General features: G+C 59.2%; 54 protein-coding genes and 1 tRNA gene (2 of these 55 cut by a window edge). 26 read left to right on the top strand and 29 right to left on the bottom strand.

All coding sequences use genetic code 11. From position 1 onward, the window contains the following. The 5 genes from CKW18_RS06815 to edd all read right to left on the bottom strand — a co-directional run. Positions 1-302, bottom strand: partial view of an AGE family epimerase/isomerase gene (locus CKW18_RS06815; RefSeq protein WP_095188051.1) — the 5' end (the start) only. It extends 958 nt beyond the left edge of the window; only the first 302 of its 1,260 coding nucleotides appear in the window; the start codon lies at positions 300-302; the stop codon falls past the left edge of the window. Between the two features lie 222 nt (positions 303-524). Further along, positions 525-1,994, bottom strand: coding sequence for an ATP-binding protein (locus CKW18_RS06810; RefSeq protein WP_095188050.1), 1,470 nt, complete (start codon positions 1,992-1,994; stop codon positions 525-527). Then, entirely contained in the window at positions 1,984-2,715 is a 732-nt protein-coding gene (locus tag CKW18_RS06805) for a response regulator (protein ID WP_042560610.1), read from the bottom strand. Before CKW18_RS06805 ends, CKW18_RS06810 begins: the two co-directional genes overlap by 11 nt. Before the next feature lie 178 nt (positions 2,716-2,893). Continuing rightward, the gene (locus CKW18_RS06800; RefSeq protein WP_095188049.1) at positions 2,894-3,853 is read right to left on the bottom strand and encodes a glucokinase; all 960 of its coding nucleotides are present in this window, start codon (positions 3,851-3,853) and stop codon (positions 2,894-2,896) included. Next, positions 3,850-5,676 (bottom strand): phosphogluconate dehydratase, encoded by a 1,827-nt coding sequence (edd, locus tag CKW18_RS06795; protein WP_095188048.1) that lies wholly within the window; start codon positions 5,674-5,676, stop codon positions 3,850-3,852. The genes CKW18_RS06800 and edd overlap by 4 nt, the downstream gene beginning before the upstream one ends. Before the next feature lie 220 nt (positions 5,677-5,896). Here edd and gap point away from each other — a divergent pair, with 220 nt between their 5' ends. The 9 genes from gap (at position 5,897) to CKW18_RS06755 (ending at position 16,561) form a co-directional block, all read left to right on the top strand. After that, on the top strand, positions 5,897-6,898 hold the full coding sequence (gene gap, locus CKW18_RS06790; protein WP_095188047.1) for a type I glyceraldehyde-3-phosphate dehydrogenase: 1,002 nt from the start codon (positions 5,897-5,899) through the stop codon (positions 6,896-6,898). 199 nt (positions 6,899-7,097) lie between these two features. Beyond that, positions 7,098-7,616, top strand: a complete 519-nt coding sequence (locus CKW18_RS06785; RefSeq protein WP_095188046.1) for an RNA polymerase sigma factor — start codon at positions 7,098-7,100, stop codon at positions 7,614-7,616. A 124-nt stretch (positions 7,617-7,740) separates the two neighbouring features. Continuing rightward, positions 7,741-8,706 (top strand): FecR domain-containing protein, encoded by a 966-nt coding sequence (locus CKW18_RS06780; RefSeq protein ID WP_095188045.1) that lies wholly within the window; start codon positions 7,741-7,743, stop codon positions 8,704-8,706. 123 nt (positions 8,707-8,829) lie between these two features. Next, entirely contained in the window at positions 8,830-11,415 is a 2,586-nt protein-coding gene (locus CKW18_RS06775) for a TonB-dependent receptor (protein WP_095188044.1), read from the top strand. A gap of 112 nt (positions 11,416-11,527) precedes the next feature. Next, positions 11,528-12,124, top strand: a complete 597-nt coding sequence (locus tag CKW18_RS06770) for a biliverdin-producing heme oxygenase (RefSeq protein WP_095188043.1) — start codon at positions 11,528-11,530, stop codon at positions 12,122-12,124. Between the two features lie 163 nt (positions 12,125-12,287). Next, positions 12,288-12,683 carry a YbaN family protein gene (locus CKW18_RS06765; RefSeq protein ID WP_095188042.1) on the top strand — a complete coding sequence of 132 codons (396 nt, stop codon included), beginning with the start codon at positions 12,288-12,290 and terminating at the stop codon, positions 12,681-12,683. 208 nt (positions 12,684-12,891) lie between these two features. Beyond that, positions 12,892-14,337 (top strand): HAMP domain-containing protein, encoded by a 1,446-nt coding sequence (locus CKW18_RS06760; RefSeq protein WP_371857615.1) that lies wholly within the window; start codon positions 12,892-12,894, stop codon positions 14,335-14,337. Then, entirely contained in the window at positions 14,267-15,022 is a 756-nt protein-coding gene (locus CKW18_RS31445) for a methyl-accepting chemotaxis protein (protein WP_371857614.1), read from the top strand. The genes CKW18_RS06760 and CKW18_RS31445 overlap by 71 nt, the downstream gene beginning before the upstream one ends. Positions 15,023-15,214: 192 nt before the next feature. Beyond that, positions 15,215-16,561 carry a CoA transferase gene (locus CKW18_RS06755; protein WP_095188041.1) on the top strand — a complete coding sequence of 449 codons (1,347 nt, stop codon included), beginning with the start codon at positions 15,215-15,217 and terminating at the stop codon, positions 16,559-16,561. Positions 16,562-17,008: 447 nt separating this feature from the next. Here CKW18_RS06755 and arcD (CKW18_RS06750) read toward each other — a convergent pair whose 3' ends face one another. Next, positions 17,009-18,436, bottom strand: a complete 1,428-nt coding sequence (gene arcD / locus CKW18_RS06750; RefSeq protein ID WP_095188040.1) for an arginine-ornithine antiporter — start codon at positions 18,434-18,436, stop codon at positions 17,009-17,011. A 438-nt stretch (positions 18,437-18,874) separates the two neighbouring features. On the opposite strand from arcD (CKW18_RS06750), the gene arcD (CKW18_RS06745) reads away from it, so the two are divergent. The 12 genes from arcD (CKW18_RS06745) (at position 18,875) to CKW18_RS06690 (ending at position 33,677) form a co-directional block, all read left to right on the top strand. Next, positions 18,875-20,302 (top strand): arginine-ornithine antiporter, encoded by a 1,428-nt coding sequence (gene arcD / locus CKW18_RS06745; protein ID WP_095188039.1) that lies wholly within the window; start codon positions 18,875-18,877, stop codon positions 20,300-20,302. A gap of 33 nt (positions 20,303-20,335) precedes the next feature. After that, complete coding sequence (arcA, locus tag CKW18_RS06740; RefSeq protein WP_095188038.1) at positions 20,336-21,592, top strand: arginine deiminase; 1,257 nt, start codon at positions 20,336-20,338, stop codon at positions 21,590-21,592. 172 nt (positions 21,593-21,764) lie between these two features. Continuing rightward, entirely contained in the window at positions 21,765-22,775 is a 1,011-nt protein-coding gene (locus CKW18_RS06735; protein ID WP_095188037.1) for an ornithine carbamoyltransferase, read from the top strand. A gap of 192 nt (positions 22,776-22,967) precedes the next feature. Further along, positions 22,968-23,897 carry a carbamate kinase gene (gene arcC, locus CKW18_RS06730; protein WP_095188036.1) on the top strand — a complete coding sequence of 310 codons (930 nt, stop codon included), beginning with the start codon at positions 22,968-22,970 and terminating at the stop codon, positions 23,895-23,897. 62 nt (positions 23,898-23,959) lie between these two features. Continuing rightward, complete coding sequence (locus tag CKW18_RS06725) at positions 23,960-24,322, top strand: DUF5064 family protein (protein WP_095188035.1); 363 nt, start codon at positions 23,960-23,962, stop codon at positions 24,320-24,322. Between the two features lie 210 nt (positions 24,323-24,532). Continuing rightward, positions 24,533-26,041, top strand: coding sequence for a sigma-54-dependent transcriptional regulator (locus CKW18_RS06720; protein ID WP_095188034.1), 1,509 nt, complete (start codon positions 24,533-24,535; stop codon positions 26,039-26,041). 430 nt (positions 26,042-26,471) lie between these two features. Next, positions 26,472-26,855 (top strand): glycine cleavage system protein GcvH, encoded by a 384-nt coding sequence (gene gcvH, locus CKW18_RS06715; RefSeq protein ID WP_007962059.1) that lies wholly within the window; start codon positions 26,472-26,474, stop codon positions 26,853-26,855. A gap of 11 nt (positions 26,856-26,866) precedes the next feature. Then, a complete protein-coding gene (gcvP, locus tag CKW18_RS06710) occupies positions 26,867-29,719 on the top strand; it encodes an aminomethyl-transferring glycine dehydrogenase (RefSeq protein WP_095188033.1) in 2,853 nt (950 codons plus the stop codon). A 203-nt stretch (positions 29,720-29,922) separates the two neighbouring features. Further along, entirely contained in the window at positions 29,923-31,299 is a 1,377-nt protein-coding gene (locus CKW18_RS06705) for an L-serine ammonia-lyase (protein ID WP_095188032.1), read from the top strand. Between the two features lie 51 nt (positions 31,300-31,350). Beyond that, complete coding sequence (gcvT, locus tag CKW18_RS06700) at positions 31,351-32,475, top strand: glycine cleavage system aminomethyltransferase GcvT (protein ID WP_095188031.1); 1,125 nt, start codon at positions 31,351-31,353, stop codon at positions 32,473-32,475. Positions 32,476-32,879: 404 nt separating this feature from the next. Then, complete coding sequence (locus tag CKW18_RS06695; RefSeq protein ID WP_003227496.1) at positions 32,880-33,092, top strand: cold-shock protein; 213 nt, start codon at positions 32,880-32,882, stop codon at positions 33,090-33,092. Positions 33,093-33,188: 96 nt separating this feature from the next. Beyond that, positions 33,189-33,677 (top strand): RDD family protein, encoded by a 489-nt coding sequence (locus CKW18_RS06690; protein WP_095188030.1) that lies wholly within the window; start codon positions 33,189-33,191, stop codon positions 33,675-33,677. A gap of 136 nt (positions 33,678-33,813) precedes the next feature. On the opposite strand, the gene nadA is transcribed toward CKW18_RS06690, so the two are convergent. The 19 genes from nadA to CKW18_RS06595 all read right to left on the bottom strand — a co-directional run bounded on the left by nadA (position 33,814) and on the right by CKW18_RS06595 (position 48,865). Further along, positions 33,814-34,872: a quinolinate synthase NadA gene (gene nadA, locus CKW18_RS06685; RefSeq protein WP_042560632.1), complete on the bottom strand. Its 1,059-nt coding sequence runs from the start codon at positions 34,870-34,872 to the stop codon at positions 33,814-33,816. A 271-nt stretch (positions 34,873-35,143) separates the two neighbouring features. Next, a tRNA-Lys gene (locus CKW18_RS06680) sits at positions 35,144-35,219 on the bottom strand. 62 nt (positions 35,220-35,281) lie between these two features. Further along, positions 35,282-35,974, bottom strand: a complete 693-nt coding sequence (gene queC / locus CKW18_RS06675; RefSeq protein ID WP_095188029.1) for a 7-cyano-7-deazaguanine synthase QueC — start codon at positions 35,972-35,974, stop codon at positions 35,282-35,284. A gap of 1 nt (position 35,975) precedes the next feature. After that, complete coding sequence (queE, locus tag CKW18_RS06670; RefSeq protein WP_095188028.1) at positions 35,976-36,623, bottom strand: 7-carboxy-7-deazaguanine synthase QueE; 648 nt, start codon at positions 36,621-36,623, stop codon at positions 35,976-35,978. Positions 36,624-36,789: 166 nt separating this feature from the next. Further along, positions 36,790-37,623 carry a tol-pal system protein YbgF gene (gene ybgF, locus CKW18_RS06665; RefSeq protein WP_007912724.1) on the bottom strand — a complete coding sequence of 278 codons (834 nt, stop codon included), beginning with the start codon at positions 37,621-37,623 and terminating at the stop codon, positions 36,790-36,792. 6 nt (positions 37,624-37,629) lie between these two features. Next, on the bottom strand, positions 37,630-38,127 hold the full coding sequence (gene pal / locus CKW18_RS06660; protein ID WP_003178634.1) for a peptidoglycan-associated lipoprotein Pal: 498 nt from the start codon (positions 38,125-38,127) through the stop codon (positions 37,630-37,632). A 52-nt stretch (positions 38,128-38,179) separates the two neighbouring features. Next, positions 38,180-39,460 carry a Tol-Pal system beta propeller repeat protein TolB gene (gene tolB, locus CKW18_RS06655; protein WP_164747834.1) on the bottom strand — a complete coding sequence of 427 codons (1,281 nt, stop codon included), beginning with the start codon at positions 39,458-39,460 and terminating at the stop codon, positions 38,180-38,182. A gap of 17 nt (positions 39,461-39,477) precedes the next feature. Next, complete coding sequence (gene tolA, locus CKW18_RS06650; RefSeq protein WP_095188027.1) at positions 39,478-40,542, bottom strand: cell envelope integrity protein TolA; 1,065 nt, start codon at positions 40,540-40,542, stop codon at positions 39,478-39,480. Next, a complete protein-coding gene (tolR, locus tag CKW18_RS06645; protein WP_161806672.1) occupies positions 40,542-40,994 on the bottom strand; it encodes a protein TolR in 453 nt (150 codons plus the stop codon). Before tolR ends, tolA begins: the two co-directional genes overlap by 1 nt. Positions 40,995-41,017: 23 nt before the next feature. Continuing rightward, positions 41,018-41,713, bottom strand: a complete 696-nt coding sequence (gene tolQ / locus CKW18_RS06640; RefSeq protein WP_008080223.1) for a protein TolQ — start codon at positions 41,711-41,713, stop codon at positions 41,018-41,020. Further along, complete coding sequence (ybgC, locus tag CKW18_RS06635) at positions 41,703-42,170, bottom strand: tol-pal system-associated acyl-CoA thioesterase (protein WP_095188026.1); 468 nt, start codon at positions 42,168-42,170, stop codon at positions 41,703-41,705. The genes tolQ and ybgC overlap by 11 nt, the downstream gene beginning before the upstream one ends. A gap of 127 nt (positions 42,171-42,297) precedes the next feature. After that, complete coding sequence (ruvB, locus tag CKW18_RS06630) at positions 42,298-43,359, bottom strand: Holliday junction branch migration DNA helicase RuvB (RefSeq protein WP_095188025.1); 1,062 nt, start codon at positions 43,357-43,359, stop codon at positions 42,298-42,300. Further along, on the bottom strand, positions 43,360-43,968 hold the full coding sequence (gene ruvA / locus CKW18_RS06625) for a Holliday junction branch migration protein RuvA (RefSeq protein ID WP_003227522.1): 609 nt from the start codon (positions 43,966-43,968) through the stop codon (positions 43,360-43,362). It abuts the gene before it with no gap. Between the two features lie 115 nt (positions 43,969-44,083). Beyond that, positions 44,084-44,611 (bottom strand): crossover junction endodeoxyribonuclease RuvC, encoded by a 528-nt coding sequence (gene ruvC / locus CKW18_RS06620; RefSeq protein ID WP_007962095.1) that lies wholly within the window; start codon positions 44,609-44,611, stop codon positions 44,084-44,086. A 158-nt stretch (positions 44,612-44,769) separates the two neighbouring features. Then, entirely contained in the window at positions 44,770-45,516 is a 747-nt protein-coding gene (locus CKW18_RS06615) for a YebC/PmpR family DNA-binding transcriptional regulator (protein WP_095188024.1), read from the bottom strand. Positions 45,517-45,644: 128 nt separating this feature from the next. Then, on the bottom strand, positions 45,645-47,420 hold the full coding sequence (aspS, locus tag CKW18_RS06610) for an aspartate--tRNA ligase (protein ID WP_095188023.1): 1,776 nt from the start codon (positions 47,418-47,420) through the stop codon (positions 45,645-45,647). 99 nt (positions 47,421-47,519) lie between these two features. Beyond that, entirely contained in the window at positions 47,520-47,741 is a 222-nt protein-coding gene (locus CKW18_RS06605) for an FmdB family zinc ribbon protein (protein WP_003227532.1), read from the bottom strand. A 132-nt stretch (positions 47,742-47,873) separates the two neighbouring features. Beyond that, positions 47,874-48,212, bottom strand: a complete 339-nt coding sequence (locus CKW18_RS06600; protein ID WP_095188022.1) for a ribbon-helix-helix domain-containing protein — start codon at positions 48,210-48,212, stop codon at positions 47,874-47,876. Between the two features lie 182 nt (positions 48,213-48,394). Continuing rightward, positions 48,395-48,865: a Dps family protein gene (locus CKW18_RS06595; RefSeq protein ID WP_095188021.1), complete on the bottom strand. Its 471-nt coding sequence runs from the start codon at positions 48,863-48,865 to the stop codon at positions 48,395-48,397. A gap of 311 nt (positions 48,866-49,176) precedes the next feature. Between CKW18_RS06595 and CKW18_RS31325 the strand changes: the two genes are divergently transcribed. Then, positions 49,177-49,779 (top strand): cold-shock protein, encoded by a 603-nt coding sequence (locus CKW18_RS31325; protein WP_095188020.1) that lies wholly within the window; start codon positions 49,177-49,179, stop codon positions 49,777-49,779. Between the two features lie 70 nt (positions 49,780-49,849). Here the strand turns inward: CKW18_RS31325 and CKW18_RS06585 are convergent, their stop codons facing one another. Next, positions 49,850-50,056, bottom strand: coding sequence for a SlyX family protein (locus tag CKW18_RS06585; RefSeq protein ID WP_095188019.1), 207 nt, complete (start codon positions 50,054-50,056; stop codon positions 49,850-49,852). 3 nt (positions 50,057-50,059) lie between these two features. After that, complete coding sequence (locus tag CKW18_RS06580) at positions 50,060-50,485, bottom strand: HIT domain-containing protein (protein ID WP_095188018.1); 426 nt, start codon at positions 50,483-50,485, stop codon at positions 50,060-50,062. Between the two features lie 895 nt (positions 50,486-51,380). On the opposite strand from CKW18_RS06580, the gene CKW18_RS06575 reads away from it, so the two are divergent. Then, entirely contained in the window at positions 51,381-52,652 is a 1,272-nt protein-coding gene (locus tag CKW18_RS06575) for an OprD family porin (RefSeq protein WP_095188017.1), read from the top strand. A 229-nt stretch (positions 52,653-52,881) separates the two neighbouring features. Here CKW18_RS06575 and CKW18_RS06570 read toward each other — a convergent pair whose 3' ends face one another. Continuing rightward, complete coding sequence (locus tag CKW18_RS06570) at positions 52,882-53,724, bottom strand: mechanosensitive ion channel family protein (RefSeq protein ID WP_095188016.1); 843 nt, start codon at positions 53,722-53,724, stop codon at positions 52,882-52,884. 152 nt (positions 53,725-53,876) lie between these two features. Beyond that, positions 53,877-54,362, bottom strand: a complete 486-nt coding sequence (locus tag CKW18_RS06565) for a YajQ family cyclic di-GMP-binding protein (RefSeq protein ID WP_042560649.1) — start codon at positions 54,360-54,362, stop codon at positions 53,877-53,879. A gap of 141 nt (positions 54,363-54,503) precedes the next feature. Here CKW18_RS06565 and CKW18_RS06560 point away from each other — a divergent pair, with 141 nt between their 5' ends. The 3 genes in view from CKW18_RS06560 to CKW18_RS06550 are tightly spaced (at most 45 nt apart) and all read left to right on the top strand, a layout consistent with a single transcriptional unit that may run on beyond the window. Beyond that, positions 54,504-55,421, top strand: a complete 918-nt coding sequence (locus CKW18_RS06560; RefSeq protein ID WP_095188119.1) for a putative 2-dehydropantoate 2-reductase — start codon at positions 54,504-54,506, stop codon at positions 55,419-55,421. Positions 55,422-55,466: 45 nt separating this feature from the next. Further along, complete coding sequence (locus CKW18_RS06555) at positions 55,467-57,503, top strand: PAS domain-containing sensor histidine kinase (RefSeq protein WP_095188015.1); 2,037 nt, start codon at positions 55,467-55,469, stop codon at positions 57,501-57,503. 3 nt (positions 57,504-57,506) lie between these two features. Continuing rightward, on the top strand, positions 57,507-57,671 hold the 5' portion of the coding sequence (locus tag CKW18_RS06550; RefSeq protein ID WP_095188014.1) for a cob(I)yrinic acid a,c-diamide adenosyltransferase. It continues 411 nt past the right edge of the window; 165 of the gene's 576 nt are visible here — the first part of the coding sequence; the start codon lies at positions 57,507-57,509; the stop codon falls past the right edge of the window.

The raw sequence follows: 57,671 nt of genomic DNA, 5'->3' as shown, positions 1-57,671 counted from the left end.
CCACCGTGCAGCGCATCCCGCAACGGCCCGCGCAACGCCGCGATGCCGTGATCGACCAGCGCCGCGAACCCCGGCAACCCTTGGATGTGGGCCATGGCGAAGCTGTGGGTCATGCGCGCGGTGTTCATGGTTTCGGCCTGCGCGTGCGCCGGCAACTGGCCGCGTTCGTCGAGGTTGCCGAAGCCTTCAGGCAGCTTTGCAGCCTTGGCGAAATCCAGCAGGCGCACGCCTTCGGCGGCGAGCCATTGCTGGTGGGCAGGGGCATTCAGCCAACTGCTGAAGCCTGGGTGGAAGAGATCCATGGGTGGCCTTTTTTGTTGTTATGACTGCGGGGAGTCTAAACAACAGGCCGGGGTGGGCTTGTAACGAAGGGGACGGGGTTTGTCACCGACCCGTGACTTTACATTGATGCTTCTGACGCCTTCGCGAGCAAGCCCGCTCCCACATTCGACCGCATTCCTTCAGTTGGAACACGGTCGAATGTGGGAGCGAGCCTGCTCGCGAAGAACGTTAACGCGGTCTGACTAGTCAACACTGCGCGGCAGTTGCAACGTCACCCGCAACCCACCCTCGCGCAAATTCTGCAACGTCACCTCACCGCCATGACTGTGGGCAATGTTGCGCGCAATCCCGAGGCCAAGCCCATACCCCTGCTGCTGCCCCGCCAACCTGAAGTGCGGCTCAAACACCTGCTCCAGCCGCTGCTCCGGCACGCCCGGGCCTTCATCGTCGACGTGCAGGACAAACGCACTTTCATCGTCATCGATATGCAAATGCGCGTTCTGCCCGTACTTCAAGGCGTTGTCGATCAGGTTGCCGATGCAGCGTTTCAACGCCAGAGGCTTGCCCGGATACGCTGCCAGCGCCCGGCCATGCTGGGTCACGCGGCCATTGCCGTTGGGCGCCAGGTATGGCTCCACCAGACAGTCGAGCACATGGTTGAGATCCACCGGTTCGATGTTCTCGTGAATATCGGTGTCCTTCACGCATTGCAGCGCGCCTTTGACCAGCAGTTCCAGCTCATCCAGATCGCGGCCGAATTTGGTTTGCAGTTGTTCGTCTTCCAGCAGTTCGACGCGCAGACGCAGGCGGGTGATCGGCGTGCGCAAGTCGTGGGAAATCGCACTGAACAACTGGCTGCGCTCGGTCAGGTAACGGCTGATACGCTCGCGCATGGTGTTGAACGCACGCCCCACTTCGACCACTTCACTGCCGCCGCCCTCGGCCACCGGTTCGACGTCGGCGCCCAGCGACAGGTCCCGCGCCGCGCGGGCCAGACGCTTGAGCGGCCGGCTCTGCCAGTGCACCAGCAAACCGATGAACAACAGCAAAAAGCCGCTGGTGAGCACGATAAACCACACCTGCTGCGAAGGCAGGCCTTGCTCTTCAAGGCTGGTGTAGGGCTCGGGCAACAGCGAGGCGATGTACAGCCATTCGCCCGGCGCCATCTGAATCTGCGTGACCAGCACCGGTGGATTCACCGGCTCCAGGGTCAACGCGTAATGCGCCCAGGAACGCGGCAGCTCATCGAGTTTCAGCCCGGCATTGAAGATGCGCAGATCCTCGGGGCTGACGAAGGTCACCGAGATGTCGGTGTCATGGCCGAGCGATTGACGCAGCACTTCGTCAACCGCTTTCATCACCGCAGCTTTACGCGGGGTGACCGGCAGCACGTCCATACCCAGCGGTTTGTCGTTGAGTGTTACGACAAACCGCGTGCCGCCCATGCTGCGCAATTGATCAAGCACAAGCGGCCGATAGGCCACCGGCAACGAACGAAAATAACTGACGCTGGCGGTCATCGAGTGGGCAAGGCTGCGAGCGCTGGTGACCAGCCCTTCGAGTTGGGTGGCGCGTAGTTGCGAAACCCAGATCACGCTCGACAAGGTTTGCGCGAACAACACCGCCAGCAAGGTCAGCAGCAACATCCGCCCAAGCAGTGAGCGTGGCACCGGCACCCTGGCGGCGAGTTTGCGCAGCGACTCAGTGACCATTGCCGGCAACCACGTTGGCTGCCAGTTGGTAGCCGCTGCCGCGCACGGTGCGGATCAGCCGAGGCGGTTTTTCCGTGTCACGCAGGCGTTGGCGCAAGCGGCTGACGGCCATGTCGACGATCCGATCGAGCGGCATCAGATCGCGTCCACGGGTGGCGTTGCCAATGGTGTCGCGGTCGAGGATTTCCTGCGGGTGGTCGAGGAACAGTTTCAGCAGGGCGAAATCGGCGCCGGAGAGAATCACTTCTTCACCGTCAGTGTGGAACAGGCGATGGCTGACCATGTCCAGCCGCCAATCGTCGAAGGCCAGCACTTCGCTGCCGCTGCGTTCCTGACCGAATTGCGCGCGGCGCAGCAGGGCCTTGATCCGGGCTTGCAGTTCACGAGGGCTGAAAGGTTTGCCGAGGTAGTCGTCGGCGCCGAGTTCCAGACCAATCACGCGGTCAGCTTCGTCAGAACTGGCGGTGAGCATGATGATCGGCACCTGCGCCTGACGCGGATGCTGGCGCACCCAACGGCAGAGGCTGAAGCCGTCTTCGTCGGGGAGCATGACATCGAGGATCACCAGATCGCTCGGCGCCTCGTTGAGTGCCTGACGGAAACTGGCGCCATCGGCTGTGGCCCGCACCTGAAACCCGGCGCGGGTCAGGTAGGTTTCCAGCAACTCGCGTATTTCCTGGTCGTCATCGACCAACAATATCGACTTGTTGACTGAGCTCACTTCGAAGGCATCCTTGTTGTTGGAATTGGGGCGGATTATGCCTTAAGCATCGAACTTACAAACACCACAGAACCACTGTGGGAGCGGGCTTGCTCGCGAAAGCGGTGTGTCAGTCACCTTGATGTCTCTGATACACCTCTTTCGCGAGCAAGCCCGCTCCCACAATTTTTACCGTATTTCAGGTCGGGATTGATTGGTCCAAAGCCACACCGGCACCGACAAGGCCAGAATACGGCGCCGTCACCAACCACACCGGAATGCCCTTGAAGTAATCGCTCATGCAACCTTTGTCAGCGAAGCTACGGGCAAAACCGCTTTCGACGAAGAAATCGGCAAAGCGTGGAATCACGCCACCGACGATGTACACCCCACCCCGACCGCCAGTGGTCAGCACGTTGTTGCCCGCGACACGCCCCAGCCAGCAGCAGAACTGTTCCAGCACTTCCAATGCTATCGGATCACCCGCAAGGCCTGCCGCCGTAATCGCTTCCGGCGTATCGAGTGTCGGCTCATGCCCGTCCACTGCGCAGATCGCCCGGTAAACCCGTGGCAAACCACCACCGCTCAACGCAGTTTCCGCGCTGACATGGCCGATCTCGTTATGGATGTGCTGCCACAGCTGGGTTTCACGCGGACTGCTCAACGGCAGATCGACGTGACCGCCCTCCCCCGGCAAAGCAGCAAAACGACCTTCACCGAGATCGAGCAAGGTGCCGACGCCAAGGCCAGTGCCCGGGCCGATCACCACCGCCGGACGCAACGGCTCCGGCGTGCCTGCGCAGACCACGCGGAATTCGTCGGGCTGCAAACGGGTCATGCCCAGCGCCATCGCCGAGAAGTCGTTGACCAGCAACAACTGTTCGACCTGCAAGGTTTTGCAAAACGCCGTGCGGCTCAAACGCCAATGGTTATTGGTGAACTTGAATTCATCACCGCTGACGGGACCTGCCACCGACAGGCACACCGAACCGATCGAACCTGGCGCCAGACCCAGCCCGCTCAGGTAAAGGCTGATCGCCTCCTCCGGGCTGGCGTGGTCGGCCGTGGCCAGCACTTGAATCGATTCGAGCTGCTGATTTTTCCACAACGCAAACCGCGCGTTGGTGCCTCCGATGTCACCGACCAAAGCCAGTTTCAATTAAGCGTCTCCAGGGCAGAAGTGAAGGCGCTGGCCCCCTGCTCCGCCGAGCTGAAGGCCAAACGCATGAAGCCGAACAGTTCGCGACCGCTGCCGATGTTGTTGCCCAACAGGCCTTTGGCAGGTTCGCGCGCGGCAAATTCTTCGGCGTCCACTTTGAGTTCCAAAGTACCTTTGACGCCATCGACGCGGATGATATCGCCCTCTTGCACGCGCGCCAAAGCGCCGCCGACATAAGCTTCAGGACTGACGTGGATCGCCGCCGGGATTTTCCCCGAGGCGCCGGACATGCGCCCGTCGGTCACCAGTGCGACTTTGAAGCCGCGATCCTGCAGCACGCCGAGGAACGGCGTCATCTTGTGCAGCTCGGGCATGCCGTTGGAGCGCGGGCCCTGGAAGCGCATCACCGCGACAAAATCCTTCTCCAGCAAACCGGCCTTGAACGCATCGGCCAGATCCTGCTGATCCTGGAACACCATGGCCGGTGCTTCGACGATCTGGTTTTCCAGGGCCACGGCCGAGACTTTCATCACGCCGCGACCAAGGTTGCCTTCCATTACGCGCAGACCGCCCTCCGCCGAGAACGCGCGGGCGACTGGACGCAGGATGTTTTCGTCGAGGCTGTCGACCGGGCCTTCACGCCACACCAGTTGACCGTTATCGAGAAACGGCTCTTTGGTGTATTTGCTCAAGCCGTGGCCAAGCACGGTGTTGACGTCTTCGTGCAGCAAGCCCGCAGCGAGCAGTTCGCGGATCAGGAAGGACATGCCGCCAGCGGCCTGGAAGTGGTTGATGTCGGCTTTGCCGTTCGGGTAGACGTGACTCAGGGTCGGCACGACTTCGGAGAGGTCGGCCATGTCCTGCCAGGTCAGTTGAATGCCCGCCGCCATGGCGATGGCCGGCATGTGCAGGGTGTGGTTGGTCGAACCGCCGGTGGCGTGCAACGCGACGATCGAGTTGACCAGCGACTTCTCGTCGACGATTTCGCCGATCGGCATGAAGTTGCCATTCTGTTTGGTCAGGCGCGTGACCTGATGCGCGGCTTCGCGGGTCAGGGCATCACGCAGCGGCGTGTTCGGGTTGACGAAAGACGCGCCCGGCAAGTGCAGGCCCATGACTTCCATCAGCAACTGGTTGGTGTTGGCGGTGCCGTAGAAGGTGCAGGTGCCCGGGCTATGGTAGGACTTCATCTCCGATTCCAGCAGCTCTTCGCGGGTCGCCTTGCCTTCAGCGTACTTCTGCCGCACGTCGGCTTTTTCCTTGTTGGAAATCCCCGAAACCATCGGCCCGCCCGGGACGAAAATCGTCGGCAGATGACCGAAACGCAGCGAGCCCATCATCAGGCCCGGCACGATCTTGTCGCAGATGCCGAGCATCAGCGCGCCATCGAACATGTTGTGCGACAGCGCCACTGCCGTGGACATGGCGATGACTTCGCGGCTCGGCAGGCTCAGTTCCATGCCCGGCTCGCCCTGGGTCACGCCGTCGCACATCGCCGGTGTACCGCCGGCGAATTGGCCGACCGAACCGATTTCGCGCAGGGCGTTCTTGATTTGTTCAGGAAAGACTTCGTACGGCTGATGCGCCGAGAGCATGTCGTTATAGGAAGAAACAATGGCGATGTTCGCCGAGTTCATCATCCGCAGGCTGTGCTTGTCTTCGCTGCCACACCCGGCCACGCCATGGGCGAAGTTGGCGCATTGCAGCTTGCCGCGCATCGGGCCGTCAGTGGCGGCGCCGCGAATCAGTGCAAGGTAAGCCTGACGCGTGGCGCGGCTGCGGGCGATAAGCCGTTCGGTGACCTCAAGAACGCGGGGATGCATGTGTAGAACTCCAGGCTAACGGATGTGGCGACCTGATTGTCTATGCTGATCAAACGCCGTTGTTATCGGAATGACAGACGGCTTTTTTGACCATTCGGACCAGTTGATTCAGGTCACTCGTTGTAGATAAAACAAAATATTGCCACTAAAAAGGCTTGTTTTCTATTTTTATGCGAATAATCTTGTAATTCCAACAACAAAACGACGGCGGCGCTGTTCCATGACTCTTCGAATTGCAATCAATGGTTTTGGCCGCATCGGCCGTAATGTCCTGCGCGCACTGTATACCCAAGGCTATCGACAGGATTTGCAGATCGTCGCCATCAACGATCTGGGCGACAGCTCGATCAACGCGCATCTGCTCAAATACGACACCGTTCACGGCACATTCGATGCACAAGTCGAGCATGACAACGAGAGCCTGACTGTCAATGGCGACCGCATTTCAGTCAGCGCCATTCGCAACCCGGCCGAGCTGCCCTGGGCTGCGGAAAAAATCGATGTGGTGTTCGAATGCACCGGTCTGTTCACCGACCGTGCCAAAGCCGCTGCGCATATTACTGCCGGCGCACGCAAAGTGATCATCTCGGCCCCGGCCAAAGGTGCCGACGCCACCGTGGTTTACGGTGTGAACCACGACATTCTGCGCCAGTCGCATCAGATCATCTCCAACGCTTCGTGCACCACCAACTGCCTGGCGCCTGTCGCGCAAGTGCTGCACCGTGAGCTGGGCATCGAAAGCGGTTTGATGACCACCATCCACGCCTACACCAACGACCAGAACCTGACCGACGTCTATCACACCGACCCGTACCGCGCGCGTTCGGCCACGCAGAACATGATCCCGAGCAAGACCGGCGCCGCTGAAGCGGTAGGCCTGGTGCTGCCGGACCTGGCGGGCAAGCTGACCGGCATGGCCGTGCGCGTGCCGGTGATCAATGTGTCGCTGGTGGATCTGACCGTTCATCTGAAGAAAGAAGCCACCGCCGAGGAAGTGAATGCCCTGCTGAAAGCGGCCAGCCAGCATTCGAAAATTTTGGGCTACAACACCTTGCCGCTGGTTTCCAGCGACTTCAACCACAACCCGCTGTCGTCGATTTTCGACGCCAACCACACCAAATCCAGCGGCAAACTGCTGAAAGTGCTGGCCTGGTATGACAACGAGTGGGGCTTCTCCAACCGCATGCTGGATAACTGCCTGGCGTTGTGCAACGCCGAATAATCTCAAGTAATCCCCTATCCCTGTGGGAGCGAGCCTGCTCGCGAATACGATGTGTCATTCAACATTTATGTTGGCTGATACACCGCTTTCGCGAGCAGGCTCGCTCCCACAAGGTTTTCCGTTCTATTCAAAATCAGTACTTGACCATTCAGCTAGATGATAAGCATTATCATTCACTTGAAATGGATCAGGTCTTCCCGTGAGTCAATCACACTTCAACCACGTCTTCCTCACCCAGCGCACGTCCTTGCTGCGTACGCTGGAACGGATGGTCAACAATCACAGCACCGCTGAAGATCTGTTGCAGGAAACCTACCTGCGCGTGACGCGGGCGCTGAGCGAGCGGGCCATCGATCATCTCGAACCCTTTGTCTTCCAGACCGCGCGCAATCTGGCCCTGGATCATCTGCGTGCGCGCAAGATCCATTCGCGGACCATGGTCGATGATGTGCCGCAGGCAGTTGTGCACAGCGTCGCCGCCCCCGCCAGCAGCGCCGAAGACGCCGCCCACGCCGAACAATTGCTGGAGCGCCTGAACGTGAGCCTCGGTCAACTCAGCCCGCGTCAGCAGCAGATTTTCATCCTCAGCCGCCTGCACGGTCATAGCTATCAGGAAATCGCCGACGAACTGAACGTGTCGCTCAGCACCGTGCAGAAAGAACTGAAACTGATCATGAGCATTTGCATCGGCGTCGCCGAACGCTTGAATGGCGACTGAGGCTGTAGGCCTTTTCTGTTTGTGCCAGGTTCAACTGCACTGATCATCGGGCTTTGTTACCCTTGCCCGACTTTTACGCTTCACTAAAAAAACAGCCGTGCGCAGACACTGCCGAGGAAACACCGTGACGGACACCCACCGCTCGCCTTCGCCCGAAACGGCGCAGGACGCCGCACTTGCAATGGACCAGGCGCTGGACTGGCTCATCGTGCTCGGCAGTCCGGACCAAGAGCAGACCCGGCAATTCCACGCGTGGCTGGCGGCTGATCCGTTGAATGCCGAGGCCTTCGCCAAGGCGCAGGCGATCTGGGACGGCCCGCAGATCGCCCAGTGCGCACAAAACCTCGCGGCCAAACCTGCGAAAGTCACTGTCCTCAAACGCCTGCGCCCCCACTGGAAACCGCTGGCGACCGCTGCGGTGCTGGTGCTCGGTCTGTTCAGTTTCAGCAATGTGCCGATGCGCCTTCAGGCCGATCATCTGACCGTGGTCGGCGAACGCCAGCGCCTGCAACTGGAGGACGGTTCGAAAGTCCTGCTCAATACCAACTCGGCGTTTTCCAGCACCATCAATGATCAACAGCGCGTTGCCCGGTTGTATCAGGGCGAAGCGTTTTTCGAGGTCGCGGCCAATCGCAATCAACCGCTGGAAATCGACGCCGGCCCGGTCAAGGCCAGCGTGCATGACACCGCGTTCGCCGTGCGCTATCTGGACGGTGTCGCGCAGGTCAATGTGCAGCGCGGCGATGTCGATCTGCGTGCGACCCATAACGATGCTCGGGTTCGCTTGAGCGCAGGGGAAAGTATCCGCATCGGCCCCAACGGTTTCGACCGCCCGGCCAAGCTCGACGCCAATACCGATCTGGCCTGGGTGCAAGGTCGACTGGTGTTCGAGAACTGCCCGCTCAATCAGGTGCTGGCCGAACTGCGCCGCTACTATCCGGGCTGGATCATCAACAACAACGAGCAGTTGGCCGACGTTGCCGTGACCGGCAATTACCGCCTCGATCAACCGCTCGACGTGGTGCGCTCCCTCGCCCACATCACCTCCGCACGCCTGCAGGAATTCCCGGCGCTGGTGATCCTGAACTAAATGAGAATTATTTTTACTCGATAGCGTGAGCGCGTTCGTCTAGTTATAGCCAATGCAATTGATTCGCATCTTCGGACGCGAAATCAGCACCTATAAAGATTCGTGCGACACGGAGCGCTATCGATGTCCTCTCGCCTTACCCGCCAGACTGCTTCCCCTTCCCGCGTATTGTCGCTGCTGACCGCTGCCATCCTGATGGCCGGCAGCGCGCCGCTGCTGGCTGCCACTGAGCAACCGGCGCGCAACATGGGCGATTACTCGTTCGCCATCGGTCAGCAGCCGCTGGTGTCGGCCCTCAATGCCTTCACCGCCGTGACCGGCTGGCAAGTCGGCTTACCGGCAGAACTGGGTCAGGGCATATCGTCGCCGGGCGTACGCGGCTCGCTGCCACCGGAAAAAGCCCTTGAGCGCCTGTTGGTGGGGACCAACCTGAGCTTCCGCAAGCTGAGCAACAACAACGTCGTGCTGGAAAAACGCAGCACCAGCGGCGCGCTTAATCTGGATCAGGTGACCATCAGCGCCACCCGCCAGGAACAGTCGGTGAACAGCGTGCCGAGCACCGTCACCGTGCACAGCCGTGAAGAACTCGATCGCAGCAACGTCAACACCATCAAGGATCTGGTGCGTTATGAGCCGGGCGTTTCCGTCGGTGGCGCCGGTCAACGTGCCGGCATCACCGGCTACAACATCCGTGGCATCGACGGCGACCGCATTCTGACTCAAGTCGATGGCGTGGAAATCCCCAACAGTTTCTTCAACGGCCCGTACGCCAAAAGCCAGCGCAATTACGTCGACCCGGAAATCGTCAAACGCGTGGAAATCCTTCGCGGCCCTGCCTCGGTGCTGTACGGCAGCAACGCCATTGGCGGCGCCGTCAGCTACTACACCCTCGATCCTGACGACATCATCAAGCCCGGCAAAGACGTCGGCGCCCGCCTGAAAACCGGTTACAGCTCCGCCGATGAGAGCTGGTTGAAGTCCGCCACCGTCGCTGGCCGTGCCGATCAGTTCGATGGCTTGCTGCACTTCAGCCGCCGTGACGGTCACGAGACCGACTCCTACGGCAGCAACAATGGCACCGGTCTTGAGCGCACCGCCGCCAACCCGGAAGACGTCAAGGCCACCAACGTGCTGGCCAAGATCGGCTGGAACTACAACGAAGATTCGCGCCTGGGCCTGACCTACGAAAAGTACAAGGATGATCGCGACACCGATCAAAAAAGCGCCTACGGCGGCCCGTACTTCAACGGCGCCCCGACCATTCCAGACAGCATGCTGCCCGGCGGCATGTACCAGTGGCGCACCGGTAACGACACCATCACCCGCGAGCGTTTCGGCATCGAACACAGCTTCGCCCTCGACAGCCTGCTGGTCGACAACGTGAAGTGGAGCCTCAACCACCAGATCGCCAAGACCGACCAGAGCACCGAAGAGTATTACTACCCGATGACCCGGAAAGTGCTGCGTACCCGCGACACGGTTTACGAGGAAAAGCAGTGGGTCTTCGATGCGCAACTGGACAAGGCCTTTGCCATCGGTGACACCGACCACGTGCTGACCTACGGCACCACGATCAAACAGCAGAAAGTCACCGGCTCGCGCAGCGGCGACGGCAAGTGCCTGGCCGTCGGTCGCGGCTGCACCGCGATTGGCGCCACCAGTGTCGCTGACGTCTTGAAAAAGGCCAGCGACTTCCCGGACCCGACCATCAACACCTACAGCCTGTTCGCCCAGGATCAGATCAGCTGGAACGACTGGACCTTCCTTCCAAGTCTGCGCTACGACTACACCCAACTCAAGCCGCACATCACCGAGGAATTCCTCAACACCGTGGCGGCGGATGGCCAGGGCACGGTCAGCGACAAGAACAAGACCTGGCATAAAGTCTCGCCCAAATTCGGCCTGACCTACGCCTTTAACGACAACTACACCTGGTACGGTCAATACGCCGAAGGCTTCCGCACGCCGACCGCGAAAGCGCTGTACGGTCGTTTCGAGAACAACACCACCGGTTACCAAGTGGCGCCGAACCCGGACCTGGAACCGGAAAAAAGCAAAAGCTACGAGACCGGTCTGCGCGGCAACTTCGAGTCCGGCTCGTTTGACGTGGCGGTGTTCTATAACAAGTACCGCGACTTCATCAACGAAGATGCGGTCACCCCGGGTTACAGCGAGCTGACCTTCCAGTCGAGCAACATCAAGCATGCGACCATCAAGGGCGCGGAAGTCAAAGGTCGCTTGAATCTGGATGCGTTCGGTGCGCCGCAAGGCCTGTATACCCAAGGCTCGATCGCCTACGCCTACGGCCGCAACGACGACAGCGGCGAACCGCTCAACAGCGTCAATCCGCTGACCGGTGTGTTCGGGCTCGGTTACGACCAGGACAACTACGGCGGTTTGCTGAGCTGGACATTGGTGAAGAAGAAGGATCGTGTCGACGACAGCAACTTCAAGTCGCCGGATGGCGTCAGCAGCCAGTTCAAGTCACCGGGCTTCGGTATTCTTGATCTGACCGGCTTCTACAAAGTCACCAACGACGTCACCGTCAGCGGCGGCATTTACAACCTGACCGACAAGAAATACTGGCTGTGGGATGACGTGCGCGGTTACGACAGCGTCGGCGAAGCCTCGGTAACGCAACCGGCCAACCTTGATCGCCTGACCCAGCCGGGCCGTAACTTCGCGATCAACCTGATCTGGGACATCTGATCCCGTCTGCCTCACTGCGCGTATTCATACGCCGCGCAGTGAGGCTTTTTTTACTGTCCGGCGCTATCCCGTTCGTCTCGTTATCAAGCGCCTCTTTTATCAAGGACACCCCATGACCACTTCGCAAAAAGCCCTGCGTTCACAACGCCTGAACCAGATCACGCACGAGCCGCACAGCAAGCTCGACGCCCTGGTCAAAGCCCATGCGCCATTCGATACTCGCGCCAACTTCGCCCGGTTTGTGGTGGCGCAATACCTGTTTCAGTCGGAACTGGTCGACCTCTATAACAACGCCGAACTGACCGCGATCGTGCCGGACTTGCCAGCCCGTTGCCGTGCCGAAGCGGCCAAGGCAGATCTGGCGGATCTGGAAACTGAAGTGCCGGCACCTGTGGCTGGCGCGGTGAAAAACCCGAGCAAGGCTCGTGCGCTGGGCTGGATCTTTGTCTCCGAAGGTTCGAAGCTCGGTGCGGCGTTTCTGATCAAGCGCGCCGTGGCGCTGGAGCTGAGCGAAACCTTTGGTGCGCGTCATTTGGGTGAGCCCGAAGGTGGTCGCGCCGAAGGCTGGAAAAGCTTTGTGCGCACCCTCGACTCGTTGCAGTTCAGTGCCGAGGAAGAAGCTGAAGTCGAGCAAGGCGCGATTGACGCGTTCAACCGCGTCACCGTGTTGTTGGAACAGGCTTATGCCACCGAAGCAGAACTTGCCTGAAGCCACACCTATTCCTTGTGGGAGCGAGCCTGCTCGCGAAGACGGCAGCACATTCAACATTAATGTGACTGATCCACCGCTTTCGCGAGCAGGCTCGCTCCCACATGGGAACTGCAACAACCTGTAAGATCTCCATTCCGCTTCATAATCACTCGCTGAGCCCATGCCGCAACCCGCCACCTCAAAAATCGCCCGCCTGCTGTTCGGCCTGCTGGCCTATGTCAGCCTTGGCATCGGCCTGATTGCCATCGTCGTGCCCGGCCTGCCGACCACCGAGTTCATCCTGCTCGCCGCCTGGGCCGCGACGCGCAGTTCGCCGCGACTGAGTGCCTGGCTGGAACACCATCGCCTGTTTGGGCCGATCCTGAGCAACTGGCGCAACGGCAAAATCATTGCGCGCAAGGCCAAGGTCAGTGCGACGGTGAGCATGCTGCTGTGCGCGACGCTGATGTTGCTGATGCTCGATCACGGCTGGCCGGTCTATCTGGCGATTGCCGGGATGAGTTTGGGCAACCTGTGGATCTGGTCGCGACCGGAAACCTTGCCCCCCCCTTCCTGAGCCCGCGTAACACCCCTGAAACTTCTCTGTAATTAATCACCCTTGCAGCACATTCCCCTGCGCAAACGTTTAGCGCTGACCGTTCGTCGGCAACCCGCTCATGCGCCCTCGCTCCGCGCCGATGAGGATTAATGGCGCTGAATGGATTTGGCGAACCGGGTAGTTCATACCCGAATGCCACCCGTTTTATTCATTCGCGAGAACGCCCATGTTCGACTCTCTTTCCATTCGCCTGAAAATCGTTCTGCTCTCTGGTCTATGCCTGCTCGGTGTGGTTGCGCTGATCGTCGGCATGAACATTTACCAGACCAACCAGAACGATAAACTGGTCAGCGACTCCAGCAACAAGTTGCTCACCACCAGTGTGCAGAACCTGCTGCAGGCCAAAGCCGCCGAACAAGCGGTGCGCGTGCAGAAGACCTTTGGCGAAAGCCTGACGGTGATCACCGCGCAGGCCGACCAGATCAAGGACATGCGCGTAATGGCCGCCAAGCGTTCGCTGGACGCCGGTGCCTTGCGTGAAGAGTTGAACCTGAACCTGAAAACCGCGTTCGAGCGTAACGACAAGGTGCTCGGCATCTGGCTCGCCTTTGAACCGAACGGGCTCGACGGCAAGGACAGCGAGTTCGCCAACGACGCGGCGCGCCAGTCCAACGAAGCCGGGCGTTTTGCCAGTTACTGGAGCCGCGCTGCCGGCTCCTCGCTGAACACGATCATGGTCGAAGAAGACATGACCAAGACCACGTTGAGTGTCAGCGGCACGCCGTACAACAGTTGGTACACCTGCCCTCGCGACAACAAACGCACCTGCCTGCTCGACCCGTATGCCGATACCGTCGGCGGCAAGGAAATGCTCATGACGACCATTTCGGTGCCCTTGATCGTCGACGGCAAAGCCATCGGTGTGGTCGGCGTCGATATCGCCCTCGACGCCTTGCAAGCGGCCACCGCGGAGTCCCAGCGCAACCTGTTCAACAACGCCGGGCACATGCTGATTGTGTCCGGCAGTGGCGTGCTGGCGGCCGACAGTTCCGACGCCGCCAAGGTCGGCAAGAAAATCAGCGACACCCTCGGCGCCGACGGTAAGGATGTGCTGCAACTACTCGGCAGCGCCACGCCGAAGATCCTCGAACAAGGCGACCTGATCCGTGCTGTGTATCCGGTCGAACCGATTGGCAACTCGCGCGCCTGGGGCGTGGTCATCGACCTGCCGAAACAAGTGTTGCTGGCCGATTCGGTCAAGCTGCAAGCGGTGCTCGATGACGCTCAGGAAACCGGCGTATTCATGGCATTGGCAGTGGCGGTGGCTGCCGGTCTGATTGGCTTGTTGCTGATCTGGCTCACCGCTTCCGGTGTCACTCGTCCGATCAACAGCGTTGCCGAGATGCTGAAGAACATCGCCAGCGGTGAAGGCGATCTGACCCAGCGGCTCAATTACAGCAAGCAGGATGAACTGGGCGAACTGGTTCAACCGCTTCCTCGACAAGCTGCAACCGACCATCGCGCAGATCAAACAGAGCATCACCGAAGCGCGCGGCACCGCCGACCAATCTTCGGAAATCGCCCGTCAGACCAGCGAAGGCATGCAGGTTCAGTTCCGCGAAATCGACCAGGTGGCCACCGCCTCCAACGAAATGAGCGCCACCGCCCATGACGTTGCCAACAGCGCGTCAAACGCGGCCAACGCCGCCAAGGGTGCCGATCAGTCGGCCAAGGACGGCATGTCGATCATCGAGCGCAGCACCCGCGACATCAATCAACTGGCCGATGAAGTCAGCAAAGCAGTGACCGAAGTCGAAGCACTGGCGGTCAACAGCGAGCAGATCGGCTCGGTGCTGGAGGTGATTCGCAGCATCGCCGAACAGACCAACCTGCTGGCGCTCAACGCCGCCATCGAAGCGGCCCGGGCCGGTGAGAGCGGGCGCGGGTTTGCCGTGGTGGCGGACGAGGTGCGCAACCTGGCCAAACGCACGCAGGATTCGGTGGAAGAAATTCGCATAGTCATCGAGAAGATCCAGACCGGCACCCGTGGCGTGGTCGCGACCATGCATTCGAGCCAGACCCAGGCGCACAACAACGCCGGGCAGATCCGTCAGGCGGTGGATGCGCTGGGCAAGATCAGCGATGTGGTCACCGTGATCAGCGACATGAACCTGCAAATTGCCAGCGCCGCCGAACAGCAGAGCGCGGTGGCTGAAGAGGTTAACCGCAACGTCTCGGCGATTCGGACCGTGACGGAGACGTTGACCGAGCAAGCCACCGAATCGGCAGCGATCAGCAGCCAGCTCAATGCCCTGGCGAGCCAGCAGATGAAATTGATGGATCAGTTCCGGGTATAACAATCCGGCACAAATCCCTGTGGGAGCGAGCCTGCTCGCGAAGAGGTCGTCAAATCCAACACCTTTGTTGACTGACACACCGCTTTCGCGAGCAGGCTCGCTCCCACAGGGGTACGTGTTCTGCCCAGGGAATTTCATCTGAGCTGACATTCTTTTGCACTATCATCGCCCTCTCGCTCCGGAGGGCCTTCGATGACTGATTTACTCACGTCCATTCAAGCCGCACTCGGCTTGCCGCACACGCCTATTCCGTTCACCGCCAGCGGCGCCCTGCCCTCGGCGTTCGCCGTCACCGATCTGGCCTGCGCGAGCATTGCCGCTGCCGGGCAAGCGATCAGCGAACTGATCCAGCAACAAACCGCTTATCTGCCAAGCGTTGAAGTCGACCGGCGTCTGGCCTCGTTCTGGTTCGCCACCTCGCTGCGTCCGATAGGTTGGGAGGTGCCGCCGTTGTGGGATCCGGTCGCAGGTGACTATGCGACCCGCGACGGCTGGATCCGCCTGCACACCAACGCCTCGCATCACCGCGCTGCCGCTGAACGCGTACTGGGCGCCTGTGCCGACCGCGCAGCGATGGCGGCGAAAGTCGCGCAATGGGCGAGCAAGGATCTGGAGCAAGCGGTGGTCGACGCCAAGGGCTGCGCTGCCGAAATGCGCAGTTGGGCTCAGTGGCAACAGCATCCGCAAGGGTTGGCGGTGAATGCCGAACCGCTGGTTCAGTTCATTGATCAGCCGGACGAACGCCGCAAACCGTGGCAAGGCTCAGCGGCGCAACCGCTGGCCGGGATCAAGGTGCTGGACTTGACGCGGGTACTCGCCGGGCCCACCGCCAGCCGTTTTCTTGCAGGGTTTGGCGCCGATGTTTTGCGCATCGATCCGCCGACCTGGAACGAACCGGGCGTGGTCCCGGAAGTCACCCTCGGCAAACGCTGCGCGCGACTGGATCTGCATGATCCGACGGATCGCGCGGTGTTCGAAAACTTGTTGAAGGACGCCGACATTCTGCTCCACGGCTACCGCGCCGATGCGCTGGAGCACCTTGGCTTCGGTGTCGAGCGTCGTCGGCAACTGGCACCGGGGCTGGTCGACGTCAGCCTCAACGCCTACGGCTGGAGCGGGCCGTGGCAGAACCGCCGAGGTTTCGACAGCCTGGTGCAGATGAGCAGCGGCATCGCCGAGGCCGGGCAGCGCTGGAAGCACGCCGACAAACCGACACCGTTGCCGGTGCAGGCGCTGGACCATGCGACCGGGTATTTGATGGCGGCGAGTGCGATCAGCTTGCTGAGCGAGCGGTTGCGCAGTGGTCGCGGAGGATCGGCACGGTTGTCGCTGGCGCGGACGGCGAAACTGTTGATCGAGCACGGACCGGGGACGAGTGAGGCGTTACGAGCGGAGGATGAGCAGGATCAGCGCTTGGAGATTGAGCAGACACCGTGGGGGCCGGCGCACCGGTTGCAGGTGCCGGTGAAGATCAGCGGGACGCCGCTGCAGTGGGCGCTGCCGGCCACCGAACTGGGTTCGCATCACCCAAAGTGGTGATGAACATACGGGCCTCTTCGCGAGCAAGCCCGCTCCCACATTTGACCGAGTTTCTTCTGACGGAACGCGATTGAATGTGGGAGCGGGCTTGCTCCCACATTTGACCGAGTTTCTTCTGACAGAACGCGATTGAATGTGGGAGCGGGCTTGCTCCCACATTTGACCGGGTTTCTTCTGACAGAACGCGATTGAATGTGGGAGCGGGCTTGCTCCCACATTTGACCGAGTTTCTTCTGACAGAACGCGATTGAATGTGGGAGCGGGCTTGCTCCCACATTTGACCGGGTTTCTTCTGACAGAACGCGATTGAATGTGGGAGCGGGCTTGCTCCCACATTTGACCGAGTCTCTTCTGACGGAACGCGATTGAATGTGGGAGCGGGCTTGCTCGCGAAGACGGCCGCACGGACACCTGCGATTCAGGGTCAATCCGTGCGGCTCGTCAATCTCACAACGACAGCACCCCGCTGTACAAACCATAAGCCGCCAACCCTGCCCCAATGATCACAGCGGTAAAAATCCCCTTCTCCACCGGGGTGAACAACGGCTCACCCTGCTCATGTTTGGCCTTGGCAAACAGGATCACCCCCGGCGCATACAACAACGCCGACAGCAGCAAATACTTGACTCCGCCGGCATACAACAACCACACCGCATAACACAGCGCGATGCCACCGATCAGCAGGTCCTTGGTGCGTTCGGCCGAGGCATGTTCGTAGGTTTCGCCGCGCCCGCTCAACAACACCGCGTAGGCGGCCGACCACAGATACGGCACCAGAATCATCGACGATGCGAGGTAGATCAGGCTGGTGTAAGTGCCTGCCGAGAACAGGGTGATCAACAGGAAAATCTGGATCATCACGTTGGTCAGCCACAACGCATTGACCGGCACATGGTTGGCGTTTTCCTTTTTCAGGAATGCCGGCATGGTCTTGTCCCGAGCCGTGGCAAAAAGAATTTCCGCGCAGAGCAATGCCCACGACAGCAACGCGCCGAGTAGCGAGATCGCCAGACCGATACTGATCGCCAGCGCCCCCCACGGCCCGACGATATGCTCCAGCACCGCCGCCAGCGACGGGTTCTGCAAACTGGCCAGTTCCGGCTGGCTCATGATCCCCAGCGACAGCACATTGACCAACACCAGCAGCGCCAGCACGCCGATAAAACCGATCACCGTGGCGCGACCGACGTCACTGCGTTTCTGCGCCCGCGCCGAGTACACGCTGGCCCCCTCGATACCGATGAACACGAACACCGTCACCAGCATCATGTTGCGTACCTGATCCATCACCCCGCCAAACGTCGGGTTGCTGCGCCCCCAGATATCGCGAGTAAAAATATCAGCCTTGAACGCCACGGCAGCGATGACGATGAACATGATCAGCGGCACGATCTTGGCCACGGTAGTCACCTGGTTGATGAACGCCGCCTCCTTGATCCCGCGCATCACCAGAAAATGCACGGCCCACAGCAGCACCGAGGCGCAACCGATAGCGATGGGCGTGTTGCCCTGGCCGAACACCGGAAAGAAATAGCCGAGGGTGCTGAAGAGAAGAACGAAATAACCGACATTGCCCAGCCAGGCGCTGATCCAGTAACCCCACGCCGAGGAAAACCCCATGTAATCGCCAAAACCGGCCTTGGCGTAGGCGTACACCCCCGAATCCAGTTCGGGTTTGCGATTGGCCAGGGTCTGAAACACGAAAGCGAGGGTCAGCATGCCGATCGCGGTAATTCCCCAACCGATCAGAATTGCCCCGGCATCGGCGCGTGCCGCCATGTTCTGCGGCAGGGAAAAAATCCCCCCGCCAATCATCGACCCCACCACCAGGGCGATCAACGCCCCCAGTTGCAGCTTTTGCGTCGGTTGCGACATTCCAGTCTCCCTTTCCTGCTCTGGCACTCATCAAAAAGAGGCGGTTTTTAACTAAACGGATAAAGCGTAAGTACGTTTATTGAATAACGCCAATTAACGCCTTTTATATATAGCCAATGGCGCTAACGCCTAACACGGATAGTCGCTTTTGTGTGCGAATCCTGATTATTCGATTCTGTACTGAAAACAGATGCGGAAAATTTGCCAAAACCTGAAAAAGAACTAGCGTGATAATTCGAAAGTAATAGGAGCCTTTCCCAGTCATATCTGCCAAACGCCTATCGGACGGGCCTTTCAGGCAGCAGCTTTATGCCATCAGGCGCCGCCTAAGTCATTCATTAACAATGGAATGTGCCTATGAACTGATCTAAATCAGTTGTTTGAACAGTCAACAGAACTACGCTGTGAACTCTTCTCTCCTGCAATGGAGTCATGCAAATGTCTGAAGCTCCCGGAAAACTTCGACTAGGTGCACTGGTTGCATTGGTAGTCGGTTCAATGATCGGCGGCGGGATATTCTCTCTGCCGCAAAACATGGCAGCCAGCGCAGACGTCGGCGCGGTACTCATCGGTTGGGCCATCACCGCTGTCGGCATGCTCACCCTCGCTTTTGTCTTTCAAACCCTCGCCAATCGCAAACCTGACCTGGACGGCGGCGTGTACGCCTACGCCAAGGCCGGGTTTGGCGATTACATGGGTTTTTCCTCGGCCTGGGGTTACTGGATCAGTGCCTGGCTGGGCAACGTCGGTTACTTCGTTCTGTTGTTCAGCACCCTCGGCTATTTCTTTCCGGTTTTCGGCGAAGGCAACACGGTTGCCGCCGTCATCGGCGCTTCGGTGCTGCTGTGGGCGGTGCATTTCCTGGTACTGCGCGGAATCAAAGAAGCGGCGTTCATCAACCTGGTGACTACCGTCGCCAAGGTCGTGCCACTGCTGCTGTTCGTTTTGATCGCGGTCTTCGCCTTCAAACTGGACATCTTCACCGCCGATATCTGGGGCGTGAAAAACCCTGATCTGGGCAGTGTGATGAACCAGGTGCGCAACATGATGCTGGTCACCGTGTGGGTGTTCATCGGTATCGAGGGCGCGAGCATCTTCTCGGCCCGTGCCGAAAAACGCTCGGACGTGGGTAAAGCCACCGTGATCGGTTTCATCACCGTGCTGCTGTTCCTCGTGCTGGTGAACGTGCTGTCGCTGGGCATCATGACTCAGCCGGAACTGGCGAAACTGCAGAACCCGTCGATGGCCGCCGTGCTTGAGCATGTAGTCGGTCACTGGGGCGCGGTGCTGATCAGCGTCGGTCTGATCATCTCCTTGCTGGGAGCGCTGCTGTCGTGGGTGCTGCTGTGTGCGGAGATCATGTTCGCCGCAGCAAAAGACCACACCATGCCGGAGTTCCTGCGTAAGGAGAACGCCAACCACGTACCGGTCAACGCCCTGTGGCTGACCAATGCGATGGTGCAGATTTTCCTCGTCATCACCCTGTTCTCGGCCAGCACTTATCTGTCGCTGATCTACCTCGCCACCTCGATGATTCTGGTGCCGTACCTGTGGTCGGCCGCCTACGCCCTGCTGCTGGCGGTGCGCGGCGAAAGCTACGAAGGCTTCGCGGCCGAGCGGCGCAAGGATCTGATTATCGGCGGTATCGCACTGATCTATGCGGTCTGGTTGCTCTACGCCGGCGGTGTGAAATACCTGCTGCTCTCCGCCCTGCTCTATGCACCCGGCGCGATCCTGTTCGCCAAAGCCAAGCTGGAACTCAAACAACCGATTTTCACTAACGTCGAGAAGCTGATTTTCGCCGCAGTGGTCGTGGGTGCCCTGGTGGCTGCCTACGGTCTCTACGACGGCTTCCTGACTCTGTAACCCCTGATTGTTTTGTTATCTGGAGGATCTGAAATGACCACGGAAAAAGTTAAGTACGGCGTCCATTCCGAAGCCGGCAAACTGCGCAAAGTCATGGTGTGCTCCCCAGGTCTGGCCCACCAGCGGCTGACCCCGAACAACTGCGATGAACTGCTGTTCGATGACGTGCTGTGGGTCGCCCAAGCCAAGCGCGACCACTTCGACTTCGTCACCAAGATGCGTGAACGCGGGATCGACGTGCTGGAAATGCACAACCTGCTGACCGACATCGTCGCCATCCCTGAGGCGCTGGACTGGATTCTCGAGCGCAAGGTCACCGCCGATTCGGTGGGCCTGGGCCTGATCAACGAAGTCAAATCCTGGCTGAAGAGCCTTGAGCCACGGCACATCGCCGAATTCCTGATTGGCGGCGTATCTGCTGATGATCTGCCGGACAGCTTCGGTGGCAAGACCATCCAGATGTTCCGCGATTTCCTCGGTCACTCCAGCTTCATTCTGCCGCCGCTGCCGAACACCCAGTTCACCCGCGATACCACCTGCTGGATCTACGGTGGCGTGACGCTGAACCCGATGTACTGGCCGGCGCGCCGTCAGGAAACCCTGCTGACCACCGCCATCTACAAATTCCACCCGCAGTTCACCAACGCCGATTTCGAGATCTGGTACGGCGACCCGGACAAAGACCACGGCAGCTCCACCCTTGAGGGTGGCGACGTGATGCCGATCGGCAACGGCGTGGTGCTGATCGGCATGGGCGAGCGCTCGTCCCGTCAGGCCATCGGCCAACTGGCGCTGAACCTGTTCAAGAACAAGGCTGTGGAAAAAGTCATCGTCGCCGGCCTGCCGAAGTCCCGCGCGGCGATGCACCTGGACACCGTGTTCAGCTTCTGCGACCGCGACCTGGTGACGATTTTCCCGGAAGTGGTGAATCAGATCGTCGCCTTCACCCTGCGCCCTGACGAAAGCAAACAGGGCGGCATCGACATCCGCCGCGAAGAATCGAGCTTCCTCGACACCGTGGCCGCCGCCCTCAACCTGCCGAAACTGCGCGTGGTGGAAACCGGCGGCAACAGCTTCGCCGCCGAACGCGAGCAATGGGACGACGGCAACAATGTGGTGGCCGTGGAGCCGGGCGTGGTCATCGGCTACGACCGCAACACCTACACCAATACCCTGCTGCGCAAAGCGGGCGTGGAGGTCATCACCATCAGCGCCGGGGAACTGGGCCGTGGCCGTGGCGGCGGCCACTGCATGACCTGCCCGATCATCCGCGACCCGATTGACTACTAACTTTTTCTTAATACGACCCGGCGCTGTGAAAGCGTAGCGAGCGAAGGAAAGACAAGGCAAAAACAGGCGAGGAAGCGGAGTTTACTGGTTGTAAATGAGCATTCCGAGCCTGTTTTTAACGCAGTATTTCCGAGCGCAGTAGCTTTCACAGTGTCGGGCAAGGAGATCCATCATGGCTTTTAACATCCACAACCGTAACCTGCTCAGCCTGGAACACCACACCCCACGTGAGCTGCGGTACCTGCTTGACCTGTCGCGCGATCTGAAACGCGCCAAGTACACCGGCACCGAGCAACAACACTTGAAGGGCAACAACATCGCCCTGATCTTCGAAAAAACCTCGACCCGCACCCGTTGCGCCTTCGAAGTGGCAGCCTATGACCAAGGCGCCAACGTCACCTACATCGACCCGAATTCCTCGCAGATCGGCCACAAGGAAAGCATGAAAGACACGGCCCGCGTGCTGGGTCGCATGTACGACGCCATCGAGTACCGTGGCTTCAAACAGGAAATCGTCGAAGAGCTGGCCAAATTCGCCGGTGTGCCGGTATTCAACGGTTTGACCGATGAATATCACCCGACCCAAATGATCGCCGACGTGCTGACCATGCGTGAACACGCCGACAAGCCGATCCATGACATCAGCTACGCCTATCTGGGCGACGCGCGAAACAACATGGGCAACTCGCTGCTGCTGGTCGGCGCGAAACTGGGCATGGACGTGCGCATCTGCGCGCCGAAAGCCCTGTGGCCACTGGATGATCTGGTTGAGCGCTGCAAAAAGTACGCGGAAGAAAGCGGCGCGCGCATCACCCTGACTGAGGATCCGAAAGCCGCCGTCAAAGGCGTCGACTTCATTCACACCGACGTCTGGGTGTCGATGGGCGAACCGGTGGAAGCCTGGGCCGAGCGTATCCAGCAACTGCTGCCGTACCAGGTCAACGCCGAGCTGATGAAAGCCACCGGCAACCCACGGACCAAGTTCATGCACTGCCTGCCGGCGTTCCACAACAGCGATACCAAGGTCGGCAAACAGATCGCCGAGCAGTATCCGCACCTGGCCAACGGCATCGAAGTCACCGACGACGTGTTCGAGTCGCCAGCCTGCATCGCCTTCGAGCAAGCGGAAAACCGCATGCACACCATCAAGGCGATTCTGGTCTCGACGCTGGCTGATCTGTAAGACCGGCCCGCTCCCACTGCCGGAACCGGGCCCTTGTGGGAGGGGGCTTGCTCCCGAAGGCGGCGGATCAGTCGACAATCACTGTTGAATGACACACCGCCTTCGGGAGCAAGCCCCCTCCCACATAGACTCCCGGTTCCGGCAGTGCGATCGAGTCGTTTGCCATTCCTCTGCTTTAGAAGGACAAGCACCATGCGTATCGTCGTAGCTCTGGGCGGTAACGCCCTGCTCCGCCGTGGTGAGCCGATGACCGCTGACAATCAGCGCGCCAACATCCGCATCGCCACCGAGCAAATCGCCAAGATCCATCCCGGCAATCAACTGGTCATCGCCCACGGCAATGGCCCGCAAGTCGGCCTGCTGTCACTGCAAGCCGCGGCCTACACCTCCGTCACCCCGTACCCGCTGGACGTGCTCGGTGCCGAAACCGAAGGCATGATCGGTTACATCATCGAGCAGGAACTGGGCAACCTGCTGGATTTCGAAGTGCCGTTCGCCACCCTGCTCACCCAGGTTGAAGTCGACGCCAACGACCCCGCGTTCAAGAACCCGACCAAACCGATCGGCCCGGTCTATGACAAGGCCGAGGCAGAAAAACTCGCCGCTGAAAAAGGCTGGGCGATTGCCCCGGACGGCGACAAGTTCCGCCGTGTGGTCGCCAGCCCCCGGCCGAAACGCATCTTCGAAATCCGCCCGATCAAGTGGCTACTGGACAAGGGCAGCATCGTGATTTGCGCCGGTGGCGGCGGCATTCCGACCATGTATGACGAAAACCGCAACCTCAAGGGCATCGAGGCGGTGATCGACAAGGACTTGTGCTCGTCGCTGCTGGCTGAACAACTGGAAGCGGATTTGCTGGTGATCGCCACCGACGTCAACGCGGCGTTCATCGACTTCGGCAAACCAACGCAGAAAGCCATCGCCGAGGCGCACCCGGACGAACTCGAACGCCTCGGTTTTGCCGCCGGTTCCATGGGACCCAAGGTGCAGGCAGCCTGCGAATTCGCACGCCATACTGGCAAGGTAGCGGTGATCGGTTCGCTGGCGGACATCGAAGCCATCGTTCAGGGCACCGCCGGTACTCGCGTAACCACTGCGAAGCCCGGCATCACTTACCGATAATTAGAAACTCCGGGGGCAGGCCCAAGGTCTGCCCTTCTCCCATGCCTTGAAAGGAGAAACCCATGGCCCAGTTTGAACCCGGTCATTTGCACATCGAACGGCACGCGTTGACCCCGGACGATGTCAGTTACAACGTACACCTCGACTACGAGGTGTTCACCGATCCGCAAAAAGGCAAAGGCATCCAGTTCACGATGCATGGCAACCTTCAGGGCAAGGACATGAAAGAGACGTTCTTCCTGCCCAAGGAAGAGGCCTACAACTTTGCCAACAACGTGACGCGAATCGCCGAGAAGTACGGCATTCCCAGGACCCACAGCCAGATCGGCTCGGTGCACAAGCACTACGACATGATGTTTGAAGACATCCGTAAGCAGCTGGATATGAAATCCGGGGATCCGGTCAATCTCGAGCGCTTCGAATAACCCGCACCCGCCACATTCCCCCTGTGGGAGCGAGCCTGCTCGCGAACGCCATCTGTCAGTCAACTTCTTCATTTCTGACACACCGCATTCGCGAGCAGGCTCGCTCCCACAAGGGAACTATGTAGCTCTGAAAATCGCCGTAAATTTCACCATTAGCCCGCCCCAAGGCATACTTGCCACCCTCCGCTCTGCAGATCACTGAATCGCCCCATGCGTATCCACGTCAGCTTCATCGACCGCGTCGGCATCACCCAGGAAGTCCTGGCCATACTCGGTGGGCGCAATCTCAATCTGGATGCGGTGGAGATGATTCCGCCCAACGTCTACATCGACGCGCCGACCCTCAGCCCGCAAGTGCTCGAAGAACTCAAAGATGCGCTGTTTCGCGTGCTGGGTGTAGAAGCGGTGACGGTGGTCGACATCCTCCCCGGCCAGCGTCGGCACTTACAACTCGATGCCTTGCTCGCAGCAATGACCGATCCGGTACTGGCCCTCGACAGCGCTGGCAAGGTGCTGCTGGCCAACCCGGCACTCATCGCGCTGTACGGTCGCGAACCGGCTGGGGAAAGTGTCGCGGAACTGTTCAACGATCCCGGCCTGCTCGACACCCTGCTCGAACAAGGCTTTCGCTTGCCACTGCGCGAGATCACCGTCAACGGCCAGACCCTGTTGCTCGACGCCACGCCGATCACCGACGCCGGCGCCCTGCTAACGCTGTATCAACCGAACCGCATCGGCGAACAACTCTCGGCACTGCACCACGACCACGCCGAAGGTTTCGATGCACTGCTCGGCGAATCGCCGGCAATCCGCACGCTCAAAGCTCGTGCGCAGCGAGTGGCCGCACTGGATGCGCCGTTGTTGATCCAGGGCGAAACCGGTACCGGTAAAGAACTGGTCGCCCGCGCCTGCCACGCCATCAGTGCGCGGCACAGTGCGCCGTTTCTGGCGCTGAACTGCGCGGCCCTGCCGGAAAACCTCGCCGAGAGCGAACTGTTCGGCTATGCCCCCGGCGCCTTCACAGGCGCAGCGCGCGGCGGCAAACCGGGGCTGATGGAACTGGCCAACCAGGGCACGGTGTTTCTCGATGAGATCGGCGAGATGTCGCCGTACTTGCAGGCCAAGCTGCTGCGTTTTTTGAATGACGGCAGCTTCCGCCGCGTTGGCGGTGATCGTGAGGTGAAGGTCAACGTACGGATTCTCAGCGCGACCCACCGCGACCTGGAAAAAATGGTCAGCGAAGGCCTGTTCCGCGAAGACCTGTTCTACCGCCTCAACGTGCTCAACGTTGAAGTGCCTCCATTGCGCGAACGCGGTCAGGACATTCTGTTGCTCGCGCGTTATTTCATGCAGCAGGCCTGTGCGCAGATCCAGCGCCCGGTGTGCCGCCTGGCCCCCGGCACTTATCCGGCGCTGCTCGGTAACCGCTGGCCGGGCAACGTGCGGCAACTGCAGAACGTGATCTTCCGCGCCGCCGCGATCTGCGAAAGCAGCCTCGTCGACATCGGCGACCTCGACATTGCCGGCACTTCGATGGCGCGGCAGACCGACAGCGACGTCGACAGCCTCGAACAAGCCGTCGAATCCTTCGAAAGATCGCTGCTGGAAAAACTCTACGTCAGCTACCCCTCGACCCGCCAACTGGCCAGCCGCCTGCAAACCTCGCACACCGCCATCGCCCATCGACTGCGCAAATACGGCATTCCCAACAAACCCTGAGCCATCACTGTCCCTTTGTGGGAGCGAGCCTGCTCGCGAATGCGGTGTGTCAATTGACATTAATGTGCCTGATGCGCCGCTTTCGCGAGCAGGCTCGCTCCCACAAAGTATGTAACGGATTCGAAATCCGCTCAAAAACGACCTCCATCTGTACTGAAAGCGCTACAGCGGAACGATATCGATACACCGTCCTCCAGCCACCGCTTTGCAAGGCTTTGATCCGCTTAAGCTTTTTCTCTCGCCCCAAGCTGTAGCGATTTCGCTACACGCACGCGTTTTCATTTAGACCTAAACCACTTCAAGCCATTGATTTAAAACAATAAATTAATCTTGGCTGCGTTCTTGCTAATCAACCCCTCATAAATAAGGGCTTCCCTGCCCACGCTTTCCACCGCGTCCACCAGACGAGTCTGGCCCCTGAGGAGTTTCCATGAGCGAGTTGCGTTTTACTGAAGATCACGAATGGCTGCGCACCGAAGCTGACGGCAGCGTTACTGTCGGCATCACCGCTTTCGCGCAGAACGCCCTAGGCGACGTGGTGTTCGTGCAACTGCCTGAGCTGCAGGCTTACGAAAAAGGCGCTGAAGCCGCCACCGTGGAATCGGTGAAAGCTGCCAGCGGCGTGTACATGCCCCTCGATGGCGATGTGCTGGAAGTGAACCCGGCGCTGGAAGACGCCCCGGAACTGGTCAACGAAGATCCGCTGGGCGAAGGCTGGTTCTTCCGCTTCCAGCCAAGTGACGCCGCCGCTGTCGGCAAACTGCTGGATCAGGACGCGTATGACCGTCTAATCAAAGCCCAAGCCGAAGCCTGAGGAGACCTGTCATGACTCAAGTAAACCTTGGCACCGCCAACGAATTCATCGCCCGTCACATCGGCCCGCGCGCCGGTGACGAGCAAGCCATGCTCAACAGCCTCGGCTTCGACTCGCTTGAAGCCCTGAGCGCCAGCGTCATCCCGGAAAGCATCAAGGGCACCAGCGTGCTCGGCATGGACGACGGCCTGAGCGAAGCCGACGCCCTGGCGATGATCAAATCCATCGCTGGCAAAAACCAGCTGTTCAAGACCTACATCGGCCAGGGCTACTACAACTGCCACACGCCGTCGCCAATCCTGCGCAACCTGCTGGAAAACCCGGCCTGGTACACCGCTTACACGCCGTACCAGCCAGAAATTTCCCAGGGCCGTCTCGAAGCGCTGCTGAACTTCCAGACCCTGATCAGCGACCTCACCGGCCTGCCGATCGCCAACGCTTCCCTGCTCGACGAAGCCACCGCCGCTGCCGAAGCCATGACCTTCTGCAAACGCCTGAGCAAGAACAAGGGCAGCCACCAATTCTTCGCCTCGATCCACAGCCACCCGCAAACCCTTGACGTGCTGCGCACCCGTGCCGAGCCGCTGGGCATTGAAGTGGTCGTGGGCGACGAGCGTGAACTGACCGACGTCACCCCGTTCTTCGGCGCCCTGCTGCAATACCCGGCGAGCAACGGTGATGTGTTCGACTACCGCGAACTGACCGAACGCTTCCACACCGCCAACGCTTTGGTGGCCGTGGCCGCTGACCTGCTGGCTCTGACTTTGCTGACCGCCCCGGGCGAATTTGGCGCTGACGTGGCCATCGGTTCCGCGCAACGTTTCGGTGTGCCGCTGGGCTTCGGTGGCCCGCACGCGGCTTACTTCTCGACTAAAGATGCGTTCAAGCGCGACATGCCGGGCCGTCTGGTCGGTGTCTCGGTTGACCGTTTCGGCAAGCCAGCGCTGCGTCTGGCGATGCAGACCCGCGAGCAACACATCCGCCGCGAGAAGGCCACCTCGAACATCTGCACCGCGCAAGTGCTGCTGGCCAACATTGCCAGCATGTACGCCGTCTACCACGGCCCGAAAGGTCTGACCCAGATCGCCAATCGCGTGCATCACCTGACCGCGATTCTGGCCAAGGGCCTGAGCACACTGGGTCTGAAGGTCGAGCAGGAAAGCTTCTTCGACACCCTGACTCTGGCCACGGGCGCGCAAACCGCCGCGCTGCACGACAAGGCTCACGCCCAGCAGATCAACCTGCGTGTCATTGACGCCCAACGTCTGGGTCTGTCGGTTGACGAAACCACCGCTCAGGCTGATATCGAAACCCTGTGGAGCGTCTTCGCCGACGGCAAAACCCTGCCGGACTTCGCCGCCCTCGCCGCGACCGTGCAGAGCACCATTCCTGCTGCGCTGGTACGCCAGTCGCCGATTCTCAGCCACCCGGTGTTCAACCGTTATCACTCGGAAACCGAGCTGATGCGCTACCTGCGCAAACTGGCCGACAAGGATCTGGCACTGGATCGCACCATGATCCCGCTGGGTTCGTGCACCATGAAACTCAACGCCGCCAGCGAAATGATCCCGGTCACCTGGGCCGAATTCGGTGCGCTGCACCCGTTCGCTCCGGCCGCACAAAGCGCCGGTTATCAGCAACTGACCGATGAACTGGAAGCGATGCTCTGCGCCGCCACCGGTTACGATTCGATCTCGCTGCAACCGAACGCCGGTTCGCAAGGTGAATACGCGGGCCTGCTGGCGATCCGCGCCTATCACCAGAGCCGTGGCGATGAGCGTCGCGACATCTGCCTGATCCCGTCGTCCGCCCACGGCACCAACCCTGCTACTGCCAACATGGCCGGCATGCGCGTGGTCGTGACCGCGTGCGACGCTCGCGGCAACGTCGACATCGAAGACCTGCGCGCCAAAGCCATCGAGCACCGCGAACACCTCGCCGCGCTGATGATCACCTACCCGTCGACCCACGGTGTGTTCGAAGAAGGTATCCGCGAAATCTGCGGGATCATTCATGACAACGGCGGCCAGGTGTATATCGACGGCGCCAACATGAACGCGATGGTCGGCCTCTGCGCGCCGGGCAAGTTCGGCGGCGACGTATCGCACCTGAACCTGCACAAAACCTTCTGCATCCCCCACGGCGGTGGTGGCCCGGGCGTCGGCCCGATTGGCGTCAAGTCGCACCTGACACCGTTCCTGCCGGGGCACGGCACCATGGAGCGCAAAGAAGGCGCGGTCTGCGCGGCACCGTTCGGCAGCGCGAGCATTCTGCCGATCACCTGGATGTACATTCGCATGATGGGTGGCGCAGGCCTCAAGCGCGCTTCGCAACTGGCGATCCTCAATGCCAACTACATTTCCCGTCGCCTCGAAGAGCACTACCCAGTGCTGTACACCGGCAGCAACGGCTTGGTCGCGCACGAATGCATCCTCGACCTGCGCCCGTTGAAAGACAGCAGCGGCATCAGCGTCGATGACGTCGCCAAGCGTCTGATCGACTTCGGCTTCCACGCCCCGACCATGTCGTTCCCGGTCGCCGGCACGCTGATGATCGAGCCGACCGAAAGCGAATCCAAAGAAGAACTGGACCGTTTCTGCGACGCGATGATCCGCATCCGCGAAGAAATCCGCGCGGTGGAAAACGGCACCCTCGACAAGGACGACAACCCACTGAAGAACGCTCCGCACACGGCGGCGGAACTGGTTGGCGAGTGGACGCACCCGTACAGCCGCGAGCAAGCGGTTTACCCGGTTGCGTCGTTGATCGAGGGCAAATACTGGCCACCGGTCGGGCGCGTCGACAACGTGTTCGGCGATCGCAACCTGGTTTGTGCCTGCCCGTCGATCGAAAGCTACGCTTAAACCCGTGTGGGGGCATTTATTTGCCCCCACTCTCAACAACACCACAGATCCCAATGTGGGAGCGGGCTTGCTCGCGAATGCGGTGAATCAGTCACATGTATATTGAATGACCCACCGCATTCGCGAGCAAGCCCGCTCCCACAGGGAATGCATCAAGCCTGATATTGCGCCAATTCCTATAACAAGAAACCGGAGAACCACTCATGTCGTTAAGCGTGTTCGACCTGTTCAAGATTGGCATCGGCCCCTCCAGTTCCCACACCGTCGGCCCGATGCGTGCCGCCGCGCGCTTCGCCGAAGGCCTGCGCCGGGAAAACCTGTTGACTGTGACTGCGAGTGTTCGCGTCGAGCTGTACGGCTCGCTCGGCGCCACCGGCAAGGGTCACGGTAGCGACAAAGCCGTGCTGCTCGGCCTTGAAGGCGAACACCCGGACACCGTCGACACCGAAACCGTCGCGGCTCGATTACAAGAAATTCGCAGCCACGCGCGCCTCAACCTGCTCGGTGAACACAGCATTGCGTTCAACGAGAAAGAACATCTGGCGATGATCCGCAAACCGTTGGCCTATCACCCCAACGGCATGATTTTCCGCGCGTTCGACGCGGCGGGCATTCAGATCCGCAGCCGCGAGTACTACTCGGTCGGCGGTGGTTTTGTTGTCGATGAGGACGCGGCCGGTGCCGATCGCATCGTCGAAGACGCCACGCCGCTGACCTTCCCGTTCAAAAGTGCCAAGGACTTGCTCGCGCATTGCAGCACGTATGGCCTGTCGATCAGCCAGGTGATGCTGACCAACGAAAGCGCCTGGCGCCCGGAAGCGGAAACCCGCGCCGGCCTGCTGAAAATCTGGCAGGTGATGCAGGACTGCGTCGCCGCAGGTTGTCGCAACGAAGGCATTCTGCCCGGCGGTTTGAAGGTCAAGCGCCGCGCGGCCGCACTGCACCGGCAACTGTGCAAGAACCCGGAATCGGCGTTGCGCGATCCGCTGTCGGTGCTCGACTGGGTCAACCTCTACGCGCTGGCGGTCAACGAAGAAAACGCCAACGGCGGCCGGGTGGTCACCGCGCCAACCAATGGCGCGGCGGGGATCATTCCGGCGGTGCTGCATTACTACATGCGCTTCATTCCCGGCTCGAACGATGACGGCGTCGTGCGTTTTCTGCTCACCGCCGCTGCAATCGGCATTCTGTACAAGGAAAACGCCTCGATCTCCGGCGCCGAAGTCGGTTGTCAGGGAGAAGTCGGCGTGGCCTGTTCGATGGCGGCCGGGGCGTTGTGCGAAGTGCTCGGCGGCAGCGTTCAGCAAGTCGAGAACGCGGCGGAAATCGGTATGGAACACAACCTCGGCCTGACCTGCGACCCGATTGGCGGACTGGTTCAGGTGCCGTGCATCGAGCGCAACGCCATGGGCTCGGTGAAGGCGATCAACGCGGTGCGCATGGCCATGCGTGGCGACGGGCAGCACTTCGTTTCCCTCGACAAAGTCATCCGCACCATGCGCCAGACCGGCGCCGACATGAAAAGCAAATACAAAGAGACCGCCCGCGGCGGTCTGGCGGTCAACATTATCGAATGCTAATTAGCCCCTTCTCCCTTCGGGAGAGGGTTGGTGTGAATCAAGGAGTTCCGCATGTCCACCGAACAACTGTCGAAAACCCCGCTGCACGCTCTGCACCTCGAACTCGGCGCCCGCATGGTGCCATTCGCCGGCTACGACATGCCGGTGCAATACCCGTTGGGCGTGATGAAAGAACACCAGCACACCCGTGAGCAAGCCGGGCTGTTCGATGTCTCGCACATGGGCCAGATCCGCCTGACCGGCGCCAATGCCGCCAAGGCCCTGGAAACCCTGGTGCCGGTGGACATCATCGATCTGCCGGTGGGCATGCAGCGCTACGCGATGTTCACCAACGATAGCGGCGGCATCCTCGACGACCTGATGGTCGCCAACCTCGGCAACGACGAACTGTTTCTGGTGGTCAACGCCGCGTGCAAGGATCAGGACCTGGCGCACCTGCAAAAGCACATCGGCGATCAGTGCACCATTACGGCGCTGTTCGAAGAGCGCGCCCTCTTGGCATTGCAGGGTCCGGCAGCCGTTACCGTGCTGGCGCGACTGGCGCCGGAAGTGGCGAAGATGACTTTTATGCAGTTCAACCGCGTGCAGCTGCTGGGCGTCGATTGCTTTGTCAGCCGTTCGGGCTACACCGGTGAAGACGGTTTCGAAATCTCGGTACCGGCCGCCGATGCAGAGAAACTCGCCCGCGCCCTGCTCGCCGAACCGGAAGTTCAGGCCATCGGCCTCGGCGCTCGCGATTCGCTGCGTCTGGAAGCTGGCCTGTGCCTCTACGGCCACGACATGAACACCAAGACCACACCCATCGAAGCCAGCCTGCTGTGGGCGATCTCCAAGCCGCGCCGCGCAGACGGCGCGCGTGCCGGCGGGTTCCCTGGGGCGGAGCAGGTTTTCACTCAGCAACAGAACGGTGTCGCGCGCAAACGCGTTGGCCTGCTGCCGCAGGAACGCACGCCAGTGCGTGAAGGCGCAGAAATCGTCAACGAAGCCGGCGAGATCATCGGCAGTGTGTGCAGCGGCGGCTTCGGTCCTACCCTGGGCGGGCCGTTGGCAATGGGTTACCTCGACAGCGCCTATGTCACGCTCGATACCTCGGTTTGGGCCATAGTGCGTGGGAAAAAGGTGCAAATGCGTGTAAGCAAAATGCCATTTGTTCCGCAACGCTACTATCGTGGTTGATTGGCTGTTTCCATAAGTAACGCGATTGCGTTATGCGTGCACTAATGTGTAACGCAATCGCCACAAAAAAGTGCATTTTCTAACATCTGATTCGAATATGAACTTTGCTTATAACGATCGAAAACAATGGAACAAGCCAATCGTCTAAGCCCGCACTAGCGAACTGACTAATTGCCAGCAAGCGCAGCAAAACCGGGGCCTTCGCGGGGCTTGTTTTTTCTCCCGTAGTTGGCGTAGAGTTTGTCTACTGTGTTTGCATGGGTCAGCTTTGAATCGTGACCTGGGCAGTAGCCTACAAGTTAGCTACATCCCGTTCGACGTCTTCTTACTCTCCTGCAACCAGCCCCAGTACTCTTTCATGAGAAAGAGACTGTCATCAATTTATGCGTCAAAGGAAATAAGAAATGTCCACACGTCAGAGCGGTACCGTCAAGTGGTTTAACGACGAGAAAGGTTTTGGTTTTATCACTCCAGAAAGCGGTCCGGATCTGTTCGTGCATTTCCGCGCTATTCAGGGCAACGGCTTCAAGAGCCTGAAAGAAGGCCAGAAAGTGACTTTCGTTGCCGTGCAAGGCCAGAAAGGCATGCAGGCTGACGAAGTACAAGCCGAAGCCTGATCTCTGTAACGAAAAAGCCCCTGATATTGATATCAGGGGCTTTTTTGTGCGCGCGAATCCGTAAAATGGCGCTTCATTTTGCGTCCAGAGGCTGCCATGTCGAAAAACCTGCTCACGCCCCAGGGCGACTTTCCTGCCGTTGGCCTCGGCCGGCGTCTGGCGGCGATGTTCTATGACTTTCTGTTGTGCACCGCCCTGCTGATCGTCACCGGCTTCATCTACAAGCTCATTCAGGCGGCGATCATCGGCGAGGAGCGTCTGCGGGCGATGACCGATGCCGGGCAGATGGATGGTGATCCGCTGTACTCGACTGTGCTTTTGCTGGTGCTGTTTGGCTTCTTCGCCAAGTTCTGGACCCATGGTGGGCAGACACTCGGCATGCAAGTGTGGGGTATTCGCGTGCAGAACGCTGACGGCACAGCGATCAGTCTGTGGCAGGCGTTGTTGCGGTTCATGGTGTCGATTGCTTCATGGCTGTGCGTCGGCCTGGGATTCTTCTGGTCGCTGTACGACAAGCAGAAGCGCACGTGGCATGACATCTATTCCGATACTCGCGTGGTGCGGATCCCGAAAAAGACCAAGTAACCTCCAGACACCGAATACCAATGTGGGAGCGTGCTTGCTTGCGAAGGCGTCGTATCAGTCAATTTCAATGGTGACTGATACACCGCCTTCGCGAACAAGCCCGCTCCCACATTCGATTTGCGTTGCCTGGAAGATTCTACGCGTTACCGGCCAGCTTCATCCGCGCCGCCTGGGTAAAGTCCAGCATCCGCTTCAAAGGCCGAATCGCCTGAGGAATCAACGCCGGATCAACAAAGATCTCGTTCGTCCCTTCTTTCAAGCTCTTGAGCGTGCGCTCAAGGGTGTTCATGGCCATCCACGGGCAATGTGCGCAACTGCGGCACGCTGCGCCGTTACCGGCCGTTGGCGCCTCGATGAAGACCTTGTCCGGGCACAGCTGCTGCATCTTGTAGAAGATGCCACGGTCGGTGGCGACGATCAGGGTCTTGTTCGGCAGACTCTGGGCAGCAGCGATCAATTGACTGGTGGAGCCGACGGCATCCGCCAGTTCGATCACCGCCGTCGGCGACTCAGGGTGTACCAGAATCGCAGCGTCCGGGTACAAGGCCTTCATGTCTTCGAGTTGCTTGGACTTGAACTCTTCGTGGACGATGCAGGCACCGTCCCACAACAGCATGTCAGCGCCGGTCTTGCGCTGGATGTAGGTGCCCAGATGCTTGTCCGGGCCCCAGATGATCGTTTCGCCGTTGTCCATCAGGCTTTCGACGATTTCCAGCGCACAACTCGACGTCACTACCCAGTCGGCCCGGGCTTTGACGGCGGCGGACGTGTTGGCATACACCACCACCGTGCGCTCCGGGTGCTGATCGCAGAAGGCCGAGAACTCATCCACCGGGCAACCCAGATCGAGTGAACAGGTCGCTTCCAGGGTCGGCATCAGCACGCGTTTTTCAGGGTTGAGAATTTTTGCGGTCTCGCCCATGAACTTCACGCCGGCAACGACCACGGTCTTGGCCGGGTGGGCGTTGCCGAAGCGGGCCATTTCCAGGGAGTCGGACACACAGCCGCCGGTTTCTTCGGCCAGGGCCTGAATCACAGGATCGCAATAGAAGTGAGCCACCAGCACCGCGTCCTGAGCCTTGAGCTCGGCGGCGATGGCGGAACGGTAATAAGCCTCTTCCTCGGCGGTCAGCGGTTTGGGCTGTTTGGCATCGAGGTGAGCTTGAACCAGAAGGCGTTCGGAAATCTGCGTCATGTTCGCAAGACCTGCAGGCGCTTTCGCGCGAAAGTCGAGTATACACCCGGCTCCGGACCGCTTGAGGGTACCGCCGGGAGAGTGAGTTTTATCAGGCACGGACAGCGTTTAAGCTGCGCAAGGCTACAGAATATCCGGTTGATACAAAAGATGATTCTGACCTGCGTCAGCGCCGCTGGCACTGAAACAACGCATGGCCAGATTGCAGGCAAAAAAAAACCCGGAAATCCTCACTTTCGTGGGCCTTCCGGATTTTCTAAACCGCCAAATATGGTGGGTCGTGTGGGATTCGAACCTACGACCAATTGGTTAAAAGCCAACTGCTCTACCAACTGAGCTAACGACCCGCTGTGTGGTGGCGCGTATAATACTGATTTTTAAGGACTATTCAACACCTTTTTGAAAATAATCAAAAATAAGGTGTTGGATCACTGACACCAGCCGCTGCAAAGCCTTCCGCACGCAGCCGGCAGCTGTCGCATTTGCCGCAGGCACGGCCTTCATCATCGGCCTGATAGCAAGAAACGGTCAGCCCATAATCAACGCCAAGCTTCACGCCCGCCTGGACGATCTGCGCCTTGCTCAGATTCTGCAGCGGCGCCTGAATACGGAAACCGCTACCTTCAACACCAGCCTTGGTCGCCAGGTTGGCCATGCGCTCGAACGACTCGATGAACTCGGGACGGCAATCAGGGTAACCGGAGTAATCCACAGCATTCACGCCGATAAAGATGTCGCGGGCACCGAGCACTTCAGCCCAACCCAGTGCCAGAGACAGGAACACCGTGTTGCGCGCTGGCACGTAAGTCACCGGAATGCCTTCACCCTGCTCTTCTGGAATATCAATGCTGCTGTCAGTCAGCGCAGAACCGCCCATGCCATTCAAATTAAGGCCGATCACCTTGTGTTCGACCACACCCAGGTCGCGAGCGACGCGAGCAGCAGCGTGCAATTCGGCGTGCGAGCGCTGACCGTAATCAAAACTCATGGTGTAGCAGCTGTAACCTTCGGCGCGCGCCATGGCCACAACAGTGGCCGAATCGAGGCCGCCAGACAGCAGAATCACTGCACGTTTTTCGGTGGCGTTCAGTTGCTCAGCCATGTCAGCGCCCCGGCTCGTCATTCCAAAGATATTTATGCAGTTGCAATTGCAGGCGCACCGGCAGGTTATCCGCTACGACCCAATCTGCCAGATCCCGAGCATTCAGGTCATGGTGGCTTGGGGAAAACAGTACTTCACCGGCACGTCGGTCAAGACCGTACTGGATCAGTTTGGAAACGGCCCAGTCGTAGTCTTCCCGCGAGCAGATGACAAACTTCACCTGATCGTTCGGGGTCAGCAGTTCGATATTCTCGTAACGATTGCGATGGGCTTCTTTCGAACCCGGCGTTTTCAGGTCGACCACACGACTGACGCGCGTATCGACAGCCGAAATATCGAGGGCGCCACTGGTTTCCAGCGAGACCTCGTAGCCGGCATCACACAACTGTTTAAGCAAAGGAATGGCGTTCGGCTGTGCCAACGGCTCGCCGCCGGTGACGCAGACGTAGCGCGGACGGAATCCGGCTACTTGCTCGAGGATATCGTCGAGGGTACGGATTGTGCCGCCACTGAAGGCGTAGGCACTGTCGCAGTATTGGCAACGCAATGGGCAACCGGTCAGGCGCACAAAAACAGTGGGCAGCCCGGCAGTCCGCGTTTCCCCCTGCAACGAGTAGAAAACTTCGGTGATTCTCAATGTGTCTTGCATAGTCGCCACGGGCGTAACAGCTAAACAGGCTGTCCGCCTCCGTCAGGCACTTCAGGTAATCCCGCCAACGCGTAGACCACAAGAAGCGTGTTTCAGAAAAAGGGCGTGAATTCTAACGAAAAAACCCGCGACAGGCGCGGGTTTCTTCTAAACGGGTGCGGCACGCTTACATGCGTTGCAGATCGCGCTGGGCCAACTGAGCGGCAGACGTGCCCGGATATTGGGCCACCACCTGTTGCAGTATGCCTTTTACCTTGTCGGTGTGACCGAGGCGGCGCTCTACATCAGCCAGCTTGTACAGCGAATCCGGCACTTTGGCGTGCTTGGGATACAGCTGCGAAACCTTGGCAAATGCCTGACCTGCACCTTGCAGATCACCTTTGGCCAGGTTCACTTCACCCAACCAGTACTGGGCGTTGCCCGCGTATTGGCTGTTCGGGTATTTGCGCAGGAAAGCGGCGAAAGCCTGGCTGGCCTTGTCGAAATCCTTGGCTTTGATCAGGTCGAAAGCGGCATCGTAATACAGCTTTTCCTTGGCCGGATCACCCGGTTCACTACTTGCAGCAGGTGCCTGGGCAGCAGCCCCGGCGCCAGCGGCAGCACCGGCAGCAGCACTTGCATCGCCACCGGCAGAAGAATTCTCAGGAGTCGCGGCAGGTGCAACGCCGGATCCTATGCGCCGATCAAGATCCTGGTATCGCTCCAGGGATTCTTGCTTCATGCGCGCAACCTGATTCTGCAGTTCTTCTATCACACCTTGCTGGCGCGAAATCTGATCCTGCATCTGTTGCAGTTGGTTGAACAGCATGCCTTGTGCCGAGGCAGGGGCCGAAGCCGCTCCCCCGGCATAGGCGCCGTTCGTACCGTAACCCGCAGGCGGATAACTGCTCCCGCTATTGTTATAACCGGAGTTGTCATCGACCACAGGAACCGCAGCCCACGCCGCAAGCGGCGCGAGGCTGAGAGCCAGAACAGTTACAGCACGACGGCACGTTCGCATATCGAATTACTTACGCAGTTCGACGCGACGGTTTTGAGCCCAGGACTGCTCGTCGTTGCCGGTAGCAACTGGACGCTCTTCGCCGTAGGAAACCAGTTCCAGCTGAGCTGGGGAAACACCTTGCAGTACCAGGTAGCGTTGAACGGCTTTCGCACGACGCTCGCCCAGTGCCATGTTGTACTCACGAGTACCACGTTCGTCGGTGTTGCCTTCCAGAACAACGCGAGCGCCGTTTGCTTTCAGGTCTTTGGCGTGAACGTCCAGAGCGCGCATGGCTTCTGGCTTCAGGTCCGAGCTGTCGTATTCGAAGTAGAAGGTGGTGATTGCGCGCAGAGCAGCTTCTTCGCTCAGGGAACCGTCAACGGCACCAGTGTTTGCGCCGTAACCAGCGTTTGGATCAACAGCGCCTTCACCGGCGTTGTCGCCGCCTTTGGACGAGCAACCTACAGCTACAGCCATGGCCAGAGCCAGCGCAGCAAATTTACCAAACTTCAGCATTTCCATCGTGAAACTCCTAATGAACCCCAGTGTGTTAAGTAAAACGTGTAGCGCCGCGTCAGTTCAGGTAAGGGGACCAGGACGGTTCTCTGACTTCGCCTTGAGCGGTAGGAAGCGGGAGCCTCACGCGTCCATTAATGGACACGAGCATCAAGACTCCCCGGCCCTGCTGGCGGGTGGCGTAGATTACCATGGTGCCGTTGGGCGCAACAGTGGGTGACTCGTCCAGAGTGCTATCAGTGAGGATCTTTACACTACCTCGCTGCAAATCCTGGGCCGCCACCTTGAAATTGGTGAAGCCGTCCTGACGATGGATCATCACCAGGGTCTTTTCATCAGCCGAAAGTTTCGGGTTGGCGTTGTAGTTACCGATGAAGGTCACTCGCTCCGCACCGCCACCACTGGCGCTGGTTTTGTAGATCTGAGGTTTGCCGCCACGGTCCGAGGTGAAGTAGATGGTCGAACCATCCTTGCCCCAGTACGGTTCGGTGTTGATGCCAGGGCCGGCAGTCACGCGAGTGATCTGACGCGAACCGAGGTTCATCACGTAGATGTCCGGGTTACCGTCTTTCGACAAGACGAACGCCAGACGATTGCCATCCGGCGACCAGGCTGGCGCGCCATTCAGGCCTTCGAAGTTGGTGATCTGCTCACGGCGACCAGTGTCAATGTTCTGCATGAAGATGCGCGGACGCTTCTGTTCGAACGACACGTAGGCGATGCGCTTGCCATCCGGTGCGAAACGCGGCGACAGGATCGGCTCACGCGATTGCAGCAGAGTGACTGCGCGAGCACCGTCGTAGTCCGAACGCTGCAGGGTGTAGCGAGTGTTCTTTTCGGAGAAACGCTCAGCTGTCACGTACAGCAGACGGGTCGAAAACGCACCTTTGATACCGGTGAGCTTTTCGAACGACTGGTCCGAGATGAAGTGCGCCATGTCGCGCAATTGCTCGGTGGTGCCGGAAACACTGCCATCAGCCACTTTCTGCTCGGTGGCCACGTTGAACAGCGCCCATTGCACCTGCAGGCGACCGCCCGCTGGAGCGATGCTGCCGACCATCATGTACTGAGCACCCACCGCCTTCCAGTCACGGAAGATGATTTCACTCGGCTGGCTTGGCTGGCTGATCATGTTTTGCTTTGGAATCGGCGAGTAGTAGCCCGAGTTGCGCAAATCGTTACCAATGATTTCAGCCATATCGTCCGGCAGCACGGCACCGCCCTGCATGCCGAACGGAACAACGGCGATCGGAGTGGCCCGATCGCTGCCGCTGGTGACCAGAATGTTCTTTTCATCAGCCATCGCGATCCCTGCCATGCAGCAGATCACGACCAGCATTCCTCGAAGAAGGTTTCTCACAAGGCTAGATCCTCAGGTGTGAATGTCATCTTGAATGAACGATACGGAGCGAAATCGCTCGGCTTCATTCCCTGCATTTCTGTCAAACGTCCAATATTCTTGACTGCCGCCACTGCCGAAGCATCGAACGGACCGTCGCCGCTGGACTTGGCCACGCTGACCGAGGTCACCGTACCGTCCGGCAACATGCCGATCTGCAGCACAACCGTCATGCCTTTGCGTGCCGAAGGAGGACGCGCCCAACCTTCTGCAGCTCGCGCACGAATCAGGTCATCAAAACTGCCCGCGACCTCGTCACCCTGCTCATCGGCCAAGGCCTGCTGACGCTGTGGCGTGTCGGAAAGCAAATCGGCCAAGGCCTGAGCCTTTTTGTCTTCGGTCGATTTACGTGCCGCATCCTGCGCTTTCTTCTTCGCAGCATCGGCAGCAGCTTTCTTCTTCGCTTCGTCGGCGATTTTCTTCTTCGCCTCTTCAGCTTCAGCTTTCTTCTTGGCGTCTTCGGCGGCTTTCTTCTTCGCGTCTTCGACGATTTTCTTCTTGGCTTCTTCAGCGGCCTCTTTCTTGGCCTCTTCCTTCGCCTCTTCTTCAGCCTTCTTCTTGGCTATATCAGCCAATTGTTTCTCTTCTGCCTTCTTGGCCTCGGCTTTTTTGGCGTCGTCGGCTTTTTTGGCTTCATCAGCCTTTTTCGCCTCGTCCGCTTTTTTCGACTCGTCGGCCTTCTTGGCTTCCTCGGCCTTTTGAGCCGCTTCTTCTTTCTTTTGTTCCGCAGCTTTCACCGCTTCCTGCTCGACCTTTTTCTGCTCCATCTGCTCGACTTCGGTCTGGCGCGCGGCGGATTTCTTCGCCTCACCCGCAATCTTCTGATTGGTCTGGGTGGTTGCCTGACTTTTCGATTTCAGTTGGTACAGGGTCGCCTGGACAATCGGTTTAGCCGGCGGCAGCTCTGGTGTGAAGGCGAAACTGACAAACAGCATGCCGAACACCAGCACGTGCAAGACAATCGCCCAGACACTAGGCCAGAAGAAGCTTTCCGAGGCGGACGGCTCTCGCACTTGCTGCATCAGGGGGCCTCGGTAATCAAACCAACATTACCGACCCCGGCTTTCTGCAACCCGCCCATGGCGCCCATGACGGAACCATAATCGACGGTTTTATCGCCGCGGATAAAGACTTGGGTACGCTTGCCGCCTTCGGTGCCGGCGCGAATGATCTTGGTCACCGCATCGGTCATTTGCGGCAGGGTCATGGCCCTGTCCTGTTGCTTCTCGGTGTCGACTTCGCTGCCAAGGTTCCAGTAATAGGTCTTGTCAGCCTTGATCGAAATGGTCAGGACCTGGGTGTTGTTGTCCTGCGGCAAGGCTTCGCTGGAAACCTTGGGCAGATCAACTTTCACGCCCTGATTGAGCATCGGCGCAGTCACCATGAAAATGACCAGCAGTACCAACATCACGTCGATGTAAGGCACCACGTTCATCTCGGCGACCGGCTTGCGCTTTTTGCGAGCTCGAGCGATTAAAGCCATTGGAAATTACCTGCTTATTCTTCGCTGGTGTGCACTTTGCGGTGCAGGATCGCCTGGAATTCATCGGCGAAGGTGTAGTAACGGCCCAGCAGGGTTTCGCTGCGAGCAGCAAAACGGTTGTAAGCGATTACTGCAGGAATTGCCGCGAACAGACCGATCGCCGTGGCGATCAGTGCTTCGGCAATACCCGGGGCCACGGTGGCCAGGGTGGCTTGCTGAGCGCTGGCCAGACCGCGGAAGGAGTTCATGATCCCCCACACGGTACCGAACAGACCGATGTACGGGCTGACCGAACCGACGGTGGCAAGAAACGGCAGACTCTGCTCCAGCTTCTCTTCTTCGCGGGAGATGGCCACGCGCATGGCGCGGGCCACGCCTTCCATCACGGCTTCAGGATCGACGCCTGGCTGCTGACGCAGACGGGAGAACTCTTTGAAACCGGCGCGAAAGATTTGCTCGACGCCCGAATCAGGATCCGGGTTGCTGCCGGCCTGACGGTACAGTTTGGACAGGTCGATACCCGACCAGAAGCGCTCCTCGAAGCTCTCCAGGGCACGTCGACCGGCACGCAGCAGGTTGCTGCGCTGAAAGATCATGATCCATGAGGTCACCGATGCAGCAACCAGAGTCAACATTACCAACTGCACCACGATGCTGGCATTGCTGACCAGGCTCCACATGGAGGAATGGTCGACGACGTTAGCTTCCACGCTTTATCTCCTGCTTTGAGTGTGTACCCGGGCCGCCCGCGTCGGCGAAGGCCGCACGCAGGTCTTCGGGAAGGGCCCGGGGTTTCAAACTGTTAGTGCGCACACAGGCCACCAAAAACTGCCCTTCACAGAGCAGCACATTATCCGTAGCCCGCCTGACCTGCTGTTTAAAGCGCAGGCTGGCACGGTTCAATTCGATTACTTCAGCGCTTACCAGCAATTCGTCGTCCAGTCGCGCCGGCGCGTGGTAGCGCGCTTCGCTGGAGTGCACGACAAACAACAGGTCCTCCCCGGCAAGCGCAGATTGGGCAAAGCCCAGCTCGCGGAGCCGCTCGGTTCGAGCCCGTTCCATAAACTTGAGGTAATTAACGTAATACACGATGCCGCCCGCATCGGTGTCCTCGTAATAAACGCGACAACGATGTGCGAAAGGCTCAAGCCCGTTTTGCGCGCGCATACTCTAGTGCTTACTCCTCAGGTTGCCAATCCGGCCAGGCAACTGTTTTTCATTGTTCGAGGGCTTTACCGCAAAAGTACCGTCCTCTGACAGCACAAACCCTGAATAAATCGACAACAAATGTGTATTAGTCGTCCACGGCATCGAGAAACTCGTCTTCCACGGGCATTTCACCCATTCGTGACGGAATGTTTAAACCGAAATGCAGATACGCATGCCGCGTCACCACCCTGCCCCGTGGCGTGCGCATGATGTAGCCCTGCTGAATCAGGTACGGCTCCAGCACGTCTTCGATGGTGTGGCGCTCTTCGCTGATCGCGGCCGCGAGGCTGTCGATCCCGACCGGGCCGCCATCGAACTTCTCGATCATGGTCAGCAGTAAACGCCGGTCCTGGTGATCGAAACCATGTTCGTCGACATCCAGCAGGTTCAGCGCCAGATCGGCAACCGACTTGGTAATGTGCCCCCTGGCCCGCACTTCAGCAAAATCGCGCACGCGACGCAGCAGGCGGTTGGCGATCCGCGGCGTACCACGGGCGCGGCGAGCAATTTCGAAGGCCCCCTCCGGATCCAGCGGCAGCCCGAGAATATTCGCCGAACGACCGACAATCGTCGCCAGATCTGCGGTGCTGTAGAACTCAAGACGCTGGACGATACCGAAGCGGTCACGCAAAGGATTGGTCAGCATGCCAGCGCGAGTCGTCGCACCCACCAACGTGAAGGGCGGCAGATCGAGCTTGATCGAGCGCGCTGCCGGCCCTTCGCCGATCATGATGTCGAGCTGGAAATCTTCCATCGCCGGGTACAGCACTTCTTCAACGATGGGCGACAGGCGATGGATTTCGTCGATAAACAACACGTCGTGCGGCTCAAGGTTGGTCAACAACGCAGCCAGATCGCCGGGACGCTCCAGCACCGGGCCCGAGGTGCTCTTGATCGACACGCCCATTTCCTGGGCAATGATGTTGGCCAGCGTGGTCTTGCCCAGACCCGGCGGGCCGAAGATCAGCGTGTGATCGAGGGATTCACTGCGGCCACGGGCGGCCTGGATGAACAGCTCCATCTGCTCGCGCACGGTCGGCTGGCCAATGTAGTCGGCCAGACTGACCGGACGGATGGCCCGGTCCTGGACTTCTTCGCGCTCACGCGGGCTGTGCGCGGCGGCGATCAGACGATCAGCTTCAATCACTTAAATCATTCCCTTCAGGGCGCGGCGGATCAGGTCTTCACTGCTCAAATTCTTGTCCTTGATGGCGGTAATCGCCTTGCTCGCTTCCTGCGGCTTGTAGCCCAGGGAAATCAGCGCGCTGACCGCATCGTTTTCAGCGGTGTTGACCGGCGCCGGCCCGTCCGGCTGGTTCGGCACCAGGGCAAACATGGCCGGCGAGGTTTCCCAGGCCTTGAAGCGATCTTTGAGCTCGACCAGCAGACGCTCGGCGGTTTTCTTGCCAACGCCGGGCACCTTGGTCAGCGCCGAGGTGTCCTGGGATTGCACACAGCGGATCAGTTCGTCGACTTCAAGACTCGACATTAGCGCCAGCGCCAATTTTGGCCCGACACCATTGAGACGGATCAACTCGCGAAAAAAGTCTCGCTCACGCTTGCCGGCAAAACCATAGAGTAATTGCGCATCTTCGCGTACGACCAAATGGGTGTGCAGGGTCAGCGGTTCACCGACCGACGGCAACCGATAAAGCGTGGTCATGGGCACTTCCAGCTCATACCCGAGGCCGTTTACATCCAGAATCAGGTGCGGCGGCTGTTTCTCAGCCAGGGTGCCGCGCAAGCGTCCAATCACGTTTCAGATCCTTGAGCGTTGGCCAGCCGTAGGCTGGCGACTAGCGCAAGGCGCGCTTCAGGCCGACGACCCAGGCGCGAAACTCACCTTGCGGAAAATTTGATTGCTGATGCTATCAGAGACGCAGGCGCCCGCCACGACTGCGTGCAGTTCCCAAGCCATGCGGAAGCAGGCTGGAGCGGGTGTGAGCGTGACAAATGGCAATCGCCAGGGCATCGGAGGCGTCGATTTGCGGTTTACTGGTCAGTTTGAGCATGTGCATGACCATCATCTGTACTTGCTCTTTATTGGCTGCGCCGGTGCCGACCACGGCTTGTTTGACCTGGGTCGCGGTGTACTCGGCAATCTCCAGACACTCTTCTGCGCCGGCGACAATGGCGGCCCCACGCGCCTGCCCCAGCTTCAGCGCCGAATCGGCGTTTTTCGCCATGAACACCTTTTCAATGCCCATGGTGACCGGGCCGTAGGTCTGAATGATTTCGCGCACACCGCGATAGACGATTTGCAGACGCTCATGCAGCTCGCCCGCACCCGTACGAATACAACCCGAGGCCACGTAGATGCAGCCGCCGCGGCCGGTATCGCGAACAATGCCGTAACCGGTGATACGCGAACCGGGGTCGATACCAAGAATTAAAGTCATAACGCCTGCGGATTCGGTAAAAGCACGAATTTCAAATCAACCCATAACAAATGTGGGAGCGAGCCTGCTCGCGAAAGCGGTTTCATCATCAGCAACGATGCTGCCTGAAAATCCGCCTTCGCGAGCAGGCTCGCTCCCACATTGAATCGTAGTCGGCCTTAGCCGAGCTGAGCGGCCACGTCTTCCGGAATATCTGCGTTGGAATAGACGTTCTGCACGTCGTCCAGGTCTTCCAGCATGTCGATCAGCTTGAGTACCTTCTCCGCACCTTCCAGATCCAGTTCGGCGCTGGTGGTCGGCTGCATCACGATCTCTGCGTCATCACCTTTGAAACCAGCGGCTTCGAGAGCGTTACGCACGGCGTAGAAGCTGGTGAACGAGGTGAACACGTCGATCGAGCCGTCTTCATGAGTCACCACGTCATCGGCATCGGCTTCCAGCGCTGCTTCCGTCAGTGCATCCTCATCGATACCCGGCGCGAAGCTGATCTGCCCCTTGCGCTCGAACAGATAGGCGACCGACCCGTCGGTGCCGAGGTTGCCGCCACATTTGCTGAACGCGTGGCGTACGGCAGCTGCAGTACGGTTGCGGTTGTCGGTCATGCATTCGACCATCACCGCTACACCGCCCGGGCCGTAGCCCTCGTAGGTCAGCTCTTCAACATTGTCCGCTTCGGTCGCACCGGCGCCACGCGCAACGGCGCGGTCGATGATGTCGCGACTCATGTTCGCGCTCAGCGCCTTGTCCAGGGCCAGACGCAGACGCGGGTTGGAACCCGGGTCACCGCCACCCTGCCGGGCCGCAACGGTCAGCTCACGGATCCACTTGGTGAAGATCTTGCCTCTCTTGGCATCCTGACGTTCTTTGCGGTGCTTGATGTTCGCCCACTTGGAATGACCTGCCATAACTCGCTCCGAATTCTCTTTGAAACGTTGCCCGCCCTGCTCATGCAGCGGCCAGCAAACAAAAAATCTCGACCTGTTCTCTCTAGAAAGAAAAAAGGCGCATCCGAAGATGCGCCTTCAGGCCCGTCTTACTCAGCCTTTGGCGTTTCGCGCAAACGAATGTGCAGCTCGCGCAGTGCCTTGGCATCCACGACACCCGGCGCTTGCGTCATCACGTCGGCAGCGCTCTGGGTTTTCGGGAAGGCGATCACTTCACGGATCGACTGGGCGCCGGTCATCAGCATCACCAGACGGTCCAGACCGAACGCCAGACCACCGTGCGGCGGTGCACCGTACTTCAGCGCGTCGAGCAGGAAGCCGAATTTCTCTTCCTGTTCAGCTTCCTCAATACCCAGCAGGCGGAAAACCGCTTGCTGCATTTCCTTGCGGTGGATACGGATCGAACCGCCGCCCAACTCAGTGCCGTTCAGCACCATGTCGTAAGCACGGGACAGAGCACCAGCCGGGTTGGCTTCCAGCTCTTGCGGCGTGCACTTCGGCGCGGTGAACGGGTGGTGCAGCGCGGAGAAGCTGCCGTCGTCGTTTTCTTCGAACATCGGGAAGTCGACAACCCACATCGGGGCCCACTTGCAAGTCAGCAGGTTCAGGTCGTGCCCCAGCTTGATACGCAGCGCGCCCAAGGCTTCGCTGACGATCTTGGCCTTGTCGGCGCCGAAGAACACGATGTCGCCATCGACTGCGCCAACGCGATCAAGAATGGCATTGAGGTTGTCCAGCGGGATGTTTTTCACGATCGGCGATTGCAGACCTTCAACACCGGCGGCGCGCTCGTTGACCTTGATGTACGCCAGGCCCTTGGCACCGTAAATGCCGACGAACTTGGTGTAATCGTCGATCTGCTTGCGCGGCATGCTGGCGCCGCCTGGAACGCGCAGAGCGGCGATGCGGCATTTAGGGTCGTTGGCCGGGCCGCTGAACACCTTGAAGTCGACTTCTTTGAGTTGATCGGCAACGTCGACCAGCTCCAGCGGAATACGCAGGTCTGGCTTGTCGGAACCGTAGCGGCGCATGGCTTCTTCGAAGGTCATGTGCGGGAATTCGCCGAATTCCAGATCCAGCACTTCCTTGAACAGGTTGCGGATCATTTGCTCGGTGAGGCCCATGATCTCTTTTTCATCGAGGAAACTGGTCTCGATGTCGATCTGGGTGAACTCTGGCTGACGGTCGGCACGCAGGTCTTCGTCGCGAAAGCACTTGGCGATCTGGTAGTAACGGTCGAAGCCGGCCACCATCAGCAGTTGCTTGAACAGTTGCGGCGATTGCGGCAGGGCGAAGAACGAGCCGGCGTGAGTACGGCTTGGCACCAGATAGTCACGTGCGCCTTCCGGCGTAGCACGGGTCAGGATCGGCGTCTCAACGTCGAGGAAGCCGTTCTCGTCGAGGAAGCGACGGATGCTGGTGGTCATGCGCGAACGCAGACGCAGCTTCTCGGCCATTTCCGGACGACGCAGGTCCAGGAAGCGATAGCGCAGACGGGTTTCTTCGCCCACGTCGGAGAACTCGTTCAGCGGGAACGGCGGGGTTTCCGACTCGTTCAACACTTCCAGTTCGTAGCCCAGCACTTCGATCATGCCCGACGCCATGTTGGCGTTGGTGGCACCGGCCGGACGCAGACGCACCTTGCCGGTGATCTTCACGACGTATTCGCTGCGCACGCGGTCGGCGGCGGCAAAGCTCTCGGCGCGATCCGGATCGAATACCACCTGGGCCAGACCGTCACGATCACGGATATCGAGGAAAATCACCCCGCCGTGGTCGCGGCGACGGTGAACCCATCCGCAAAGGGTAATTTCCTGGCCTTCCAGGCTTTCGTTCAGTTGGCCGCAATAGTGGCTGCGCATCATGATAATGGTTCGCTTCTCGTCATTCGATATTCGTTGGAGATCCCGGCGCCCTCAGGCGGTCTGGAAGCTCACGCGTGTCGTTCAACCTGGGTTTGAACCCTAGTCAGATTTGTCGCCACCGGCCAGGTTCTTCTTGGCTCCGGTCTTGAAATCGGTTTCGTACCAACCGCTGCCGCTGAGGCGAAAGCCCGGCATGGACAGCTGTTTCTTGAGCTCTGGCGCCTGGCAGGCAGGGCAGTCGACCAGCGGTGCCTCGCTGATCTTTTGAATGGCTTCCAGTTGATGACCACAGGAAGCGCATTGGTAATCGTACATCGGCATGGGGGTGTCTCGGCGATCAGATTGCCACCGCGCGCAGGGCTTTGCGGCGAAAGAGCGGGATTATATCCATTAAACGCGGCCTGTGCAGCCGTAAGACTGCACAGGCCGCGACGTTATCCGCAACCCCAGCCTTCAGACAACAACAGGCGGCGGCGCATCCTTGACTCCATTCATCACGCAGACCACCCGCACCAGTGCACTGAAGTTTTTCACCCCGCCGTGGCGCAGATGCACTTCACGATCGACGTGGGACAACAACGTACTGATCGAACAGCAATTGTCTTCGGCCATGTTGCCGAGGATGTTCCAGTAAACCTGCTCCAGCCGCAGGCAGGTCGCATAACCGTTCAAACGCACAGATCGCGACAATGGCCGAATCAGTGACATGTCGAATTCGCTGACGAACGGATCGACTTTTATAGCGTGTCGCGAGCTGACATCCCTGTCGCCTCGCCTGTCTCCCTCTACCATATCGTTGACACTCCTTTGCCATTGCTGCTTGTTTTAAAAGCCACATCCTGTGCCTTCATAAAAACGCAGACGCAAAGTTATATCCAGATGACTTATTGACCATCAACGTAGGATAAGCCAACGACGCAAGTAGGAGGCTGGACAGCGCGCGAGCAGGCCTTTGACGTGCCCGCGCAACTTGGTTACGCCTCGAGCAAGGCGCGCAGCATCCACGCCGTTTTTTCGTGCACTTGCATCCGCTGAGTCAGCAGGTCGGCCGTCGGCTCGTCACTGACCTTGTCCAGCAGCGGGAAGATGCCACGCGCAGTGCGGGTCACCGCTTCCTGACCGTCGACCAGCTGCTTGATCATGTCTTCGGCACTCGGCACCCCCTCCTCTTCCTTAATAGAAGAAAGACGTGCGTAAGTGGCGTAGGCGCCCGGCGCGGGAAAACCCAGCGCGCGAATGCGCTCGGCGATCAGGTCCACGGCCAGCGCCAGTTCGTTGTATTGCTCTTCGAACATCAGGTGCAGCGTGCGGAACATCGGGCCGGTGACGTTCCAGTGGAAGTTATGGGTTTTCAGATACAGCACGTAGGTGTCCGACAGCAGCCGCGACAGCCCTTCGACGATGGACTTGCGATCTTCTTCACTGATACCGATATCGATTGCCATGTTTACCCCCTAACGGCGATTGAATTCATCCAACAGGTGCAGACCCACTCTAGCAAGGCTGTCGCCACCCCGCAGCCCCGAAAGCCTGAACAGGCTGCGACAAAACGACTGACGCTCTGCCGCTGGCCGGGCTGATTTGAGTAGCTGCAGGCTTTGCTGTTAAATAGGCAGTGTGTCGCCATGCCCCATTTTTCGGGGCGTTGCGCATAGGCTGATGCCGTGTACGTGCCTACCGCCTCTTATTTTGTTGTGAAGCGAACCGTGCGCCTTCAGCTCTTCCTTGTGAGCCGTCATAACGTGAGCCAATTAAAATGTTGAAAATCGTCCACCTGCTAATGGGCGCAGCAGCCTTGCTGCTGTCGTTCATACCTAGCCTGAAATCCGAAGCCGTTCCCTACCTGCAACAACCCGATGCACTTTACCTGGCCTTTTTCGGCCTGCTGAACCTGGTCATCGCTCCAGTGATTCCTTACTGGAACAAAGGCCCGCGCCAGCATCTGCAAAATCTGGTCAGCGCTCTTCTGGTGCTGACTGTCGTCCTGCAAACCTTGACCCTGATCGCGCCGATGCCTGTCATCGCCGGCCAGCCAGCCGTGTTGTTCAGTCTGGTGATTGCCCTGGTTGCCGTAGTCCTGCACCTGGCCGTCAGTTTCTATCGTTCTTCACCGGCTGCCGCGCCAACCAGCTACGACATGACCAACCGCGATACCGGCACCGTCAAGTGGTTCAACACCTCCAAAGGCTTCGGCTTTATCTCCCGGGATTCCGGCGATGATATTTTCGTGCACTTTCGTGCAATCCGTGGCGAAGGCCACCGCGTTCTGGTCGAAGGCCAGCGCGTGGAGTTCTCGGTGATGAACCGGGACAAGGGCCTGCAAGCCGAGGACGTGATCGCCGCCCTGCCACGGCGCTGATCCAAGGCATAAAAAAACCGCGAGCAGCGTGCTGTTCGCGGTTTTTTTATGCCTGGCGAAAACACCAGCCTCAATAATGTGGCGGCGGCGCTTCTTCTTCGAAGGACTCGAACTGGCCGACCATTTCTTCCTGACGCTTGAGCAGTGCAGCCATCTGCAATTGCAGGCGCTCGACCACCCGCTGCTGCGCCACCAGCACGTCGTTCAACGCCTGAATGGTGTCATCCTGAAACGCCAGACGGCTTTCCAGATCGGTAACGCGATCTTCAAGGCTCATGACTCAGCCCTCCAGAAAAGTGAAGTCTTCGGTCAACACCACACGCAAGCGATCGCGAATGGCCGCCACCTCCTCGCCATTATAAGGCCTGGCTGGGTGCTTGCCCCAGACCGGCGCTGGCCAGGCGGCGTCGTCGCGTTTACGCACAATCACATGCATGTGCATCTGACTGACAACGTTACCCAAGGTCGCGACGTTCATTTTGTCGGCGTCGAACAAATCCTTGAGCAACTCGGCCAGCGCGGTGGTTTCCCGCCATAGCTGCTGCTGATCTTCGACATCCAACTGAAACAACTCGCTGATATCGTCCCGGCGTGGCACCAGAATGAACCACGGGTAGTTGGCGTCATTGGACAGCAGCAGTCGGCAGAGCGGGAAGTCGCCGAGGGTCAGCGTGTCCTGTTGAAGTCGTGAATCTAAAGCAAACACCGCGCGTACTCCCGGCTGGTCTACATGATAGAGCTTAGCGGCCTCGCCCGAGGGCGGCGCACCAAGCGACAGACCGGCAGCATACCTGCGAAAGCGCTTGCCTTCACGACTACAGACTCCTGTCACTCTCCTGGCGCCCTGACATGTGACATTTTTCGACGGTCTGCACCAGTACGGAACCGGAATTGACGAGCCCTCTGCTGAAATGACCGAGAAACCGTCACGCGCTCACGATAATGAGCAACCTGAACTGTATGAATACGGTACAGCCCGTAAATTTTTTTGCACCAAAACCGCACAGTGCGTCTACGCTCAGTGCGGCAGGCATCCGCCGAATACTCACTGGCGGGGTGAACCGGTAACGTTTTTGGTTGTCTCGCGCAGTTGGCTGGGTGGCAACACCATACGAACAATCGCGTCAAGCCCTGAAAGAATGGGACTTGGCGCCCAGTATTTATGAGGTTTTTACAGGTAAAGACAGGTGCGCAGAAAAATAACCGCAGCGACATTGCGGTTTGTGCACGGTTGTTGCAACCGTACTCATATGGGCTATAAGCGCACCACGAGAAGTGGAGGCCTCAAGCCCAACAAAAACAGTGGCAGGGTTGCCCGATGGAGATTCAAGTGTTTTGCCAGGGACTCTTTTTTAGCAATGCAAACGGCAAAAAAAACAGCTAGAAAGTTGTCGGTCCGGTTGCATCGGTACTGTGAATTTGCGACATCTACAAAGCCAATTGCGACAGCGTCGTAAAGAAGGTGAAAGGTTAGATTCGCAAGTATCGCCAACAATGTCGGCGTGATATAAGTTTGCGCCGACACAAAAAGAAAGAGCCGCCCAGATAATAAAACAGGTGGGACGGCAGTACTCTTCTAAAAACCAAAGGAGCAAATCACGATGCGCGTGATGAAGTGGAGCATGATCGCCCTGGCTGTTTCAGCAGGCACCTCGCAGTTCGCAATGGCGTCCGCCCAGGATGATTCCAAAGGCTTCGTTGAAGACAGTAGCTTCAATGTAAAAACCCGCATGCTGTATATGAACCGTGATTTCAAGAATGAAAACTTGAAAACCAGTCCATCGGGTGAGCGTCAAGGCTATCGCGAAGAAACCGGTATTGGCATGCACGCCATTTTCGAATCCGGCTTCACTCAAGGCACCATCGGTGTCGGTGTTGACGCTTTCGGTCTGGGCTCTATCAAGCTCGACAGCGGCCGCGGCCGCACCGGCAACGGCTTGTTCGCCACCGATAGCGATGGCGTTCCAGAGGACACCCAATCCAAAGCGGGTGGTGCAGTCAAATTCCGCCTGTCCAACACCGTATTGAAATATGGCGACCAGTTCGTTGCCAGCCCGGTTTTCTCCACCGACGACAGCCGTTTGCTGCCTGAAGCCACTACCGGTACCTTGCTCGTTTCCAAGGAAATCCCTGGGCTTGAGCTGAGCGCTGGTCGCTTCACCGCGATGAGCTCCCAGACCGGCATGGGCCATGACACTATCGTTGATGGCGGCCTGAAATCTGCCAACATCGGTGGTGCAACCTACCAGTTCACCGACAACTTTGTCGCGGGCGTTGCGGCTTCCGACGTGGATGACCACTTCAAGAAGCAGTACCTCAACGCCAACTACACCCTGCCGATCAACGATGAACAATCGCTGAACTTCGACTTCAACGGGTACAAGAGCAAGAGCCAAGGTCAGGAACTGTCGGGCGATATCGACAACCGTATCTGGTCCCTGGCTGCCGCTTACAGCATCGGCGCCCACAAGTTCACCATCGCTCACCAGCGTTCGACCGGCGATACCGGTTACGTGTACGGCGTAGACGGCGGCGGCACCATTTTCCTCGCCAACTCCATTCAATACTCCGACTTCAACGGCGCAGACGAGCGTTCGTGGCAGGGTCGCTACGACCTGAACATGAAAACCTACGGCGTACCGGGCCTGAGCTTCATGACCCGTTACGTCAAAGGCGACAACATCTCTACCGGTGCTGAAGAAGGCAAGGAACACGAGCTGGACTTCGAAACCAAATACGTCATGCAGAATGGTCCGGCCAAAGACCTGTCCTTCCGCCTGCGTAGCGCCTGGTACCGTTCCAACACTGCTTACAATGGTGGCGACAACAACGACCTGCGTCTGATCGTTGAGTACCCGCTGAGCATCCTGTAATCCGGATGTAATTCGGCTGTACTGTAGAGCCTTGCTGTAACATGAACCGCTCCCCCTCACAGGTGAGCGGTTTTTTTTGTAAACTCAATAGCAACCTAATCAATTTTGTATAGCAAGCTAATTATATAAGTCATGCACACCTTTACCGAGAATAATAAAAAAACCCGAGAGACTGTGCTTCTCTCGGGTTTAATTGACTACTTGACCAGCATGCCAAGTAACAAAACGCTTACTGTGTAGCAGTTTCCTGAACCACACGAATAACTCGCTGCGGAAAAGGAATATCAATCCCTGCAGTCTTTAAACGATCACGCGACTGTTCGTTAAACATGAACATCACGTCCCAGTAGTCTGCGGTTTTCACCCACACACGCAGGGAAACGGTGATCGAACTGTCACCCAAGGTCGAAATCACGGCCTGTGGCGCCGGATCCTGCAATACGCGCTCATCCTTGGCCAGATCCAGCAGCACCTGACGGGCCTTTTGCAGATCCGCTTCGTAATCCACACCCACATCGAACACAACCTTGCGGGTTGGCTGACGGTTGGTGTTAGTGATGATGCCGTTGGACAGATTGCCGTTCGGTACGATGATGGTCTTGTTGTCGCCAGTACGCAGCACGGTGTGAAAAATCTGGATGCTGTCGACAGTACCCGACACACCTTGGGCTTCGATCCAGTCGCCGATGCGGAACGGGCGGAACAGCAGAATCAGCACGCCGCCGGCGAAGTTCGCCAGGCTGCCCTGCAACGCCAGACCAATGGCCAGACCGGCCGCACCGATCGCCGCAACGAACGAGGTTGTTTCCACTCCGATCATCGAAGCGACGCTGACAATCAGCAGCACCTTGAGAATGATGTTGGCCAGGCTGCTGATAAAGCCTTGCAGGGCCAGATCAGCGTTACGCAGAGCCAGCAGGCCGCCGAGTTTTTGCGTGACCTTGTTGATCAGCCACCAGCCAATGGCCAGCGTGATCACTGCCAGCAGCACGCGGCTGCCGTATTCCATGATCATCGGAATCCACGCCTGGGATGCCTTGACCAGGTTGTCTACCTCAGCATTCAAATCCATGTTCTATCTCCTGATTTCCGGCTACCCGGGGTGTATTCAAAACAAATGTGGGAGCGGGCTTGCTCGCGAAAGCGGTGTGTCAGTCAACTCATTAGCTGAATGACCCACCGCTTTCGCGAGCAAGCCCGCTCCCACAGGTCATCTGACCGAGCTTAGTCGCGGAAGTTGTTGAACTGCAGGGGCATGCCGAATTCCTTGGCACGCAGGGCCGCAATGGCTTCTTGCAGGTCATCACGCTTCTTGCCCGTCACACGTACCTGCTCGCCCTGAATGGCGGCCTGCACTTTGAGCTTGGCGTCCTTGATGTGGCCGACGATTTTCTTCGCCAGCTCCTTGTCGATGCCTTCCTTGAGCACGGCGTCCTGCTTCATCAGCTTGCCCGAGGCGTACTCATCCTTGACTTCAAGGCACTGTACGTCGATCTTGCGCTTGACCAGCGCCAGCTTGAGGATTTCGATCATCGCTTCCAGCTGGAACCCGGCTTCAGCGGTCAGGCTGACGGTGAGGTCCTTTTCCTTGAACTCGAAGCTGCCTTTGCCTTTCAGGTCATAGCGACGATCGAGTTCCTTCACGGCGTTCTCGACCGCGTTGGTGAGTTCGTGTTTGTCCAGTTCGGATACCACGTCGAACGACGGCATGTAATCTTCTCCAATAAAAAGGCGCGCTCGATGTGGATGGAGCGCGCTTGGCTTGCGGTTAAAATCGGGCTCATTATAACGGGTCTTTTCCTGTCGACACGGCGAGCCGCACATGCCTGCAACCATTCGAGCAAAAAACTGATGTCTACCCCCTGGCATGTTCTCGGCGCCGGCAGTCTCGGCACTCTATGGGCGACACGTCTGGCCCGGGCCGGGTTGCCGGTCAGGCTGATCGTGCGCGACGCGATGCGCTTGCGCAGCTATAACGCGGCAGGTGGTTTGACGCTCGTGGAACAGGGACACGCCAGCACTTATTCAGTTCCCGGCGAAACCCCGGACAGCCCGCAACCGATCCGGCGCCTGCTGGTGGCCTGCAAAGCCTACGATGCCGAAAGCGCAGTCGCCCTCCTCGCGCCACGACTGGCAGCGGATGCCGAACTGATCCTGCTGCAAAACGGTCTCGGCAGTCAGGACGCCGTCGCCGCGCGAGTGCCGCAGGCCCGCTGTATCAGCGCCTCCAGCACCGAAGGCGCTTTTCGCGATGGCGACTGGCGCGTGGTGTTCGCCGGCCACGGTTACACCTGGCTCGGCGATGTCGCGCATCCGGTCGCGCCGATCTGGCTGGATGATCTGCAAGCCGCAAAAATCCCTCACGAGTGGAGCACCGACATCCTCACCCGGCTGTGGCGCAAGCTGGCGCTCAACTGCGCGATCAATCCGCTGACCGTGCTGCATAACTGCCGCAACGGCGGATTGCAGGCGCATCATTGCGAAGTCGCCACGCTGTGCGCGGAACTGGCCGAGTTACTGCAGCGCTGCGGCCAACCGGCAGCGGCCGACAATCTGCAACAGGAAGTCGAACGGGTGATCCTGGCCACCGCCGCCAACTACTCATCGATGTACCAGGACGTCGCCAATCAACGCCGCACCGAGATCAACTATCTGTTGGGCCACGCCTGCAAAGTCGCTGCGCGTCACCAGTTGAATCTGCCGCATCTGAATCAATTACAGCAACGCCTGGTCGCGCATCTGCACAGCCTCGGATTGCCCAGCGACTGAGCAGCGGCTACGCTGGCCACTTGTTCCTTTGCTGCGATAAACCTGATGCCATTGCGCCAGCGCCTTGAAAACCTGCCGGTCGGCCAGAAACTGCTGGCCGCCCTGCTGGTGCTGATGACCACTGTTCTGCTGGTCGCCAACCTGACCTTTATCAGCGCCGCCTATTACATTTCCCAGGAAAGCATGGCCCCGCAGGCCTTGCAGACCATCGGCCGACTGATCTCCAACCCCAGTCTGGTCAGCGAAGCCCTGCAATCACCGCAAAGCGCCGAACGTCTGCTCAAGGAGCTCGACAGCTATTCGCCGTTACGCGCTGCTGCCCTCTATGACGGCAAGGGCGAGCGCCTGGCGCAAGTACAACACGGCGAAAAACTCAGCCTGCCGGAGCGTTACCGGCACATCGAAGCCTGGCAGCTCACCGAATTTCGCAGTAACCAGTTGATCACCCTGCCCCGCCCTGGCACCGCGCCGGGCCATCTGTTGCTGGTGGCCAGCAGCGAACTGCCGATGGCGTTCTACACCGGCACGCTGACGGCGAGTCTCGGCATTCTGATCTTCAGTGTGCTGCTGTGGCTGGTGATTGCCCGGCAGATCAAACGCCTGATCACCCGCCCGATCCATCAACTGGAAGAGTTGTCTCGCCAGGTCACCCGCGAAGAGAACTATGCCCTGCGCGCCTCGCGCGGTAACCACGACGAAATCGGCAGCCTCGCCGAGGCGTTCAATACCATGCTGTCGCGCATCGAAGCCCGTGAGCAGCAACTCAAGCGCGCCCGCGATGACTCGCAAGCCGCTTACGATCAGGCGCAGGGGCTGGCAGAAGAAACCCGCCACACCAACCGCAAACTGGAACTGGAAGTTCAGGTGCGCAGCAAGATCGAGAAGAAACTCACCGGTTTCCAGAACTACCTCAACAGCATCATCGACTCCATGCCTTCGGCGCTGATCGCCCTCGACGAGCAGCTCTACGTCACCCAATGGAATCAGGAAGCCAGCGCCCTCTCCGGCACACGCCTGGACGAAGCGCTGAACCAGCCGATCTTTCTCGCGTTCGAACCGCTCAAGCCGTTTTTGCCGCAGCTCAAGCAGACCGTCGAGCAACACACGGTGGCGAAGATTGAACGGGTGACGTGGTTCAAGGACGACGAACCCAAGCATTACGCCCTGACGTTCTATCCGCTGATGGGCGGCGCCGGGCGTGGCGTGGTGATCCGTATCGACGACATCACCCAGCGCCTGTCACTGGAAGAAATGATGGTGCAGTCGGAGAAAATGCTCTCGGTCGGTGGCCTCGCGGCGGGCATGGCCCACGAAATCAACAACCCGCTGGGCGCGATCCTGCACAACGTGCAGAACATCCGCCGACGCCTGTCGACAGACCTGCCGAAAAACCTCGAAACCGCTGAACAACTGGGCATCGAACTGGATACCGTCAATCGCTACCTGCAAGGCCGCGAAGTCCCGCAACTGCTCGATGGCATTCAACAGGCCGGCGCAAGGGCGGCGAAAATCGTCACCCACATGCTCAGTTTCAGTCGCCGCAGTACGCGGCAAATGGCTCCTTGCGACTTGCCGGCGCTGATCGATCAAGCGGTGGAGATCGCTGGTAACGATTTCGATCTGGCCATCGGTTTTGACTTCAAAGGTCAGGCGATCATTCGTCAGTTCGACCCGGCGCTCGGGCCAGTGCCGGGCACCGCCAACGAACTGGAACAAGTGCTGCTCAACCTGCTGAAAAACGCCGCCCAGGCGATTCACCAGCGCGAAGACGACAGCGAGCCGGGGCGAATCATCCTGCGCACCAGGCTCAACCCGCCGTGGGCCGAGATTCAGGTCGAGGACAACGGCATCGGCATGAGCGAGAACGTGCGCAAACGTACTTTCGAGCCGTTCTTCACCACCAAGGAAATCGGCCAGGGCACCGGTCTTGGCCTGTCGGTGTCGTACTTCATCATCACCAACAATCACAAAGGGCAGATGGAAGTGCAGTCGGCGCCGGGGCAAGGCACATGCTTCACCTTGCGCCTGCCGCTGGCGCAGCCCACTCCCGTCGCCACAGAAACCAATCAACTATCGAGGTAACCCATGGGCTTTCGCCTGTCGAAGATCTACACCCGCACCGGCGACAAAGGTGAAACCGGCCTGGGCGATGGCCGCCGCGTGCCGAAGGATCACCCGCGCATCGAAGCGATTGGTGAAGTCGATACGCTGAACAGTCAGGTCGGCGTGTTGCTGGCCGGGTTGATTGCC

The organism is Pseudomonas sp. Irchel 3E19, assembly GCF_900187585.1.
GTDB classification, from domain to species: Bacteria; Pseudomonadota; Gammaproteobacteria; order Pseudomonadales; family Pseudomonadaceae; genus Aquipseudomonas; species Aquipseudomonas baetica.
Note: the sequence above shows the minus strand (reverse complement) of the source record. Positions and strands in the feature narration are given on the sequence as shown.

Coding starts and splice junctions, on each gene's coding strand:
- CKW18_RS06695 (WP_003227496.1), top strand. CDS start 32,880: ATGTCCACACGTCAGAGCGGTACCGTCAAGTGGTTTAACGACGAGAAA.
- ruvC (WP_007962095.1), bottom strand. CDS start 44,611: ATGACTTTAATTCTTGGTATCGACCCCGGTTCGCGTATCACCGGTTAC.
- arcD (WP_095188040.1), bottom strand. CDS start 18,436: ATGTCGCAACCGACGCAAAAGCTGCAACTGGGGGCGTTGATCGCCCTG.
- pal (WP_003178634.1), bottom strand. CDS start 38,127: ATGGAAATGCTGAAGTTTGGTAAATTTGCTGCGCTGGCTCTGGCCATG.
- CKW18_RS06565 (WP_042560649.1), bottom strand. CDS start 54,362: ATGCCGTCGTTCGACGTGGTATCCGAACTGGACAAACACGAACTCACC.
- queE (WP_095188028.1), bottom strand. CDS start 36,623: ATGCAAGACACATTGAGAATCACCGAAGTTTTCTACTCGTTGCAGGGG.
- nadA (WP_042560632.1), bottom strand. CDS start 34,872: ATGACGCAGATTTCCGAACGCCTTCTGGTTCAAGCTCACCTCGATGCC.
- CKW18_RS06765 (WP_095188042.1), top strand. CDS start 12,288: ATGCCGCAACCCGCCACCTCAAAAATCGCCCGCCTGCTGTTCGGCCTG.
- tolA (WP_095188027.1), bottom strand. CDS start 40,542: ATGCAGCAAGTGCGAGAGCCGTCCGCCTCGGAAAGCTTCTTCTGGCCT.
- edd (WP_095188048.1), bottom strand. CDS start 5,676: ATGCATCCCCGCGTTCTTGAGGTCACCGAACGGCTTATCGCCCGCAGC.
- CKW18_RS06725 (WP_095188035.1), top strand. CDS start 23,960: ATGGCCCAGTTTGAACCCGGTCATTTGCACATCGAACGGCACGCGTTG.
- CKW18_RS06775 (WP_095188044.1), top strand. CDS start 8,830: ATGTCCTCTCGCCTTACCCGCCAGACTGCTTCCCCTTCCCGCGTATTG.
- queC (WP_095188029.1), bottom strand. CDS start 35,974: ATGGCTGAGCAACTGAACGCCACCGAAAAACGTGCAGTGATTCTGCTG.
- CKW18_RS06735 (WP_095188037.1), top strand. CDS start 21,765: ATGGCTTTTAACATCCACAACCGTAACCTGCTCAGCCTGGAACACCAC.
- CKW18_RS06720 (WP_095188034.1), top strand. CDS start 24,533: ATGCGTATCCACGTCAGCTTCATCGACCGCGTCGGCATCACCCAGGAA.
- CKW18_RS06595 (WP_095188021.1), bottom strand. CDS start 48,865: ATGGCAATCGATATCGGTATCAGTGAAGAAGATCGCAAGTCCATCGTC.
- CKW18_RS06810 (WP_095188050.1), bottom strand. CDS start 1,994: ATGGTCACTGAGTCGCTGCGCAAACTCGCCGCCAGGGTGCCGGTGCCA.
- arcD (WP_095188039.1), top strand. CDS start 18,875: ATGTCTGAAGCTCCCGGAAAACTTCGACTAGGTGCACTGGTTGCATTG.
- gcvH (WP_007962059.1), top strand. CDS start 26,472: ATGAGCGAGTTGCGTTTTACTGAAGATCACGAATGGCTGCGCACCGAA.
- ybgF (WP_007912724.1), bottom strand. CDS start 37,623: ATGCGAACGTGCCGTCGTGCTGTAACTGTTCTGGCTCTCAGCCTCGCG.
- CKW18_RS31325 (WP_095188020.1), top strand. CDS start 49,177: ATGTTGAAAATCGTCCACCTGCTAATGGGCGCAGCAGCCTTGCTGCTG.
- CKW18_RS06560 (WP_095188119.1), top strand. CDS start 54,504: ATGTCTACCCCCTGGCATGTTCTCGGCGCCGGCAGTCTCGGCACTCTA.
- CKW18_RS06585 (WP_095188019.1), bottom strand. CDS start 50,056: ATGAGCCTTGAAGATCGCGTTACCGATCTGGAAAGCCGTCTGGCGTTT.
- CKW18_RS06770 (WP_095188043.1), top strand. CDS start 11,528: ATGACCACTTCGCAAAAAGCCCTGCGTTCACAACGCCTGAACCAGATC.
- ybgC (WP_095188026.1), bottom strand. CDS start 42,170: ATGCGCGCGCAAAACGGGCTTGAGCCTTTCGCACATCGTTGTCGCGTT.
- CKW18_RS06705 (WP_095188032.1), top strand. CDS start 29,923: ATGTCGTTAAGCGTGTTCGACCTGTTCAAGATTGGCATCGGCCCCTCC.
- CKW18_RS06555 (WP_095188015.1), top strand. CDS start 55,467: ATGCCATTGCGCCAGCGCCTTGAAAACCTGCCGGTCGGCCAGAAACTG.
- CKW18_RS06755 (WP_095188041.1), top strand. CDS start 15,215: ATGACTGATTTACTCACGTCCATTCAAGCCGCACTCGGCTTGCCGCAC.
- CKW18_RS06600 (WP_095188022.1), bottom strand. CDS start 48,212: ATGGTAGAGGGAGACAGGCGAGGCGACAGGGATGTCAGCTCGCGACAC.
- CKW18_RS06605 (WP_003227532.1), bottom strand. CDS start 47,741: ATGCCGATGTACGATTACCAATGCGCTTCCTGTGGTCATCAACTGGAA.
- tolB (WP_164747834.1), bottom strand. CDS start 39,460: ATGCTGGTCGTGATCTGCTGCATGGCAGGGATCGCGATGGCTGATGAA.
- aspS (WP_095188023.1), bottom strand. CDS start 47,420: ATGATGCGCAGCCACTATTGCGGCCAACTGAACGAAAGCCTGGAAGGC.
- CKW18_RS06760 (WP_371857615.1), top strand. CDS start 12,892: ATGTTCGACTCTCTTTCCATTCGCCTGAAAATCGTTCTGCTCTCTGGT.
- arcC (WP_095188036.1), top strand. CDS start 22,968: ATGCGTATCGTCGTAGCTCTGGGCGGTAACGCCCTGCTCCGCCGTGGT.
- CKW18_RS06690 (WP_095188030.1), top strand. CDS start 33,189: ATGTCGAAAAACCTGCTCACGCCCCAGGGCGACTTTCCTGCCGTTGGC.
- gcvT (WP_095188031.1), top strand. CDS start 31,351: ATGTCCACCGAACAACTGTCGAAAACCCCGCTGCACGCTCTGCACCTC.
- CKW18_RS06615 (WP_095188024.1), bottom strand. CDS start 45,516: ATGGCAGGTCATTCCAAGTGGGCGAACATCAAGCACCGCAAAGAACGT.
- gap (WP_095188047.1), top strand. CDS start 5,897: ATGACTCTTCGAATTGCAATCAATGGTTTTGGCCGCATCGGCCGTAAT.
- gcvP (WP_095188033.1), top strand. CDS start 26,867: ATGACTCAAGTAAACCTTGGCACCGCCAACGAATTCATCGCCCGTCAC.
- arcA (WP_095188038.1), top strand. CDS start 20,336: ATGACCACGGAAAAAGTTAAGTACGGCGTCCATTCCGAAGCCGGCAAA.
- CKW18_RS31445 (WP_371857614.1), top strand. CDS start 14,267: ATGCAGGTTCAGTTCCGCGAAATCGACCAGGTGGCCACCGCCTCCAAC.
- CKW18_RS06570 (WP_095188016.1), bottom strand. CDS start 53,724: ATGGATTTGAATGCTGAGGTAGACAACCTGGTCAAGGCATCCCAGGCG.
- CKW18_RS06575 (WP_095188017.1), top strand. CDS start 51,381: ATGCGCGTGATGAAGTGGAGCATGATCGCCCTGGCTGTTTCAGCAGGC.